The sequence below is a fragment of the Streptomyces sp. NPDC051740 genome, from assembly GCF_044453165.1.
GTDB lineage: Bacteria > Actinomycetota > Actinomycetes > Streptomycetales > Streptomycetaceae > Streptomyces > Streptomyces atrovirens.
Map to the genome: position 1 here is coordinate 62,108 of NZ_JBITCL010000003.1, position 56,891 is coordinate 118,998.

Sequence of the window (56,891 nt, forward strand, 5' to 3'; positions counted from 1 at the left end):
CCGCTGCGGCCCTGCAGATGCCACCGCCTCGGGCGGCCGCCGCGGAGGAGTGGCTGACAGAGGCCGCCTCCGTCCTCGATCTGACTGGCACGCCTGCGCAGCTCCAGGAACTGCACGCCCTCCAGGCTCATCTCGCCTTCGCACAAGGCCGGTTGGAGGACGCCGCCCTGCTCAGTCGGACCGTGCTGTCCGAGGAGGACCTGTGTCTCCCCTACCGTGACCGGGTACGGCTGTCGGTCTTCGACGGCCGGCTGGCGATCCACGCGGGCCGGGTCGAGGAGGGCGTCGCCGCGCTCCAACAGCTCGCACGACAGGCCACGCAGTCCAGCCAGGTACGTCGGCCTCGCCGCCCACGTCTGGCAAGCGCTGGCCACCGCCCTGGCTGCCTGCATCCACCCCTCCGGGGCGGCCCCCTGCCAAACTCGCCCCGGCCGGTCGGGCGGACCGCGGTCCGTCAGCCGGCTGGGCACTCGCACCGGCGGGAAGGCCATCATGAGCCTGCTGGAGCGCCGTGCCGACACCGCGTCGATCTGTCCGTCCGACGCGGCGCGCGCGGTCTACGAGGGTGACGACGACGGCTGGCGGGCCCTGATGGAACCGGCCCGCCGCGCGGCATGGCGTCTGGTGAACGACGGCGAGGTCGAGGTGACGCAGGGCGGCCGGCCCGTCGTGGAGACGGAGACGCGCGGGCCCGTACGTATTCGGCGCGCGCGTCGGTAGCGGCAGCTGGGTACCTCCAGGGGCGGACACGGCTGAGGCACGATTCCTGGACCGTCCCCGGATGCGGCCGTGGACGGTCGAGGAACGCGTCACCTGCCCCGAAGACCGACCGCCAGCGTCAGTTCAAGGACCCGGTGCGGTGATGCGAGATCCGGGAACAGCTCCCGCACCTGCGACATCCGGTACCGGACGGTCTGGGGATGGACGAACAACGCCGCCGCCACCTCGTCCCGCCTGCCCTGGTGCAGCAGCCACGCCCGCAACGTCTCCTCCAGCCGCCGCGCGGTCGCGTCGGGCAAGGTCCGCAACGGTGCGAGGGCTCGGGCACGCAGGTCCACGAAAGCGTCCATGTCGGCGCTCAGCACCAGCTCGGACAGGTGCTCCTCGGTGTCGCGAATGTCGGAGGAGAGGGAGCGCGCGCGTACGGCTCGTGCGTACGAGGCCGACACACGCGTCCACGGCCGGGCCGGGCCCACCACGGCGGTGCGGTCGGTCAGCTGTCGCATGAGATGTGATCGGTCGGCATCGGGGACGAGCAGCACACCGGTGGCGTCCGGCAGATCGTCGAGGACGAGGGTGCTCGGGTCGAGCACGCGGTAGGCAGGCCGGGCCTGGGCGGCGGGCAGCAGGACCGCGGTCAGCGAAACCGGAGGCTGCCACCCGGCCCGTTGAGCTGACACAAGCAGTACGTCCGGGCTCGCGCCGGCGAGGAGGTCGCGGGCCAGTTGTTCCAGGTGGCGCTCCTGGGCCCGGCCCTGGGCGGCCAGTTCGTCGGCATGGCCCGCGGCGCTCGCGGCGGAGAGCTCGTCGATGTAGGCGAAGGTCAGCTCGGCGAACTTGGCGACCTCGGCGGCGGGCAGACCTGCGGGTACGGCACCTGCTGCCAGGCATCGCCAGGCCACGCGGGCGCCGACGCGGTAGGCGCTGAGCAGGGCGTCCATCGAACGGCCGTCGCGCACCTCGCCCCGGCCCAGCTCGTAGGCGGCGTCACCGGCGTCGCCGCCGGTGGCGTTCCCGCTCGCGAGGTCCAGGTAGTGCCCCAGGGCGGTGCGGACGGCTCGGCGGATGGTGCCGCCCATGCTGCCCGAAAGGGCATTGGCGTAGGGAGGGACCTCGTCGATGATCGCCTGAACGACCTCGTCGGCGGTGGTCCTCAGCGCGGCCCGCAGTGCGGTGACCGTCCTCTCGTCCAGGGCCAGTTCGCTGGCCCTCTGGATTGCATGGCTCATATTTGTTCCCTGCGAACAATCTAGGCGACCAGATTCACATCGTACGGTCAGGACTTTACGCGCAGAGGCGCAGCAAGCTGGAGTCATGACGAGTGCAGTCTTTCGCAGCAGGGCATGGAAACTGCTGGAGGTGGTCACGACGCCGCTGCTGCCGTCGGACTACCTCGACCTGGTCAGCCCGCTGCGTGCGGGCGCTGACCTGCGTGGGCGCATCGAGGCCGTGCACCCCGAGACGGGTGACGCGGCGACTGTCGTGATCAGGCCGGGACGGGGCTGGCGCGGCCACACAGCCGGCCAGTACGTGCGGATCGGGGTCGACGTCGACGGGGTGCGCCTGTGGCGTGCCTACTCCCTCACGTCACCGACACACCGCCAGGACGGCCGCGTCACGATCACCGTGAAGGCGATCCCGGACGGCAAGGTCAGCAACCACCTGGTCCGCAGGGCGAAACCGGGCACGCTGATCCAGCTCGACCAGCCGGCAGGTGACTTCGTGCTGCCCGAGGCCAAGCCCGCCAAGGTGCTCTACCTGACGGCCGGCAGCGGCATCACGCCCGTGATGGGCATGCTGCGCGACATCGAGTTCGACGACGTCGTCATGGTCCACTGCGCGCCACAGCCGCAGGACGTGATCTTCCGCTCCGAACTGCACGACCTGGTCGCGAAGAAGAAGCTGCGGCTCACCGAGGTGCACACCGACACGGACGGCGTGCTCGACATCGCCCGTCTCGACGAACTCGTGCCCGACTGGGCAGAGCGCGAGACCTGGGCCTGCGGGCCCGCGGGCCTGCTCGACGCCGCCGAAAAGCACTGGAGCGAGCACGGCGTCCTGGAGCGCCTGCACACCGAACGCTTCCGCCCGGGCATCGTCGTCGCCGGTGACGGCGGCGAGGTCACGTTCAGCGCCACCGGCAGGACCGTCGACGCGGACGGCGCCACGCCGTTGCTGGACGTCGGCGAGGAGGCCGGCGTGCTCATGCCCTCCGGGTGCCGTATGGGCATCTGCTTCGGCTGCGTCTCGCCGCTCAAGGCGGGCGCCGTCCGCGACCTGCGCACCGGCGAGATCACCGAGGCCGAGCCGGGCGTCCTCATCCAGACCTGCGTGTCCGCCGCGGCGGGCCCCTGCGACATCGAACGGTAGGAACACCTTGACCGCCATCGACCCCACCGCCCACCTGACCGCGGAGCAGATCGAGGAGCTCGGCCGCGAGCTGGACGCGATCCGCGACGAGGTGATCGCCAGCCGTGGCGAGAAGGACGCCGCCTACATTCGTAAGGTCATCGCGGCGCAGCGCAAGCTCGAACTGTTCAGCAGGGGCGTGCTGCTGTTCTCGTTCTTCCCGCCCGCGTGGCTGCTCGGCACCGCCGGTCTCTCCGTGGCGAAGATCATGGACAACATGGAGATCGGCCACAACATCCTGCACGGCCAGTGGGACTGGATGCGGGACCCGAAGATCCACTCCACCACCTGGGAGTGGGACCACGTCTCGCCGTCCGACCAGTGGAAGCACTCGCACAACGAGCTGCACCACACGTACACCAACGTGATCGGCAAGGACAACGACCTCGGCTACGGCATCATGCGCGTCGACGAGGACCAGAAGTGGCATCCCTTCCACCTCGGCCAGCCGCTGTGGAACTTCATCAACGCCTGCTTCTTCGAGTACGGCATCGCAGCGTACGACCTGGAGCTCGGCAAGAACCTGAGCAAGCGCCGCCGCAAGAACCCGGAGTTCCGCGCGCGGGCCAAGGCCGTGGGCCGGAAGATCCGCAAGCAGGTGCTCAAGGACTACGTGGTCCACCCTCTGCTGTCGGGCCCGTCGTTCCTCACGACGCTCGGCGCCACGTTCACCGCGAACCTGGTCCGCAACCTCTGGTCCCACTCGGTGATCATGTGCGGGCACTTCCCCGAGGGCGTGCAGGTCTTCGAGCGCCGGTCGATCAAGGGCGAGACGCGCGGCCAGTGGTACCTGCGCCAGATGATGGGCTCGGCGAACATCAGCGGCAGCAAGGCCATGCACTTCATGACCGGCAACCTGTCGCACCAGATCGAGCACCACCTGTTCCCGGACCTGCCGAGCAACCGCTACGCCGAGGTCGCGGTGAAGGTGCGCGCGCTGTTCGAGAAGTACGAGCTGGAGTACGTCACCGGGCCGCTGCCCCAGCAGGTGTTCTCCGCGTGGCGCAAGGTCTTCCGGCTCTCGCTGCCGAACAAGAAGAAGCCCACGGTCCAGACGCCGGCCCGCGAGCAGGAGCTCGTCGCGGCCTGATACCCGGTATGGCGGGGCCGCCTCGCCAGGAAACGTTGCGCCGACAGTCGACGGACAAGCCGTTGTTGGACATTCTTTCAACAACGATGTTCCCGGCAACGCCGGGGACAGCTGCATCCGAGGTGGTGACCGTTGTGAACGACGGGACTCGCGGCGCCTTCGCGGCCCGTACCGTCGGCCTTGCCGGGCTCGGCGCACCGGAGGCCCGAGCTCTTCCGCCCGCGGCCACCGGGGGCACAGTGTCGTGCGCGTCCGACTTCGCGTCCCGCCGCGCCCTGGCACACGGTCGGCAACGGTTACGTGACGGCCCCGTCGCGGACGCCTGCTCGGCGCTGCTCCGTGCCGCCGCCGGACTGCGCGGAACAGACCCGCTCGCGGCCCGCCGCACCCTGCTGCCAGCGACGTCAGCGGCCTGGTCGGCCGGTGACCACGACACCTACCGGCGTGTCTTCGCGGTGGGTCCCTGAGCACTGCCCGACTCCCCCTGGCCGCAGTTCACAGCGCCTTTCTCTCAGCGACCGGTGCGTCATCGGTCGTCACGGTGCCCCTGGGCACCGGACGGCGGGTCACCGGCGCACTGACCCTTTTGCGGCGGGGTCCGAAATGGCCACGCACTCCACGTGCGAGGTCCTCGAAGGCGAGTTCACCTGGGCGGGCATCGGCAACGGCTACTTCACACCACCGTGAGACCGCACGTAGCCGGCTGGCCCCATGGTGACCGCACCGCAGTTCATCAGGGCCGGCAGGCCGGCCGGACGCTGAGCAGTTCGGTCCTCGGCACGGGCGTGCCCGTGATGCTCACCCGCACCGTACTGCACCTGGTCGACACGGTCTTCCCCGCGCTGCGGGACGAGTGACAGCACCGATCTCCCCGTGTCGAGGAGGGCTCCGTGCCCCGGGTCCTGCCCGATGAACGCCGCTACCTGGTCAAGGCGGTAGCCGACCTCTGCCGCCGTGAGTGCGGCACGAGAGGACAGCGCGGCAAGCTCACCGCCAACGGCCGGGAACAGCACGACCGGACGGGCGAATTCCTCGCGCATGGAGGTATAGCCGTGCCAGAGGTTGCGCGGCGAGTGTCCGGCGGCCTCGGCGAGTGCCGCCTCGGTGGCCGTATCGAGGTCCGTGCCCTGGGCCGCGTACAGGTCCTGGATGAGCCGGGCCACGTCTTCGGAACGCTCGCGCAGTGCGAGTGAGGCGCGCAGTTCACGGAGGAGCTGTTCGGACGCGGGCGACGGCATGGGCCTCACCATGTCATCACCCCGGACAGGTCTCCACTGCTTGTCCGCACGCCGCAGTCATGGAACGAGCCACGGAGCGTCGGTACCGGCGTACCGCTCGACGAACGGCCCGGAATCCGGATCGCCTCGCCGCCCTGCGCCGCTCGCGCCGGGAACACGACGGTTCCGGAGCAAGTGCGCCACACCGGTGCCGCCGCGCATCCGGGGCTGCCGCGACGAACGCGACACCGGTGTCCCCGCCGACCCGAGCGGCTTCATCGCTTCCGGGACACCGGACACGCACCGGCCGGTCGACCCCGACGGCACGACCGCCCGTGACCGGACGGGGCGGGGCCGTCCCCATGCCGCCCGCGCCCGGCTCCTGCTCGACGGTGTGGACACCGGTCCGCCCCGGCGGGTCCGTGCCGTTCCCCATCGCCTGCACGCCTCCCCCGCGCACGGTCACCCGTACGTGACGCCGTCCGGTGCACCCCGGCGGATCTCCGGTCCTGCGTGTCCGTCCAGCAGCGTGGACGGGGACACCGCCCGGCAGTCCGGGAAGCCGGGTTCAGCCGCCGCGCCGTACCCGGGCCGCCTTGCGGGCCTCCGCGAGCTTGCGGGCCTCGCTGCTCTTGCGGGACGGCCTGCCACCGGAGCCGCTCTTCGCGTCCTTGGCGCTGCCCAGGCCGCGGAACGGGACGTTGTGGTTCTTGGAGCGCGCCACGGCCGGCCCGCCGTCGAGAGACTCTCCGGAGGGGGCCCTGGCGCCGGTGATCCGACTCAGTTCCGCCTCGCCGGACCGCACCTTGGTGACCTCGGGGGCGACGCCGGCGTCCGCCATGACCTGGCTCGTCTCGCGGCGCTGTCCCGACAGGACGAGCGTCACGACGGTGCCGGAGCGGCCGGCCCGCGCCGTGCGGCCCGCGCGGTGCAGATAGTCCTTCGGGTCGGTGGCCGGGTCGACGTTGACCACGAGGTCGAGGTCGTCGACGTGCAGGCCCCGTGCGGCGACGTTCGTCGCCACCAGCGCGGTGACCTGCCCGTTCCTGAACCGGTCCAGGGTCCGGGTGCGCTGCGGCTGGGCCTTCCCGCTGTGCAGGGCGGCGGCGGCCACGCCACTGGCCCGCAGATGCCGCGTGAGCTGGTCGACACCGTGCCTGGTGTCCAGGAACAGCAGGACGCGGCCGTCCCGGGCGGCGATCTCCGTGGTCACGGCGTACCGGTCCGGGCCGTGCACGACGAGGACGTGGTGCTCGATCGCGGAGACCACGCCGGACGAGGGGTCCACGGAGTGGACGGCGGGGTCGCGCAGGTAGCGCCGCACCAGCTGGTCGACGTCGCGGTCGAGGGTGGCGGAGAACAGCATCCGCTGCCCGTCGGAACGCACCTGGTCCAGGATCCCGGTGACCTGCGGCAGGAACCCCATGTCACACATCTGGTCGGCCTCGTCCAGGACCACGATGCGCACACGCCCCAGCCGGCAGCCCCCGCGCTCGACGAGGTCGTGCAGCCGGCCGGGCGTGGCGACGACGATCTCGGCGCCGTCCCGCAGCGCGGCGGTCTGCCGTCCGACGGACACTCCGCCCACCACGGTCACGAGCCGCAGCCGCAGCGCCTCGGCGTACGGGGTGAGCGCCTCACCGACCTGCTGCGCCAGCTCCCTGGTGGGCACCAGAACGAGCGCCAGCGGCTCTTTCGGCTGCGCGCGCCGCCCGGCCGTCCGGGCGAGCATCCCCAGGCCGAAGGCGAGCGTCTTGCCGGATCCCGTACGGCCCCGGCCCAGGACGTCCCGTCCCGCGAGCGCGTTCGGCAGCGCAGCGGCCTGGATGGGGAAGGGCACAGTCACACCGTGCTCGTCGAGCACCCGCAGAACCTCGGCCGGCAGCCCCAGCCGCGCGAAGGACGCCACAGTGGGCAGCGTCGAAGCGGCCTCTGCCGCCTCGGACACACCGCCCTGCCGCCGGGCATCGGTACGTGCTGATTCGCTCACAGAAAGCCTTCCTCCGAGGGACCGTACCGAGGAAGGCCCGGCAGGGACGTGGTCCCCAGCCAGGGACACCGACACAGCGACGCTGCAAACAGCCAACGCTAGCACGGAGCACTCCGCGGGCCTCCCCTGGCCGCGCCGCTCAGCCGGGGAACAGCGACCGGACCCGTCTGCGCGGATCGTCCCGGTGCCCGGACCACAACGCCTCCACCCGCGGAGACAGCTCTGCCCCGGACCTCGCGGACGCCAGAAGACGCTTCGCACGACCTGCGCCATCCGGTGGCACAGGACCGCCCCCGCATCGACAGCCGGCGCGGCCCCGCCCACCAGGATCCGGAGCAGGAGCTGACCGGCTTCCCCGCCCCTCCGGTGATTTCACTCATTTCTGCGCGCGTGAAAGAAGGCGCCCGGCTTGGGCTCTCACCCGTCGGTCGCCTTTCGCCCAGCCCGCTCTCGACCGAGCCCGGCTTGCGCGCCGACTCCCGGTCCCCCCATCGCCGTACCCCTTCTGGCCGGTGCTTCCGGACCGGTCCCGTACCGGATCCCCGGTTCGGCCCTCGGGTCCGTCCAAGGAACTCGGCGTAGTGGCGGAGGAGAACCTCGACGCTCCGGCCGGCACGACAACAGACGTCGAGCGGGCTTGCCCCAGCCGTGGCCGACAGGCACTTCGTCGGCGTCGGCGGTCGGCCGCTGATGTGGCCAGTTCGGCGGGCCGGGTGGAGCCCGGCAGGCCGGTGAGGCCACCTGCCCGGACCGCTCTCCGGCCGGGCAGGTGGCGGACACTCGAAGGGACTCCTTACGCCCTGCGCGGTCACGGATGCCGCGCGGGGGACGCCCTGTCGGTGCGAGGTCATGGCGGAGTCCTCGGAGCCGAGCCGGAGTTCGGGGGTGTGGCGGCGGAAGCCCTTGCACCAGGAAGGCCACCACGGGCCGGAACAGGTGCATGGCCCAGCCGGCCAGGAAGCCGAGAGACACGGCTCCCGGCCCACGCCCGCACGGTGACCGGCAATCCCGCCTTCACCTGACCCCAGGCCACCCGCCGCACCCGCTGACGGCGTGCTCCTCCCGCACCCACACGGCGGCGACGCTCCCGCGGGCGTTCACTCCCATCCGTCAGGACATCCGCGAGAAGGAGAACGAACACCGGACGTCTTCAACAACCGTACGTCGGTGCGGAAAGCGGGAGCCGGCGTACTCGGCGGCACGCACCTGCCGAGGTACGGGCCCCGGGGCGGCACGAGGAAGAACGCGCTGTGGCGGGGGCCGGCCGCCGGTACGGCCGGGGTGCCGGTGACGGCTCCGGGCGAGAAGGCGGAGCAACGGCTCACCGGTCGCCCCGACTTCCAGGTGCCCGCACGAGGACATCGGCGGGTCAGGAGGTGAGACCCGCCTGGCCGTCGTCCCGGCCGACCGGGCTTCCGCGGCTCAGCCCTGCGCGGTGATGGTCATGACGCTGTCGCCCTCGGCCAGATCGAGGACGCCCTTGCCGTCCGACGTGATCGTCTCGCCCTCCGCGGCGAGCTTCGTCCTGATCGTCGTCCGGGCCGACTCGGCTTCGGCCGTCTTCTCGTAGGCCGTTCGCACCGCTGTCGTGCTCTGTTCCTGGCCCCCGTCGCTTCTGCCGGCGCTCGACGACGCGCCGTCCTTCGCGCCCGTCGGCCCGCTGTCGTCCCCGCACCCCGTCAGAACACTCCCCATGACCGCGGCGACCGTGATCACGGCGGCCTTCGTCCCCCTGCGACGCATGTGAATCCCCATCTCCTCGACGACTACCGCTCGTCCGCCGGACGACGACGGACCGGCGACCCGTGTGCCCCTCAGAAAAGCGCGAAAACGCCCTTTTTCGGCGGGGGTTGGAGACGCGGGGCTTGGTTCGAACGAGTCGCGCCAATCGCACACGAGTCCGTTAGGAGAAGCGATCCGGGGACACACGTACGACGAACCGACTGCAAGGAGAGTCTGTGATGGGCATCATCGCGTGGATAGTCATCGGCCTGCTCGCCGGCGCCATCGCCAAGGCGCTCATGCCTGGCAAGGACCCGGGCGGAATCATCATCACCATGCTCATCGGCATCGCCGGAGGGCTCCTCGGAGGGTTCCTCGGCAAGGTGATCTTCGGGGTCGACTCGATCGACGGTTTCTTCGAGCTGTCCACCTGGATCGCGGCCATCGTCGGATCCGTCATCCTGCTGGCGCTGTACCGGCTGTTCACCGGCCGCGGCCATCGCCGCGGGCACGCCCACGCATAACAGCCCGACGGCCGACGCGGCCCGCGCAGGGCGAACCGATACGGCGTACGTGGGTGCCCCCCGTCCGAGGACGGGGGGCACCCACGTACGCCGTGGCATGATCCGGCGGGCTCAGGCGCGCCGAACCCAGTTCCTGTCCAGGCGGTCGGCCAGGCCGGCGGCGGTGAAAGCGGCCTCCAGTTCGTCGCGGCCCTCGGTGAAGTGGGCCCAGCCGTCGTGGTGGACGGGGACAACGCGGCGGGCGTCGAGGATCCGGGCGGCTTCGGCCGCCTGGGCGCTGTCGAGGACGAGCAGTCCGCCGTCGAAGAGCATGGGGAAGCGGGGAGCTCCGGCGAAGAGGACGGCGATGTCCAACGGGGCGAAACACCCGGCGATTTCCTTGACCGCGTCGAGTGAGGCGTTGTCGCCGCTGACGTAGACCGTGGGCAGGCCGTCGCCGGTGAGCACGAAGCCGACGACCTGGCCGGTGATCGGCTCGATCTCTTCACGAGGGCCCGGACCGTGGATGGCGGGAACGCCGGTGACGGTGACCGTGCCTCCGTCGGGCCGGTCCAGGTCGACCGACTCCCAGTCGGCCAGACCTCTGGCCGTGCCTCCCAGCCGCTGTCCACCGCCGGGGGTGGTGAGGGTGAGCGGGACGTCGGCGAGCATGGCGCGTCCGGACGTGTCGAGGTTGTCGGCGTGCTCGTCGTGCGAGAGCAGGACCACGTCGACGGGGCCGAGTTCGGCGGGGGTGGCGCCGGCGGGAGTGGTCTTGGTCAGGGTCGGGCCCTGCGAGGGGTGGTCGCCGGGGCCGTCGAAGGTCGGGTCGGTCAGAAAGCGCAGGCCCCCGTACTCGAAGAGGGCGGTGGGACCGCCCAGTGTGCGGACCTGGATCTGCTCGGCGTCGTACCGGGGCATGCGGATCACTCCTGGAGAGTCACGGATACAAGTCAATTTTTCCGTGACTCACGATAGGGAGGCGTCACGGAAAAACGCAAGCGTTACCATGAACGTGTGGAAGAGAACGTGGCCGCCGACATCGCACCCACCGCGCTGCCCCCGGCTCCGGGCGCCGACCGGTACCGCTCGCTCGACTTCGCCGACACCACCGCGGCCCTCCCCGCCGACCAGCGTTACGACCTGCTCGCCGCCCCCGAATCCGCCATGCGCTGGCTCGCCGCCCACGACCTGACCGCCCCGGACGTCAAGCTGTACGAGGTGTGCGCACAGCGGATGCGCACGCTGCGCGGTCACGTACGGGCCCTGTTCGCCGCCCGCGTCGACGGCACTGCCCCGCCCGAGCAGTCCCTGCGGGCCGTCAACGAGGCACTCACCGCCGTGCCCACCGCTCCCCTGCTCGCCTGGGACGGAGCACAGGGACCGCGCCGCGTCCAGGCGCACCCCACCGACCAGGCCGTCAGCCACGCGCTGGCGACCCTCGCCGCCGACGCCGCCGACCTGCTCACCAGCCGGGACGCCGACCTGCTCGCAGCCTGCGGCTCCACCCCCTGCGACCGCTTCCTCGTCCGCACTCACGGGCGGCGCCACTGGTGCTCCACCCGCTGCGGCGACCGCGCCCGCGCCGCCCGCGCCCGCCGAACCCCGGAGTGACCGGCGACGCCCCCGCCCGCCGTCACCGCGAACGCGGGGCCGAGCACTTCCCGGCCGTCGCCTCCTCATCCGATTGCCGCGGGCCGACCGAGCGTGCCCCGTGGTCCCCGCAGGCGGGGCGCCGGCACGGTCGCGTCCTTCTCCGGCCGTCTCCGGACGAGCCCATGCGCCGATCCGCGACCAGGCTGCTGTCGCCTCGATGACAGTGGGCCAAGGGACCCTGTGACGACGTCCACCACGGGCAGAGCCTCTTCAGCTACAACGGCCTGTGCGAGGTGATGGTGCTCGCCGCCCGGGGGAAGGTACGACTGCACACCAGCACGTATCCCCTCGACCGGTCCCAGGACGTCCCGGACGACCTGGACGCCGGACGGGCGGTCCTCGTCCCCCGACCGGTCACCACGACACCTCCCAGGAGAGTCATGATCTTCATCACCGCCAGGTTCCGCGTCCTGCCCGAGCACGCCGACGCGTGGCCCGAGATCACCCGTGAGTTCACCGAGGCGACCCGCGACGAGCCGGGATGTCTGTGGTTCGACTGGTCCCGCAGCGTCGACGACCCGACCGAGTACGTACTGATCGAGGCCTTCCGGGACGACCAGGCCGGAGCCGCGCACGTACGGTCCGAGCACTTCACCACCGCGCGCACGACGCTGCCGCCCCACCTCGTGGAGACACCGCGCATCGTCAACGTCACGGTTCCGCAGGACGACTGGTCCCTCCTCGGGGAGATGGCCGTCCCGGACGAGAACTGACCGCCCTCCCGGACCGGCGGGGCCGCACATGGCCGTCGAGTACTGACACGCCTACGCGGCAGAGCGCGGGCAAGGGCCGGCAGTGGAGATCGTCTTCCGGGCGGTCGGCATGACGGGCGGCTTCACCCACCGCCTGGAGGAGGACGTGCTGTGTGCGCACGGCACTCACGGAGGGACTCCGACGCCGGACTGCACTACCGGGTGACCCCCAACGGCTGGTCCAGAACCTGACACATCCGTACGCCGAGCCTCTGACAACGTGCTCCGCTGCCGTTTTTCGAGGTGGTGCCTCACAGCCGCCGGACGCGCAGCACGCCGGTCGGCATCAGGAGGGTGAACCCGCCGCGGGCGGTCTCCGGTCTGTTCGCGAGGACGGCGCGGATCCGGCCCGGCGTGGCCTCTCGTCCGTGTTCCGGCATGACCGGCATCCCCGCGCGCGTCGCGAGGGCCGCGACGGGAGAGCCGGCGGTACGGCGCCGCCCGGGCGGGAACCCGGCCTGCTCCGCCGAGCCGAACCGGGCGGCGACGCCGTTCTTCGGAAGGTGTGCGTCGGCTGTCCCGGCACGCCAACCGGTGGGCGTGTCACGCGGGCCGACGGCCGCGCTCCCGCTGACCCGTGCGAGTCCGGCGACCCACTCGGTCCGGTCGTCCATGACGTTCCACAGGCCGGCCAGGACGCCGCCGGATGCGAGGACCCCGGCGATCCCGGGTCCCGCGACAACCATGCCGAACCAGTGCATGGCGTTGCCGGCCACCACGGCGTCGACGGACGCGGTATCGCCTCGGCACTGCCCCGCTGGGCACGGACAGCCGGCAGTGGGCGGCGCAGCTCGGCGAGCATCGCCGGGTCGGGCTCGACCGCGGTGACTCGGGCACCCGGCGCGACCGGTGTGCCGGTCGGCCTGCCGGTTCCGGCACCGGGATCGAGCACGCGCGGGCCGGGAGCGGGGTGAAGCGCCCGGCGCACCGCGGCCTGCGCGCAATCCGGACGGTGCTCGGCGTACTCGACCGCCGCCGGCCCGAACGACGAAGCGTGCGACAGCCGTTCATCCTGGTCCACGCCGTCACGCCGGCGGCGGTCGGTCACCCCGGCAGTGCCCCTCGGCCTTGCCGGTCCGGGGCAGGTGTCAGTCGGCGGCCGGGGCGGCGGCGTACTCCACGTCGGTGTGCAGCATGTGGTGGTCCGAGTACGGAGTGGGTTCCACGCGGTGTCCGAGCGGGGTGACGCCCCGCAGGAAGACGTAGTCGAACTTGCTGTGCCAGTCGGTGGTCGTCTCGCAGGTGCCGGCGTACGAGGGAAGACACCGGGGATCCGTGTCCTCGGCCAGTGCCCAGATCCGGGAGAGTTCGGGAGCGTCCGGCACGGCGTTGAAGTCTCCGAGAACGATCGCGCGGTCGTGCCGGGCGACGGCCGCGGCGAGCACGCCGGCCTGGTCCGCCCGCACCTCTTCCTGACGTCGTTCGGCGAGGTGCGTGTTGAAGACCCGTACGGACCGGCCGCCCACCGTGGTGGTGACCGCCATGTACCCGCGGTCCTCGGACCCCCCGTCGGGGTACTCCACATTGACGCGGTCCGTCATCGGTGCCGCCGAGAGGATCGCCTGGCCGAAGGCTCCCGGACTCCACGGCGCTCCCCCGCAGCGGCCCCAGTTCCGCAGGACCGTCCCGTACTCGACGTGGTACACCAGCCCGTAAAGGCGCCTCAGGTAGTCCCGGATCCTCTCGACGTCACGTACGCACGCTTCCTGCACTCCGATGACCTGGGGCGCGTACGTGGCGATCTCCGCCGCCCGGTCGACGTTGCTCGTCTCGCAGGGGTTGCAGAGGTTCCACGTCATGACCCGGTTCGGTACGACGTCGCTGACGGCACCGTCGGGCAGTGGCCTGGCGAAGGGGGCTCCGCTCGGTGCGCTGGGCCCGAGGAGCACCATGCAGGCCACGATCACGGCGCCCGCGAGCAACCGCACGCTCCTTCCGAACACTATCGCCTCCTCAAGGCGCACACACCTGGCATCCGACGCTTCCCCGCACGAGCTTATGGGACCGCCTCGCCCGCTGAACTCTCAGCCGGTGTGCAGGATCCGAAGGCGGTCGGGTTCCGCCGGGTCCCGGTCGACGACCTGGACCGGCGGCCAGACCCATTGCCAGACGCTGATGCCCGGCGGGCGGGAGAACCGGATGTGCCCGCGGGTGCCTTCGACCGCGACGCGCGACCAGGGCTCGGCCGTGCGCGCCCGGTCCCCGCCGTGGGGACGCAGCACATCGGTGAGGGCGACGACCGTGTCGTAGCCCTCGAAGGCGACGAAGGAGGGTGCTTCGCCCAGCCGTTCGCGGAGGGCCGTATCGACTCGTGCGCCGAGCGGGCCGAGACGCCGGGGCAGATAGCGCAGGAACGGGATGGCGGTGCCGTCGCCATCCGGCATGGCCGCCCATGGGGCGAACTCCGGTTGCCCGGCCGGAGCACCGATCATGATCCCGGCGAGGCGCCGGTCGCGGCGGACGTACGTGACGATCGGCACGGCCGGCTCCGGGTGGCCGACCAGGAGGAGGAGCGCTGTCGCGCGGTGGTCGGCTAGTGCGTCGCACACGGCCGTGGGGGCGAGCGCGCTGATGTCGAGCTCGACGAGGGTCCCGCCGCGTGGCGCGAGGTGGTCCCGCAGGATGCGGGCCCCGGATGCCCAGTAGACGCTCGGCTCGGCCGCTACGGCGATGCGGCTGTGCCCCGCGCCGAGGAGGAAGTCCGCGTAGATCCGCCAGCCGTGGGACTGCGCCGGGGCGAGGCGCGCGACCCATCGCGTCGGCTGTTCGGTGAGCGCGTCGAGAACCGCCGACGAGCACAGGAACGGCAGTCCGAGGGCGTCGGCCCGGGCGGCGGCGGCGCGAGCGGTGACGCTGTGGTACTCCCCCGCCAAGGCGGCCACGCCCAGGCGAGCCAGTTCGTCCACGGCCGCCGCGGCTCTCCGTGGGTCGGCCGCGGTGTCCCGGGCCACCAGCTCGAGTGGTCTTCCGGCGATCCCGCCGGCGTCGTTGGCCTCGCGCACGGCCAGTTCGAGTCCGGCGAGCAAGTGCCGGCCCGCCTCGGCCCAGCCGGGCCGGGTCAGCGGAACGAGAGCACCGATCCGGACGGACGGCCCGTCGGTCCGTCCGGCTCCGGGCGGCGGAGCTGAGGGCGCACTCATGCGTCGGCGTCTCCCCTGTGACGATGCGGACCGCACAGTGGCGGGGCCAGGTGGTACACGTTCGTCTCTTCCCGCCGTGGCGGGCGCGTCTGGGTCGCCATGCCGGACATTGCATCCACCGCCGTCGCCGGCGGGCAACCGATTATGTGTGGGCCGTACCCTCCCCGCGTCCAGGAATAGCCGCGGGTTCGCGTCGCGTTGCCGCGAGCATGACGACGAATGCGCCGCGGCCCGAAGTACTGCGATACACCGCCTTCTCCAGCAGTCCCGACGGCGGGAACCCCGCCGGTGTCGTTCTGGACGCCACCGCTCTGGACGACGGGGACATGCTGGCCATCGCCGCCGGCCTCGGATACTCCGAGTCCGCGTTCCTCACCGCGCCCCCGGAGGACCTCGACGGTCCGCGGGGACGGACGTACGGCATCCGTTACTTCAGCCCCAAGGCCGAGGTGCCGTTCTGCGGGCACGCCACCGTCGCGACCGCCGTCGCGCTCGCCGAACGGACAGGCCCGGGGAAGCTGGTGTTCGCGACGCGGGCCGGCACCGTGCCGGTGGAGGTGACCGAGGAGGACGGGACGGTCAGGGCCACGCTCACCAGCGTGGAACCGCACGTCGAGGAGATCGCCGACGCCGACCTCGCGGAGGCGCTCGCCGCGCTGGGCTGGCCGGCCGCCGATCTCGATCCGGCCTTCCCGCCCCGTATCGCGTTCGCCGGCGCCCGTCATCTCGTCCTCGCGGCGGCCACGCGCGCCCGCCTCGCGGATCTCTCGTACGACTTCGCGCGCCTCGAAGCCCTCATGCACCGCCTGGACCTGACCACCGTCCAGTTGGTGTGGCGGGAGTCGGCCACCGTCTTCCACGTCCGTGACCCGTTCCCCGTCGGCGGCGTCGTCGAGGACCCGGCGACCGGCGCCGCTGCCGCCGCGTTCGGGGCGTACGCCCGTGAGTTCGGTCTTGTCCCCGAGGACGCCGTCCTCACCCTGCACCAGGGTGAGGACCTGGGCCGCCCGGGCCGGCTCACGGTGACGCTGCGCGCGGGCGACCCGCGCGTCCGGGTCGGCGGCGCGGGGACTCGCATCGGCTGAGGGGCCGTTCTCACGCGCCGTCGTCGTGTGCGGTGGTGCGGCAGCCGTAGGAAGCGGGTGGGACATCCGCTTCCGCCCGTCCTGTGCGCGCCCGCGCCCTGCGGTGCCTCGCCGACCGCGTCCACAGCCCCCGAACGAGGTGCCCGCCTCCGATCTGACGATCCCGCACCGGCTGGTCGTCCGCGGGAGCACCGTCCCGGCAGCGGAGACACCGGTCGCCCGGTGACCCGCCGGGAGGCGCCGCTCAGTCCATCCGGACGTCGATCGCCATCGTCTCGTCGCCCGGGCTCCCCTCGACCTCGACGGTGACCCCGGACCACCGTCCGTCCGGCAGGTTGAGCGGCGGGGTCGTCGTTTCGCCGAGGGCCCTGTTTCCCAGGGACGGATACAGGTCGTCGGAGTCTCCCCGGTCGCCCCGGCCAAAGATCGCTCCGAGGTCCCGTTTGCCGTCGGCCTGCAGCAGTTCGATGGCGAGGGCGTCCTCCTCGTTGACGTCCTTGATGGCTTCGTCGACGACGAGGACCGCGATGCCCGAGTCGGGCAGGAACGCGTCCTGTCCACGGCGGCGCCGGTACTCGACGAGGATGTACTGCCTCTCCGCCATCGTGTCCGCGTTCTGGATGAACACGAGGTCACCGCTTTCCGCGGAGGGCCGCAGCACCAGGTCCTTGGTACTCGCCGTGACGCGCTGCGGAGCCGCCCAGCCGTGGAACATGCGCAGCATGCCGTTGGGGAACGTCGGTGTGAGCCCGCTGTTGCCCCAGGAACCCGAGGCCATCAGGCAGTAGTTGCCGAGCCCGTTGGACGTGGTCGCCTCCAACTGGCCGGTGTCGTAGTAGTCCGCCCAGCGTGCCGCGAGGTGGCCCCACTCGTGGGCGCACACACCCATCGCACAGTCCTCGGGCACGGTGAGGAAGGTCTCCACCGTCAGGCCGGGCGCGACCTTCACACCGTTCGGCACGCCCCACTTGAGGCTCCACAGATCGCCCCGGTCGAGTGTCCGCTCGGCGCCGAGGCCCGCGTGCACGATGAACAGGGCGGTGACCGCGTGTTCGTCCAGCGCGTCGAAGGGCGTGAAGTCGACGCCCTCCTGCAGGGCGGTCCGTACCGCGTCCCGGGCCAGGCCCTGGGCGTTGCGCGGGAAACCGTCCTCGGTGAGGCCGGAGTTGCCGTCGGCGTAGAACGACAGCGGCTGCGGCATCCGGAACCAGCCCTGGACCTCGCCCTGGACGTCGATGCCGGTGTCGCCGAACGGATCGAATCCGCTCACCGTGCGGTAGTAGTCGCGCATGCTGCCCGTCGGCAGGGACGCCGTGCTGAACAGCAACTCCCGGAAGTGGCCGGGGCGACGGTTCGGGTCGTGCGGCCGGTCGGGGAAGTCGACCAGGAGTACGAGTGTGTTGATCACGCCCTTCAGACGCCTGGTGGGCCGGGTGATGAGCTGGCGGGCGACGCTCGGGCCCACCCGGGCGGCGCCGTCGTCGAGTCCCACGCGCCTGGCGCCGCGCCGGGCCGAGCGCCAGGTGCGGTAGTAGTCCTCGAAGGCGGTGGTGTCCGGCAGCCGGCCCGAAGTGGTGAGGTCGAGGTACCGGGCGTAGAGCTGGGCCAGGGCGTCGGGCGCCAGCGGCACCGGGCAGGGCCCCGGGCAGGCTGCGGCCGGGCTCCTGGGAGGAGTGCGGGAGTTCTTCATCGTGCCCACTCCCTGGGCTAGGACGATCGCGAAGGTCATCGCAAGGCCGTGCGGGACGCAGGGCTTCCTTGCGCGGGGCGTGTCCGAGCGCCCTTCTTCGTACTACACACATCCAGCGTCCCTCCGACTCCGTATCCCGTCAAATGCAGGCCGGGAGACCGGACTTGGCTGTTGACGCTTCAACCCGTGCACGACGGGGCCCCTCCGCTTCCCGCTCGCGCCGTCAAGGCGCCGGCCGGTGCGGTCGAGGGCCGCGGCGGACGGGACAGCGCGGGCCCGGTGACACCTGTGCCGGGCCCGCGCGGGACCGGGTCAGCGTCGGCGGGACCAGCCGGTCCCGATTCCCGCCACGTGCAGGGCCAGGGCGGTCAGCCCCAGCAGCATGACGTTCACCGAAGAGAACACGTCGTTGGTGCCGATCTCCGCCGCGTTGATCAGAAACGCGATGAAGAAAAGCACCGCCGCGACCATACCGAGCATGAACGAGCTCCTCTCATAGGGATGAAGCCCGTATGCCCGGCCGTCGCGCTCACAGACACGCCGGGAGAGGCGGACTTGGCGGCCGGCGGGCAGGCAGCCCTGTCCGGTGCCGGTCCCGACCCGGTGGTCGTCGAGGTCTGCCCGTGGGGCACGGGCCGGACCGGGGACGAGCCGGTCGGCGGGGTGCGCGACCCGGCCACGTTCCTGCCACCGCCGCATCACCCGCACCAGCGCGGGACGTCCCCCGCCCGTGCCGCTCGACCGGGCCACGGTCTCCCGCGCACCGGGCCTGCCGTTGATCCCGTCAGGACTGCTCGATCCGCGTGTTCGCCGTGTCTCCCGGCCGGTCCGGCGAACGGCGCGTCCCGGCTTCCCAGAGGCACCAGGTCGACCACAGCAGCAGGACGAGGAAGACGGCGAGCAGGCCCAGCAACACCACGACCTGCCGTGCCGACCCGTGTTCCTGAAACAGGGTCAGCAGCAGGCAGAGAGTCCAGGCGACCACACCGCCCGCATACACGGCTCTGAGCTGTCGCAACTGACCCATCGCTTCCATCGTCGCCCTCCCGAGCCACACCGTCACGCGTCACCCAGCCGGTACCCCCGTCACGCGGCTTCACCGCACGCGATCGTGGTCGGCTGCCGACGCGACCCGTCGTCGCCGGAGGGCGGACGGCGCGCCGCCGTACCGGTGCCAGAATGAGGCCATGGGCTTGAACATGGTCGTCGGTGTGCTCGTCGACGCCGAGGACGACCGCGCCGAAATGGTCCGCGCCGACCTCACCGCGATCGGCGGGCTGCTGGAACGTGCGGGACTGCGGCAGTGGGCCGAGCCCGATCCGGCCGGAACGGAGAGCGCGGAGTTCGAGGCGCGGGGCTGTTCGGGCCTGCACACCGTTCGTCGTCTCGCCGTCCACCTCCCGGCGGGCGGGCGCCTGCCCGAGCCGTTGGGTGAGGGCTCGCGTGCGGTCGACGACCCGCTCCTGCGCGAGGTCCATGGGACTCTTCCCGGTGATCCTCCGGGACCGTTCGACCATCTCGTCCATCATTCGGACCGCGAGGGCTACTACGTCCCCGTCGACTTCGCCCACGTCATCGTCGACGACAAGGCGCCGGGCGGCCACCTCGGCTCATCGGTACGGCTGCTCGCGGAAACCCAGCGGCTCGCCGAAGCCCTCGGTCTTCCCGAGGACCTGGATCCGCACTCCGCGGAGGTCTTCGAAGCCGCCGATGCCGAGGAGCCCGCCACGGAAGGATGGCGGCGTTACGGTGTCGAATCGTACGTCTGCCTGCAACTCCTGCGGGCCGCGAAGCTCTCGGTCGCGACCGGAGCGGCCATCGCCTTCGTGTGAACCACGCCGCCGTTGGTCAGGTGTGTACGGCCCGCCGGCCGTGTGCGGTCAGTGGTCGGCGGCGAGTTCACCGCTGAGCTTGCCGTGGAGGTGGGCGCTCGGGTCGTTGAGGCCGGTGATCTCGACGGTCTTGCCGCGCTGGGCGTACTTGGTCTCGATCGCGTCCAGGGCCGCGACGGAGGAGGCGTCCCAGATGTGCGCCGAGCTCAGGTCGATGACGACCTTCGCCGGGTCGCCCGCGTAGTCGAACCGGCCGGCCAGATCGCCCACGGAGGCGAAGAACAGCTCACCGGTGACCCGGTAGACCACGGTGGTGCCGTCGGGGTCGGTGACGGCGGTGACCTCGGCGAGGTGGGCGACGCGCTTGGCGAAGACGACCATGGCGGTGATCGAGCCGGCGACGACACCGATGGCGAGGTTGTGGGTGGCCACGACGCAGGCCACGGTGACCACCATGACGGTGGTCTCCCCCGCGGGCATCCGCCGGAGCGTCTTCGGGGCGACGGAGTGCCAGTCGAACGTCGCGAACGACACCATGACCATGACGGCGACCAGGGCGGCCATGGGGATGTCGGAGACGACGGGGCCGAAGACGATGCACAGCACCATCAGGAAGGCCCCCGCCAGGAACGTCGACAGACGGGTGCGGGCTCCGGAGACCTTCACGTTGATCATGGTCTGGCCGATCATGGCGCATCCGCCCATGCCGCCGAAGAGGCCGGTGACGATGTTGGCGACGCCCTGGCCGATGGACTCCCGGGTCTTGTCGGAGTGGGTGTCGGTGATGTCGTCGACCAGCTTCGCGGTCATCAGCGACTCCATCAGACCGACCAGCGCCATCGCGAACGCGTACGGGGCGATCGTCGTCAGGGTGTCCAGGGTGAACGGCACGTCCGGCAGGCCGGGAACGGGCAGCGAGGACGGCAGGACTCCCTTGTCACCGACGGTCGGCACGGCGATCCCGGCCGCGACCGTGATGACGGTCAGGATGACGATGGAGACCAGCGGGGCCGGGATCACGGTGGTGACCTTCGGGAAGAACACCATGAGCGCCAGCCCGCCGGCGATCAGCGGATGGACGGCCCACGGAACATCGCGCATCTCGGGCACCTGGGCCATGAAGATGAGGACGGCGAGCGCGTTGACGAAACCGACCATCACCGACCGGGGGATGAACCGCATCAGCTTCGCCACCCCCAACGCGCCCAGGACGACCTGGAAGACGCCGGCGAGAATGACGGCGGCGACCAGGTGGCCCAGACCGTGCTCACGGTTCAGGGGCGCGATGACGAGGGCGACGGCCCCGGTGGCGGCGGAGATCATCGCCCGCCGGCCGCCGACGACCGCGATCGTCACGGCCATCGTGAAGGAGGCGAACAGGCCGATCGCCGGGTCGACGCCGGCGATGACCGAGAACGAGATCGCCTCGGGAATCAACGCGAGCGCGACCACCAGGCCGGCCAGCACCTCGGTGCGCCAGACCTTCGGATCACGCAGCCAGTCGGGCTTCAGGCCGCGCAGGCGCGCGGCAGGGGACAGGGCGGAAGCAGAAGCAGAAAAGGACAAGGGGACAGGCACCTGTACATCGCGTCTTCGCCGGAGGCGCCATCGCCCCGACACGGCAAGGGCGAGGCAGCGGCACGGCCGCCCTCGCCGGCACCGACTCTACCCTAACGTTAGGGTAGAGATCGGTGGGCGAAGACGTGGCCCGCCACGGCGGAGGGAGGACCGGCATGTCCGGCGTGGAGGGCAAGCACATGCAGATCGGCGAGGTCGCCGCGCGTACGGAGCTGTCCCTGCGCACGATCCGGCACTACGAGGAGGCCGGACTGGTCATCCCCTCCGCCCGCTCCCAGGGCGGCTTCCGCCTCTACACCGACAACGACGTGCAGCGGCTCATGGTGATCCGCCGTATGAAGCCGCTCGGTTTCTCCCTCGATCAGATGCGCGACCTGCTGGACGCCACCGACCGCCTCGACGCCGGTACGGAACTCGGCGCCGAGGAGCGGGAGAACCTGCTGGAGCGCATCCGCGGTTACGAACAGGCCGCCGGCGAGCGGGTCGCCAAGCTCCGCGTCCAGCTCGCCCGTGCCGAGGACTTCGCCGCCACACTGCGCACCCGCCTGGAGCGGAACTCTCCCGCGGCCCGCTCCTGAGCCGGACAGCCCCACGAGGGGGCTTCAGTGACCGTTCGGCCCCGGGGCCGGGCGCGGCGCGTCGACCAGCAGGTCGAGGAGCGGGCCGACCCTCTCCGGTGAGTCGATCGCCGTGGTCGAGAGGAAGACGCCCAGGAGCATCATCGTGACGTCGTCGGGATCGACGTCCGAGCGCAGTGAACCGGCCTCCGCGCCCCCGCGCAGCGTCTCGGCGATGGTGGCCGTGATGCGTTCACGCGTCGCGGGCGTGGCGATGCCGCCCGAGGCCCAGCCCGCGCGCAGCGTGTCGGACATGCCGCGCTTGATCCTGAAGAACTCCGCGTACCCGGTCATCCATGCGCGCAGGGCGGCCGAGGGCTCGAGTTCGGCGAGGAGCGCCGGCGCGCTGGAGACGGCCTCGTCGAGTTCAGCGGCGTAGAGGGCCTCCACCAGCGCCTCGCGGCTCGGGAAGTGCCTGCGCCGCCGCCGCGAGGCGCTGCAGCCGGAGGACCTCGGCCTTCCCACAGGCGCACGCCGGCGGACCCGGGGTCTGCGGCGTGAGGAGGTCGCGTCACTGGCCGTGATGTCGACCGACTACTACACCCGGCTGGAGCAACGGCGCGGGCCGCAGCCCAGCGAGCACATGCTGGCCTCGCTCGCCCGGGCGCTGCGGCTGACGGGCGACGAGCGCACCTACCTGTACCGGATAGCCGGGCACAACGCACCGGTGTCGCTGTCGGCCGCGCCGCATGTCACTCCCGCGCTGCTGCGGGTGCTGGACCGGCTCGACGACACCCCGGCGCTCGTTCTGACCGACCTCGGCGAGACGCTGGTGCAGAACAGGATGGCCGCCGCCCTGTTCGGGGACGCGTCGAAGCACACGGGTCTCGCCCGCAGCGCGATCTACCGCTGGTTCACCGATCCCGCGGAACGGTCGGTCCATCCCGAGGCCGACCACGCCCGGCAGAGCCGCGCCCAGGTCGCGAACCTGCGCGCCGCCCATGGACTGCGCGGCCCGCGCTCACGGGCCGGTGAACTCGTGCGCGCCCTCCAGAAGGCGAACGAGGAGTTCGCCGAACTGTGGGCCCGCCATGAGGTGGCGCAGCGGTTCGAGGACCACAAGACGCTCGTCCACCCCGAACTCGGCGCGATCGAGCTGGACTGCCAGGCGCTGTTCACCGAGGACCAGTCCCAGACGCTGCTCGTGCTCACGGCTCCGCCGCGCACCGAGGGCCACGAGAAGCTGCAACTGCTCGCCGTGCTCGGCCTGGACCGCTTCTCCGGGGCCGGACGACAGGGCCGGCGCCGAGGGGGTCGACGGCCGGTCCCGGCGCGGCCCACCGGGCACACGGGCAGGAAGGCGGCGGCCACGCCGAGCAGCGGCCCCACCAGGTCGTACGGTCCGGCACCGGTCGCGCCCGTCCGGAAGATCACGGCAGTGGTCACGTACGCGGGAAGCGCGCCCACGGACGCCGGCACGCGGCTGTTCGAAGGCGTTCCGCCGCTGGAACCGGAGCTGGTGACGTCGCGGTCGGCGAGTCCGGGCACGCACCTGACGTACCGCGTGCCGGCGTGAGCGGCGCCTTCGCGTGCGCACGCGTGGTGGGGCCGCGACGCCCCGGCCGGGGCGGGTGCTCAGGCGCCGTCGACGTGCGGTACGCCCATCAGCTGGTGGAGCAGGCGGCGGTCGATGACGATGACCGGCGTGGTCAGCCGGCCGCCGAACTCGACCAGGGCCGTTTCGATGCCGAGCAGCGCGGCCGTCAGCCTGGCCCGGCCGATGATCCCGGCCCGCACGGCGGTCTGGCCGATCAGCACCCGCATGGTGCCGAGCGCCCCGGCGAGCTTCGCCGCGGCCTCCCGGCCGTTGAGGGGAAGCTGCCGGATGGAGGTGAGCACGGGCTGGAGGGCGGACTGGGCGGAGGGAATCAGGCGTGGTTCGATTCCCCGGGCGGTCAGCTGCGCGGACATGGCGTTCATCTGGTTGGTGACGAGGGCCTGCGAGGTGCGGCCGATCCCGGGACCGAGGCCGCCCTGTCCGAGTACGACGCCCTGGAGTCGGGCCGGGGCGGTCTGCCGCAGCACGGTTGCCGCGTTGTCCGTCTCCCGGGCGATCCTCAAGTAGTCGTCCGCCAGCTTGAGGACGGGGTCGCACAGACCGCGTACGCGCACGCCGAGCGCGGGTCCGACGCCCTGCAGCCGGTTCAGGGCCAGTTCGACCGTGTCGCGGTTGCCCTGGATGTTCCGGGCCGTGTTCAGCACGTCCCCGAGGTGGTTGAATCCGCCGGGGCCGATGACCCCGCCCTGGGCCTCGAACAGCGCGGCCTCGTGCGAACCCTGGTAGATGCCGTGCATGGCGCCACGTGAGGAGTTGAAGAGGGCGAGAAGGGCCTGGGAGAGCTCCAGGACGAGTTCTTCGGTCGGGTCCACGGCCTACGGCTCCTGCTCCGCGAAGATCGATCGTACGAGGGTCCGCAGCTCCGCGTCGTCGAGCACCGGGTCCTCCACGACGGGCGGCTCCTCCTCGGCCGGCCGGTGGGAGAGCAGCAGCGCGAACATGGTGACGGCGCGCAGTTCGTCGAGCACCCCCGCCGTCTGCTGTTCCAGCGCCGTGATCGCCTGTGCTCCGGGATCGACCCGGCCGTCGACGATCCCCGTCACAGCGGCCTGGAACTCCTCGATCGCCCCGAAGGTGAGGGGGCCGACGAGGCCGTCGAGGGCCAGCTCCGGCCGGCCGCCCTCGACGCGGAAGACATTGAGCAGCGCCTGGACGTACTGCACTTCGCGTCGGAGATTCGTACCGTTCCGGCCGACCGACTGGCTGATGGGCATGGGGTGGTCTCCGAGCAGGCTCGACGGGTCGTACGGCGGGCATGATGGCACCCGCTCTCCGCGCACCGGGCCCACGCCCGGGAGGGTGTCGCCCGATTCCCCCGGGCGGAGCACCGCACGTGAAGGCGTCCGGTGGACCGGTCGGCGCCGGCGCGCTGTTCGCCGGGTCAGTGCCAACGGTCGTGATCGCCCCGGCGGCGGTCACGGCCGTCGTGGTGGTCATGGTGCTGGTGGTCCCCGTCCAGGGGAACGGTGTCGCAGTACACCACCGGCCCCGGCGTGGTGGGCGGGGTCCCCGCGTCGGGCGGTATTCCGTCGGTCTCCATGACCAGCAGACGCAGTCGGTCCCGCCGCGCGCCCTCGGGCAGAGGGACCTGGCCGATGTAGGACGGGGTCCTGGTGGAAGCCGCGTCGATCGAGGTCAGCGTCACGGTCGTGTCGTGGAGCGTCACCCAGGCGAGGTCCTCGTCGGTGACGGCGTCGTTCCGCCGTTGCACGGTCGCCGTGACCCGGGGCGGAGGGGAGTCGGACGGGTCGTACGACGGGCCGGTGACACTGACGGTCGGTATGTCGTCGAGTTTCACCCGTAGTTCACGGTCGGGCAGGGTCCGTACCAGATCGGTGACCACGACCGGTGAGATCTCGGCTCCCGGAATCGAGTTCGGCTGGTAGCGGACCAGGGCCAGGCGGATGAACGGCAGACAGGTGTCCCCGGTGTCCAGGTCCAGGTCGCAGAACCAGCGGTCCCCCTCGGCGTCGAACTGCGGCGTGAAGCCCACGACGGTGACGGTGGGTGGCTCCGTGGGCTTCACGGGGGTGAGTCCCTCGGCGTGCCGCACCGCGTTGGTGAACGTCGACACGGTCGGGGTGACGACCTCCGCGGAGCGGTGAAGCGGGTCGCGGCCCATCAGGGTCACGCCCGGGACGTCCGCGGCGGGTGTGCCGGCGCCCACTGCCGGCCCGAGCACCACGCCGAGGAGTTCGCCGTCCCCGGAGGAGAACCAGGGACGCTGCAGGAACACCCGGATGCCGCCGCCGCGGCGGCGCCGGACGACGGTGCCGGGTGGGCCTTCGACGGTCTCGAGGGACAGCGTGGGTACGCAGTACAGCACCCTGGGCGCGGTGGGCTTGGCGCTGCTGGGTACCGAGTGTTCCACGGCCGCGCCCCGGACGGTCCGGGCACTCGCGTCGTGTTCGGCGGGCCGGGACGGGAAGTACTCGCCGAACCTGGTGCCGGCCACCGGGTGGTAGAGCACCTTGCGGTGCTTGGTGTCGCCGAACTCGTGCTTCTTCGGTTCCGTGCTCGCCGACCGTTCCGCGGCCGGGGTGCTGAAGGCCAGGGTGCCGTCCTGGAGGGTGGCCGGTGCGGTGTCGGCACCGTCGTCGGCCGGGGCCGGCTTCGCGGTGAGGAGACCGAAGACCGGTGTGGTCATCGGACGCTCGGCGCGGCCCTCGTCGCCCTCGTCGACCACGTCCGTCCACTGTGCGACGAGTTCGATCCGGTCGGTGCTGCCCTGGTCCAGCCTGATCGTTCCGGCGAGGTGCTCGGCCGTGGCGTCCTCGGGGCGCTGTCCCGTGGGCCGCAGGTCCAGGACGGGTTGCCTCAGTGGCCGCTGTACCGCGTGCACCAGGGTGAGTTCCTGGCGGGGCGTGAACATCCAGTGGCGTCCGGCGGCCGCCATGTCCAGCGCGGTGGAAGCCCTTTGCCGCACCTCCGCGTCCTGCCGTGCCGCCCTCTCCCTGACCTCGGGCGCGGCCTGCGGGGCCGGCTGTGGGCCGGGCTGCTCGCGGCACCAGGAGGCCAGGCCCATCAGCGACTCGTCGAACCGGACCGCGGAACACACCCGTACGGTGGCGACCTGGGCCTTGGGGAGCGAGACGGTCAGCACGCGTGACGACTCGTCGAAGTGGGGCGGGGCATCGCCTTCCGCCAGCCGCAGCCGGAACGAGAGGGGCCGGTGCCAGACGCTGCCTCCCCACGCGACCTCGAACGGCTTCCCCTTCGGCATGCCCGGCAGGTCGAACAGCAGGACGCCGGCGGCCAGCGGCTCGCGCAGGTAGGGCAGTTCGACCTGTTCCCCGGTGTGCCGGGCGGTCGCCGCGGGGTGCTCCGGGTCGGCGGCGGGCGAGTCGACCGGTACCACTTCGACGTCCGGCTGGTTCGGATCGTCGAGCGACCCGTTCTCGCGGGACGCCAGCGCGTAGCCCGCTTCCCTGGCCGCGCGGTCCTGCGAACCGATGGCCCCGTCGAGCAGTCCGTGCCGTTCGACGCACTGCAGCGATGCCTTCGGGGCCACGAGGTGCCGTTCGTCGACCCCGTGGAAGGGGGTGTGTTCCCCTGTGGTGACCAGCGGCGAGCCGTTGAGGTCGGCGGCGTACTGTTCGGCGGTCCGGGCCGGTTCCCCGCCCCGGGGGGTCTCGCCCGCCGCCGTGCCGGGGGTGCCGGCGGCGCCGCAGTCGACGGCGAAGCCGCTGCTGCGGCCGAGCTCCGTGAGGGACCGGCAGCCGGGGACACCGTCGGCGTCCCCGCCGCGGAGGCCCTGTTCGCGCTGTTCGGCGGCGTAGGCCTCTGCGGTCTGGGAGCCGAAGTGGCCGGTCGCGCCGGCGGGGATGGGGTGGCCGCGGGCGATCAGGGCCTGCTGGACGAGGCGTACGTCGTCGTTGGTCATGCCCGGCTGTACGTCGGCCAGTACGACGGTCCGTGTCCCGGTGCCGGGGGCCGCACCGCCGGCCGGGCCGGGTGCGCTGCCGGGGGTGCTGCGGATGACCAGCCGGGACACCGAGGCGCCCTCGTCCAGCGGCAGCCTGGGTACCACGACGGGGGCCGGCACGGACTCGAACCTCCGGAACGTCAGGGGCCCGTCCCCGGGCAGGGCCCAGTCGCCGTCGTGGTCCCGGTCCATCAGGGCATCGGCTTCCCGCAGGGTGAGGCCGTTGCCCGCCAGGTCGACGGTGCGCAGCCGGATCCGGTATCCACGGCCGTACCTGAGGCAGGGCAGCGAGCCCTTCAGCACCTTGACGTCGATCTCCAGTGGCAGCCGGGTCTGCCGCTCGTTGGCGGGCTCGACGACCTCGTCGGGCGCCCCTTGTCCGATGCCCAGGACCCGGCCGGGCCGGGGCGCGGAGAGGGACCAGTTCTCCCAGGTCGTGATCCGTTCGGGCACGTACATCCGGTCGCTGTCGGCATCGTCCGGCGGGGACACCAGATTGATCTGGAAGAAGCCTTCGTCGGACGCCGTGAGCAGCGGTTCGCCGGCACCGGGGGAACGGTATGCGACTGTGCGCGCGTGCAACGAGTACCAGCGCCCCCGGGTGTCGTCCCACACGTCCATCCGGTGACCGCGGACCAGGTCCTCGGCGCCGAGATCCGGCATGTCCGCCGAGTCCGGCCGCTCCGGATGCGGTACGTCCCCCGCCTGCCTCTTCGCCAGTGCGGTGGAGGCCGCGTCGTTGTCCCGGGCCGCCTTCTTGAAGTCGTCCTCGAGGAGTTCCAGGCGTCTGTCCCTGACCAAGGAGAGCCCCTGGGTGCGGACCGGAGCCAGCCCCTTGGTCTCCGGGGCCGGCGCGGTCGGGTCCGGTGCGGGGGCGCCGGTCCCGGCCGGGTCGCGGGCGAGTTCCGCCAGCTTCAGCGCGGCGCCGTCGATGTCGGCCTGTTCGAGGGAGAAGTCGTCCTCGGGCAGCGCCAGCAGACCGAGCGCCGGAGAGCCGAGCGGACCGGTGCCGGTCTTCCCGGACGCGGGGACGAACAGTTTCCGGTCGGGAAGGTAGACGTAACGCGTGCGCGGGGCCAGGTCCCTCGACCGCGGACCGGGTCCGGACGTCCAGTGCGGGACGACGCTCAGTGCGTGCTCGCCGCCCGAGGAGACGGGAACGGCTCCGTCCGGGAGGAGGAAGTCCAGGATCAGCCCGAGCCGTCGGAGCAGGGCCGGGTGGTCACCGAGCGAGGTGATCATCTGGTGGAAGTCCGGGTCGAGCTTCTTCGGTGGCGGGGGCGGCGGTGTCTCTCCGTCCGCGAGCGTCGGAGTGCTCCGGCCCAACGGCTCGTGGAATTCACGCACTTGGTTCAGACCCTCGCGCATGCCGGTGGCTCGGGAGGAGACCCCCGGGTGCTCGGTGTTCATCATCTCCCGCATCATGGGGCGCATTTCGGGGGGCTGCTCGGGAGACTCCCGAGCAGCCCACCCGTAGGCCGTCCGGGTCGCTTTGCTGACGCTCCGGGCCGAGTAGGTGCGGGCCTCGTGGGTCCGTGGGGCCATGTCCTGGAACACGTAGGGCTCCAGCGGGATGTCCTCGCCGCCGAAGAGTTTCGTCCAGAGCGCGGCGTCGGGAGCCGGGCCGGACGGTCGGACGTGGCCGCTGAAGGAGGGGGAAGCGCCGTCTCCGGGCCCGAACTCGAAGGTCGCTTCCCGTAGTTTGTCGGGCCAGGCGCGGAAGTCGGGGAAGGCCCGCAGCGTGCCGCGTTCCGGCGGTTCGGCCGGATCCTGGTCGGGGACCCCCAGTCGTGGGGTGACGAAGACCGATACCTTGAGCTCGGTGCCGTCCGCCGGGATCCCCGCCGGGAGCACGGTCCACAGGACTTGCTGTTCGAACTTCATGATCACTTCCCGCCGGGTCTACTGGTCGCCGTCGAAGCCCAGGCAGTAGTCCTCCCAGTGCGTCTCCTTGTCGAAGCAGTCGACGAAGGAGGGGTCGCCCGGCGCACCCGAGAAACTCCGCTCGAGCTCGAGGGATACGGACTTGCTGAAGAAGGCGATCCTCACACTCACCGTGAGGGTTCCCCTCCCCCGGATCACGGACTCGTTGTCGTGCTTCTCGTACGTGAGCTCCAGATAGAACTCGACGGAGACGGTGACGATGCCCAGCACGCTCAGGAAGCCGTTGCACCGCAGGTAGCCGCCCACCTTCACGAGCCTGTCCCGGACTTCGAAGCGGACACCGGCCATGACCGTCACTCCGCCGCTCGCCACGCCCAGGTTCAGTGCCGCTCCCCCACCGAACTCGATGGCGCCCTCGACCTCGATGCCCCCGGCCGCGTCGACCAGCACGGAGACGTGGCCACCACCGCCGAACACGGAGACGGTGACGTTGAAGGGACGCTGCCGCTCGGCGACCGAGAAGCGGAAGGAGATGGCCTTGTCGGGGTCGAAGGGGATGGTCAGTTCCGTCTTCAGGGAGACGTTGGCGAGTGAGAAGACACCGATTCCGATGGTGGGAAGGGCCAGCGCGTAACCCGTGCGGATGCCCCAGGGCTGGACGTCCACATAGGCGCCGGAACCGAAGGCGTCGGCGGGCAGGGCGCTGCGCAGCGTGTCGATGAACCGGAGCTCCCCCAGGAACCGCATCTCCAGGCCGGACGCCGACACGTCCGGTTTGTTGCCGGGAACGGTCCTGAATTCCAGGTCGGCGATATCCACACGGACGACGTCGGCGATGACCAGCGCGACATCGCGCAGCCGGCCCTCCACCGACGTGTTCTGCCCGCCGTCCTTCGAGACGGTCGTCCGCGCGTCCAGGGTCAGCACCGCGTCGGTCACGTCCAGGAGGAACGCGTCGTCCGGTGGTTCCGGCTGCGGTTTCCGCAGCTTGGTCTTCCACACGTAGCGCAGTTCCTTGCCCTCCCCGTCCACGAGGTCGCGGACGCGCAGCACCGGGGCGGGGATCATGCCCTCCGCGTCGTCCAGCAGGTTCTGGATCTCGGCGTCCCCGAGCTGCTTCAGGCGGCCGAGGTGCTCGGTGGTGACGGGCGCCAGGAGTGCGGACAGGTCGATGAAGCCGAGCAACTTGGCTTCCCCGAAAGCCTTCTGGATTTCCGTCATGGGTGCCGCTTCGACGGCGCCGGTGGAGCCGGCCCTGAACATGTCCGGTACGACACCGGCCTGAGCGGTGATCACCTTGACCGCGGCGTTGGGCCGGGCGAGGCCACCGGCCTTCTCCGCGGCGAAGTCGAGGCCGACCGCGTTCTCCAGGTCGAGGTAGGCACGCGCCGGATGCGCCGCCATACCGCGGTCGCGATAGACGGGGTTGAACGTCACGCGCACGTCCCCCGCCTTCGGGGCGAACGGTTCGAGGGCGGGGACCCGCACCTCGGCGGAGGACACGACGAGCATGCCGGCCAGCGGGTGCTGACCCCCGGCCTCCTTCCGGGCCAACGCGAAGGTCAGTCTGCCCACCGCGTGAGCGGTGCTGCCGGGAGCGTCGGCGGGCGGCTGGGCCATGGCCATCACCTGCCCGCCGAGCAGCCGTTCGAGGCGTTTGCTGTTCGTCGTCTCGTCCGACGTGTAGAGGTGGAGCAACGCCCCCCAGTCCTCGGTCCGTGAATCGGGCACGAACACCAGCGGCGTGGTGAAGCTGACCGTGCGCCCCTCGTGGTCGGTAGCCAGAACGGTGAACTGATGGTCTCCACCGCCCTGGAGCTCGACCCAGAACGGCTCCGCGGCCTGCGGCTGGGCGTCCGGTCGGTCCGCGGGCGGCGGCTGCCACACGGGTTTGAGCGGCGGGGTGACCCGGTCGGTGACGCGCAGCACTCGGAAGGGCATCTCGCGTCCCTGGTTCGGGAAGCCGGTGCTCTCCCCGTACCGCACCTCCGGTTCACGGGGCAGGATCCGGTCCTCCCGTTGCAGGTAGGCCACGATCCCGTCGTCCTTGTGGGCGACGAACAGTCGCTTGAACTCACTCACCAGGAGAGCCGGGTGGCCGCTTGTGAGGACGCCGCGGGTGACGACTCTGACGAACTGGTCACGTCCGAGACCGGTGATGTGGTCGTACGCCACGAGTTCGGGGCTGCGCCTCTTGAGCGTGTCGAACTGCTTCTCGGCGTCCGGTGACACGTCGTCCCAGGCACCGTGCAGATGGGCGGAGGCGCCCAGTGGTGTCGCGATGAACTGCTCGGCGCGCAGGGGGGCGCTGGGCAGCGGTATGGGCGCGTTGTTGACGTCGACCAGCTCCGTGCGGCTGGTGAGGGTGACCAGGTCCTCCAGATTCGCCTCGGTCAGCGGAACGTGCGCGGGAACGGGGGGCCGCTCCTCGGCCCTCCTCAGGGCCCGCAGCAGTGCGTCGCCACTCCGTTCGCCGTTCAGCAGGGCGTGCCACAGCCCGGTGCGGCCGTCGGCGTCGTGGGGCTCCGGCCGGCAGGTCCAGGTGACGGGCTCGTCGTAGGTGAGGAACAGCCGGGTGGGGAACTCGAGGACGCTTCCGGGGAGTCCGGTCGCGGGGACGCCGGGCCGAACCGGCGGCGGCACGGTCATCGGCACCAGCCGCTCCCAGTCGAGCAGGGACGTCAGGGACAGGTCGAGGCTCTCCACTTCGGGCGGCACGGAGAAGACCAGTTGGGACACACCGGAGGTGAGGGCTGCCAGGGAACCGGGTGGGTCGGTCGTGGAGTCCAGATTCCCGGGGACCTCCTCCCGGACGTGTTGCGGTGGCAGCCCGACCAGGATCAGCGTCGGCGCGGCCGGCTCCCGCCGCACCAGACGGCGGCCGTCGAACCGGAGGTTCACCAGGCTTATGTCGACCACGAGCATGTCCGCGGGACGTACGACCCTGAACGGTCCCACCGCGCCGTCGTCACCGGGGCGGTCGGGGCGGCCGTCGCCCCCAGGGTGGTCCGGACGGCCACCACCGGGATGGTCGGGGCGGCCATCACCACCGGGGCGCCAGGGACGGTCACCGCCGCCGGGGTGCCATGGACGGTCACCGCCGCCGGGGTGCCAGGGACGACCACCGCCGCCGGGACGGCCCCCTTGGTGACGTTCTCGCATGTCCCGCCCCGGTGTCGGCGTGACAGGAGGACGGCTGTGGGAAGCCATGAGGGAACCCCCTCGTACGAGGGAAGGGAAGGCTGGAGGGCGGGTCCCGTCCGAGGCCGCTCGCCCCTCCTCGTTCCATGGTGCTCCCGCGGGCGGAACATCACCAGTGAGCGTGTCGAGCGGCTGTCGCATGGCGCGGGGCGACGGACGGTGGGACCCTGGAAGTGGTGTTGTGCGCCGCTCCACGCTCTCGCGAGGAGGGATGGTCATGGCCAAGCGTCTGGTCGTCTGCTGCGACGGCACATGGAATTTCGCGGACCAGCCGAGCAAGACCAATGTCGCCAAGGTCGCCCTGTCCGTGCGTCCCGGGTCCGCCGCCGGGAAGGAACAGCGCGTCTACTACCACAGCGGTGTCGGCACCCACCGGTGGGAGCGTCTGCGCGGCGGCGCGTTCGGTGTGGGGCTGTCCCAGAACGTCGTGGACGCCTACCGGTTCCTCGTCGAGACGTACGAGCCCGACGACGAGTTGTTCCTCTTCGGCTTCAGCCGCGGCGCGTTCACCGCCCGCAGCCTGGCGGGGCTGGTGCACAACAGCGGCATCCTGCGCCGGGACCACGCCGACCGGATCCCGGAGGCGTGGGCTCTGTACCGTGACCGCGTCGAGCAGCCGAACGGCGCGGCCGCCACGTTGTTCCGCCGCTCGTACGCGCGCGAGACGGACATCAGGTTCGTCGGGGTGTGGGACACCGTCGGCGCCCTGGGCATCCCGGTACCGGACACCACGTGGCTGCAGCCGTCGGCGAACCGGTTCAACCACCGCTGGGCGTTCCACGACACCGAGCTGAGCGACCGGGTCGAGGCGGCCTTCCACGCGCTGGCCGTCGACGAACAGCGCTCGGCGTTCCGGCCGGCCCTGTGGCACCAGCGTCCCGACTCCGCCGCGCGGGGCCAGGAGTTGAAGCAGGTGTGGTTCGCCGGGGTGCACTGCGATGTCGGTGGCGGCTACGCGGAGACGGGGCTGTCGGACATCGCCCTGCTGTGGATGGTCGACCATGCCCGCAGACACGGACTGGAGTTCGACGCCGACGCGCTCAGCACGGAGGGACCCCGGGTGATGAAGCCCGAGGAATGCGTCGACTTCCGTGTACGGCCGGACGGTTCGGGCACTCTCCACGCCTCACGGACGGGCATGTACCAGCTGGCCAGGCCGCTGCACCGGCCGCTCGGGAAGGCGGTGGACGACCACGGCGAGCCCGACGGCAACGAGTTCCTGGCGGTGCCCGCCAAGGAGCGCTACGACCGTGACACGGGCTACCGGCCGTCGGAGCTGGAGGGTTACCTGAGCAGGCAGGAGCGGGTCCGGCTGGAGCCCGTCCTGCTGCCGGACCTCGCCTCGAGCCTGCCGCCCATGCCTCCCGCCGCGTCCGGTCCGGGAGCGGCGGCCGACACGCGGGACGGACTCCACCGTGCCACGTGACACCGGTCGGCCGCGGCGATATCCCTTTGCGCGGCGCTTCCCGGCCTGGTTGGCTCACGCCCATGACCTGGCTTCCGCATGATTTCGTCCATCCTCTCCACGTCGGCATACCCGACGGCGGAGGCCACCGGCTGCGCCCGATCAGCGGTGCGGACGCACCGCTGGACTACCCGACGGTGATGGGTTCGCGGGAGCGGCTGTGGTCGGTCTTCGGCCCCGCGTGGGGCTGGCCGGCGACCACGATGTCGTACGAGGCGAACCTCGCCGATCTGGAGCGGCACGCCCGGGAGATCGAGGCGCACGAGTCGTTCAACTACACGATCGAGAACGCGGACCGCACCGCCCTGCGCGGCTGCGTCTACATCGACCCGCCCGAGAAGCAGGGGGCGGACGCCGAGATTTCCTGGTGGGTGGTGGACGACGAGGTGGGCGGTGCGCTGGAGCGGGCACTGGACGCGTTCGTGCCGCGCTGGATCGCCGAGGACTGGCCCTTCGAGCGGCCGCGCTTCATCGGCCGGGACCTGACCTGGGAGGAGTGGCTCCGGCTGCCGGACCGTCCGTGAGCGGAGCCGCTCCAGCAGGTTCGGGCGTGCTCCGTCGGTCCCGATGGGCAGACATGTCCCGACCGGTGATCGAGAAAAGGGGACAAGGTGACGCGGAACTCCGCTGACGCGGTGGAATCGATGGAGCAGCTCGCCACGGTCTGGCGGGACATGGTGCTCGACCGGGATCCGGGCGCGGACGTACGGGACCTGCCGGGCGTCGCGGTGCGCTGGGCGGAGTGCCGGTTCGGTTTCTGGAACTGCGTCACGCTCACCGACGCCGGGGCGGACGCGGGCCTCATGGAGAAGCGGCTGGGGCAGGCGGCGGGCATCATGCGCTCGAAGAGGCACGCGGGCTTTCTGTGGGTCTTCGAGGACCTCCTCGACCCCGAGGCGCGCCCGCGCCTGACGGAAGCGGCCGAGCGGGCCGGTCTGGTGCACGCCTTCTCGGGCACCGGTATGGCCGGCGACCTGCTGCCGGTCCCTGAACCGGCGCACCCGGACCTGTCGTTCACACGGGTCGGCACGGACGAGCACCTGCGGGCCTACGCCGACCTCAACTCGCGCGCCTACGGCATGCCGCTGGAGGCCGGCCGTGACGGCCTCGTGGGTTCGCGGCTGTGGAGGACGGGGGTGCACGCCTACCTGGGCATGCGGGACGGCGTTCCGGTGACGTGCGCAGGGGCCGTGGAAGCGGACGGCCGCCTCTTCGTCGTACTGGTGGCCACGGACCCGCGATGGGAGCGCAGGGGGTACGGGGAGGCGGTGACCCGCAAGGCCCTGTACGAGGGCGCCCGGAACACCGGACTGACCCGCGCCACGCTGCACGCGACCGCCGCCGGGGCCCCCGTGTACCCGCGGATCGGCTTCGAACCGAACAGCCCGCTGCACTTCTTCACCCTGGGAAGCTGACGGGGGCCGCGCCCGGGGCCCCGCGTCATCGGGTGGGCAGCGGGCCGCCGGTGCTCCCGCGGAGGGCCTCGCGCATCTCGCGCAGGCGCCGCACCTGCCGGCCGCCCTGCCATGTCAGCAGCGGCAGGCAGATCGCGCCGAGCAGTGCGCAGACCAGCGCCGGGCGGACCTGGCCCAGGAGGAGCGGCGCGGCGACAAGCAGTACGTACACCAGGCAGAGGACCGCCAGGGCGGGGCGCCGGTGCCGGGTGCGGTGCAGCCGCTGCTCCACCAGGTCCAGCATGGCCTCCCGGTCGGCGGGCGAGGAGGGGATCTCCCCGTGGCGCAGCCGGCGGTCCAGGGTGACCAGGCGGTCACCCGAGCCGCCGGCCGCGCGTTTCTCCCTGGCCCGCAGCACCAGCAGGACGGCCACCGCGCCCACCGAGGTGACGGCGGACCGCGCCAGCACCACGAGGGGCGGCTCCCCCGGTGACATCAGCATGATCACCGCCCAGCCCAGAAGGACGACGAGCAGCACCTGGGCCCAGATGTGACGGCCGAGGAAGGTGTTGAGCCGTTCCACCGCCGCTCCCCCCTACCGTCCGGACCGGACGTCGCCGCGCCGGACGCCTACCGTCCGGACGGTCAGCACGGCCGCCAGCAGCACGCAGGCGACCACGCTGTACGCCCATTCCGCCGTTCCCCGCACCACGCCGACGACGCTCCACACCGCCCACAGGGCGAGCACCACGCACAGCGCCGTCGAGGCGATGTCGGCGACGCGTGCGCGTAACTGAGCACGCTGGCGCGTGCCCGGTTCGAGGTCGCCGAGTCCCTGTCCGTCGTGGTCGTGGCGCGCTCCCATGGCCGGCCTCCTTGCGTGCTTTGCCTTGTTCGTCCTTGACGCCCTGTCGGCTACCCCCGGTCGGAAGCGTCAAGCGGCGGACGGGCCGGGCAAGTTGCCGGGATCAGAGCAGGGTCCACTTCTGGTTGGGTCCGGTGTGGCAGGTCCACAGGTGGACCGGCGTACCGTCGTTCCACGTACCGCCCGAGGCGTCCAGGCACCTGCCCGACTGCGGATTGCGGACCGTACCGTCCGGCTGGGCCGCCCACTTCTGCGCCCCCGTCCCGTTGCACGTCCACAACTGGATTCGCGTACCGTCCGCACTCCCGCCACCGGACACGTCCGGACACTTGCCCGACGCCCTCAACGAGCCGTCGTCGGCCACCGTCCACCGCTGCGCCGCCGACGCGTTGCACGTCCAGACCTGCACCTCCGTACCGTCCGCCGTACCCGCGTTGTCCACGTCCAGACACTTGCCGTTCACCCCCCTCACCTCGCCCGTGCGGGTGCCGCCGGTGGAGGTGGTGAAGGAGAACTCGTCCACGTCGAACAGGGCGCCGCTGCCGCCCTTGAAGACGAGGTACAGGGTGGTGGTGCCGGCCGGCCGGTGAGGGACGCCGTGACGTCCTGGAAGGTCTCCCAGCCGCCGGTGACCGGCACGGTGGCCGTGCCGAGCAGGATGCCGGCCGGGGAGCCCGCGCGGACTTCGAGGGTGCCGCCGCTGTCCGCCGAGGAGACACGGGCGGTGAAGCCGGTGGCGTTGTCGAGGCTGTAGGGCGTGAAGGAGATCCAGTCGCCGTCGTGGATCTCACCGACCGTCCTGCCGCCGTGCGCGGGTGTGTGGTTGACGACCTGGACACCGGCGGAGCCGCCGTAGTACTCGGCCTGCCGGTGGCCGGGCTGGGTGATGTGCTGGTCGTGCGCGGTGAGCGCGGGCTGTCCGTTCGCGCCGTTGTCGGTGTACTCGGCGTCGATGACGCCGAAGATGTCGGCGTTGGGGTCGTGTTCGCCGTCGGCCAGGGTGTGCAGGGTGCCGGTGCAGCCGGTGGCCGAGGTCTGCGGGTGGCCGTGGCTGTCGTGACCGATGATGAAGGTGACCCTCACCTTGGCGCAGTCGATCGTGCCGTCCTCCGGGTCGGTGACCGTGACCTCGAAGGGAATGGCGGCGCCGAAGTCGTGGATCCGTCCGTCGACGGGTGTGTCGAGCCGTACGGTCGGGGCGGTGTTCCCGAACTCGGTGAGGGAGGCGCCGTCGTAGGGGATCCAGGCCGGCTGGGCGGGCGGCAGGTCGGTCAGGCCGGTGTTGTGCGGTGAGGTGTTCCTCGGTGCCGCGCAGTCGAAGGCCGTGCCCGAGGCGCCGGCGGCGAAGTCGTAGTCGACGTGGGCGTCGTTCCTGCCGGTGCAGTAGGGCCAGCCGAAGTTGCCCGCCCTGGTGATCCGGTTGAACTCGACCTGACCGGCGGGGCCCCGGGAGGCGTTGGCGGTGCCCGCGTCCGGACCGTAGTCACCGACGTGGACGGCGCCCGTGGCCCTGTCGACGCTCATCCGGAAGGGGTTGCGGAAGCCCATCGCGTAGATCTCGGGCCGGGTCCTGGCGGTGCCGGGCGCGAAGAGGTTGCCCGCCGGGATGCCGTAGGTGCCGTCGGGGTTCACCTTGATCCGCAGGATCTTGCCGCGCAGGTCGTTGGTGTTGCCCGAGGAACGCTGGGCGTCGTAGGCGGGGTTGCGGGAGGCGCGCTCGTCCAGGGGGGTGTAGCCGTCCGAGGCGAAGGGGTTGGTGTCGTCGCCCGTCGACAGGTACAGGTCGCCCGCCGCGTCGAAGTCGATGTCGCCGCCGACGTGACAGCACAGGCCGCGGGAGGCGGGCACGTCGAGGATCTTCTTCTCGCTCCCCACGTCGAGGGTGCCGTCGGTCCGCAGGACGAACCGGGACAGCCGGTTGACGCCGTCGAACGGGGTGAAGTCGGATGCCGTTCCGTCGGCGGGGGCGTCGCCGGCCGGGCCCATGGGCAGCGCCAGGCCCATGGCACACGCCACGGCCGTCAGCAGCATGCGGACACGTCTGTGTCCGAGCGGTTTCGTGCGCGCGGAAGTCTCCAGGAATATGGGGGGGTGGCGGCAGGCCACGGGGGCCCGCCGTGAAGGAGTACGGGCGCGCGCCGTCGCGCCGTCGAACACCGGACCGTCACCCCGGACAGGGTTATGACCGGTCCATTTCAAGGAAGTCAGCGGGCCTCGCGTGAACGCGTAACCCCTTTCGCGCACAGTCCCGCGCCTTCTTCCTCGCATGGGACAAAGTGCCGGTGCCGTTCCAAGTGCCGTCGGCGCCGTGCCGGTTGCCGGACCGCGGTGTGAACCGGTCACCGTCCCGGTCGTCGTCACGACGCATTGGCTGCCGGGCAGGCGTCACCATGCGGGACGGGGACACCACGGTCCGGGCGAAGGCATAGGCTCGGTGTGCGCGGCCGGCCGAGGACGCGCCGGGCCCAGGCCCGAGGGCTGGACGAACGGAGCCGTTCCGCTGTGACGCACGCGCACGAGGAACACGAGGAAGAGATCCTGGCCCGGATCGCCAAGGGGCTCGTCTACACCGAGTCGGAAGCGGCCTTCCAGGCTCCCCGGCGCCGCACCGAGCAGATCTTCGAGTACAACCACACCCCACCGGGTGAGACGGAGAAGCGCCGGTCGCTGCTCGTCGCGATCCTCGGGTCGGTCGGTGAACGCACGGTGCTGCTGCCGCCGTTCCACGCCGGGTTCGGCAGCAACGTCCACATCGGCGACGACTTCTTCGGGAACGTGAACCTCACCTTCGTCGACGATGTCGACATCCGCATAGGTGACGGTGTGATGATCGCTCCCAGCGTGACCCTGACCACGACGGGACACCCGGTGCACCCCTCACGACGCGCCGACTTCGGGCGGTTCTCGGAGCCGATCGTGATCGAGGACAAGGTGTGGATCGGCAGCAACGCCGTGGTCCTGCCCGGCGTCCGCATCGGATACGGATCGGTCATCGGCGCCGGCAGCGTCGTCAGCCGCAGCATCCCCCCGATGACCGTCGCGCTCGGCACCCCTTGCCGCGTGGTCCGCGCCATCACCGACGAGGACCTCGCCACACGTACCGCCGAAGGGTAGGCGGCGTCGTCCTGCCGTGAGCTTCACAGCCGCCCAGGACGGAGACGGTCGGCTTCGGGCCTCCTCGGGTTTCCGGCCCCAGACGGTCAGCAGGCCGGCGGACAGCGCGGCGCACTCGTCGGAGTCCAGGTACCGGACCGCGTCGTCGACGGCGGCATCGTCGACCAGGCCGGTGGCGAGCATCGCCGCTCCCAGGTGTCCGCCCAGAAGAGGCTGATGGGGCTGCCGGGCAGCAGCGGCGGCACACGCATCTCGGCGGCGACACGCACGAGCCCGGCTCCGCGCAGCAGTCGGGGGTACGACGGCACCCAGGAGACACCGGTGCCGATGGTCTCCCGCAGCCCCTGCCACATCGCCCGCATCACCCTCGTGTACGGCGTGCCGGGCGCCCGGTCGCTCGTCAGGTCGACCGCGTCACCGATCCTCCACCGGGGCCCACCGGGACGGCCGAGGCGCGCCGTGCCTGGGCCGATCGGCCCTCCGGGATCCCTCACGGGCTCAGCACTCGGGAACGCGCAGGGCCAGGAGGGCCACGTCGTCGTCGTTGTCGGTGGGGCGGACACGGCGGAGCAGCTGGTCGGTGAACGAGGTGAGGGGGCGGTGGGCGAGGGCGGCGGCGTGCTGGCGCAGCCGGTTCAGCCCTGTGTCGAGGCTCTGGCCGGGTGCTTCGATGAGGCCGTCCGTGTACAGCACCAGGGTGGATCCCGGCGGGAGCAGCGCCGTGGCGTCGGGGCGCCGCAGGCCCGCCTGGGTGCCCAGGAGGATGCCGTGGCCGTCGGTGAGGTAGCTCGCCAGGCCGTCCCGGCTGATCAGCAGCGGCGGAGGGTGGCCCGCGTTGGTCCAGGACAGCTGCCAGTGACCGTCGTGGGCCGCTTCGATCCGGCCGAAGATCATGGTGGCCATGGTGACGTCGGTGATGTGCTGGATCGCCTCGTCGAGCCGTTCGACGACGCGGCTGGGGGGCTCGTGCTGGGACCAGGCGTAGGCGCGGAGCATGTTGCGGACCTGCGCCATGCCGGCCGCCGCCTCCAGGTCGTGGCCGACGACGTCGCCGATGGCCAGGGCGGTGGACGCGTCGGCCAGGGGGAAGGCGTCGTACCAGTCGCCGCCGACATGTGAGGCGTCGGGTGCGGGCAGGTAGCGGACGGTCATCTCCAGGCCCTGGACGCCCGGCATCTGGGGCAGCAGGTGGTTCTGCATGGTCTCGGCCACCTTGCGCTGGCGCTGGTAGAGGCGGGCGTTGTCCAGGGCGAGGCCGGCCCGGCGCGCGACGTCCTCGATCAGCGGAAGGTCCACGGGAGCGAAGGCCGCCGGAGTCTCGGTACGGCCCAGGGTGAGCGCGCCCAGGACCGCGCGCGGGCTGCGGATGGGCGCGATGGCCGCGGAGTGCATCCCCGTGGCGTGGAACAGGCGGCCCTGCTCGACCGCGATGCCGGAATCCGGGGTGCCCTGGTAGGTCTGCGGACCGGCCAGGGTGGAGGCGACGCCGCGCAGGGCTCTGGACAGGGGCATCGGGGATTCCTCGGGAATCGGTGGCATCGGTCCCTGCATGTCCTCGTGCCGCACCAGTGTGTCGCCCTCGGCGTGGACCACGACGGTGCGCCACACCTCGTCATGTTCGGTGATCAGGTCGATGACCACCCAGTCCGCCAGCCGGGGCACGACCAGGGCCGTCAGCCGCCGCAGCGCCTCGTCGACGTCGAGAGTGGAGGTCAGCTGCGCGGTGGTCTCGGCCAGCAGTGCCAGCCGTTGCAGTTCCGACAGCGACCGGGCCGTCGGCTCCGGTCGCGGGCCGGGGTCCCGTGGGTGCTCGGGGGTGTGGAAGACGACGAGTGTGGCGGCGCGATGGTCGCCGATGTCGTATGGGGTGATCAGCCAGGAGATCGGCAGCACCGAACCGTCGGCGCGTGCGAAGTAGTCCTCGTCGCCCTGGGCCGGGCGTCCGGCGTGGAACGCCTGTCGCATCGCGCATTGGGTCCTCGGCAGCTGCTGCCCCTGCGAGTCCCGGTGCAGCAGGTCGTGCGCGTCATGGCCGAGGAGCTCTGCGGCGGACCGGCCCAGCAGTTCCTCGGCGCGGGCGTTGACGGCGATGATGTAGCCCTGCTCGTCGACGACGTAGGCGCCCGCGCCGACGGCTTCCAGCGCGGCGGAAGCGGTCGGTACGGACAGCCCGTGGACCTCTCTGCGCTCCGACCCTGTCATCGTGACCTCCTTGCCTGCCGGCCGACGCCCCGCCCGCCGCCCGTGTGCCCGGCCGCATGTGCCTTCTCCCACTTTCACGCTTTCCCCATATGCCCATGTGCGGGGAGATCCCACGTCGTCCGACGGCTTCGATGAAGTTCGCTCCGGTGAAGCCGGGCAGGGGCACCGCGCCTGACGCACCTGGCGCGCCCGGAGCCCGCGCGGAAAATGACGGGCGTCCACTGTGTCCCGGGGGGTAGCGTCCCGATGACATGGTCCGGGGGTACCGCTCCCGGAAGGACGGAGACGGAGCATGACGGGCGAGGACGTGGTCGGGCTGTTCGCCGACGAGACCCGGGTGCGGGTCTTCGCCGCTGTGGCGCTGGGCGCTACGAGCTCCGCCGAGGTCGCCGAGCGGACCGGGCTGCCGGCCAGGAAGGCCCTCGTCGCGCTGCGGCGGCTCGGGGAACGGGAGGTCGTCGCGGCGGGCGCCGACGGACTCGCGGTGTCCTACGACTCGCTCCGCCGCCTGGCGCGCGAGGCGGCCGGGCCGCGGCCCGCGCACGACCACGGCACCGGGGACGAACGGCTCGAGACGGTGCTCCGCACGTTCGTACGGGACGGACGGCTGGTGAAGCTGCCGGCACAGTGGAACCGGAAGAAGGTCGTACTGCGCCACATCGCGGAAAGCACCTTCGAGCCGGGCCGGGAGTACGCGGAGAAGGAGGTCGACGAAAGGCTCCGCGCCTGGTGCGGAGGGGACCGAATCGACCATGTGACCCTGCGCCGGTACCTCGTCGACCTGCACCATCTGCACCGGAGCGACGGCGTCTACCGCCGTCCGGCCGAGGACGACGTCCGGCTCGTCGCCCGGTCCCGCTGACCCCCGGAGCGTCGGCGGGGCGCTTTCTGTCGTGCGGGGCGCCCCGGAAGGCATGTCCGTCACCGCTGCGGAGGCAGCGGCCCGGCAGACCGGACACGGCGAGGTGCCGGACGCACGGGGATCAGGCATCCTCGTCGGCACGACCCTCCCCCGCCATGTGCCGCCGGACCAGGGCGTGAGCGAGAATGATCAGGACGACCGGCATGAGAGCCCCGGCCCGGGCGGGACGCAGCCCGACATGGCGGGCGAGACCGGGGAACGCGCCGACGACGCGGCGCAGGGCGGGGTCGCGCATCCGGTCGGTACGGCTCTGCACCACGTCCCACCACAGGCCGACCGGAGTGAGGCAGGTGGTGGAGAAGAGCGTGTGGAAGGTACTGACGTCCATGAAGGACGGGGGTGGCGGCGTTTCCGGCACCCTCGAGCCGTACACGCCCCGCACCCGTCCGGTGCCGCCGGTACGGGCCGCACGCCGGCTCGCGAGAACCGTTGACGGGCCGACGGGTTCTCCCGGTTACCAGTTGGGTGGCATGTCGGAGCCGAAGCGGCCGCCGGCCGGGCGCTTCTCGAAGTGGAGATGAGGGCCGGTGGCGTTCCCGGTGGAGCCGACTTCTCCGACTTTCTGGCCGGCCTTGACCGAGCCCCCTTTCACGGTCTGCTCGGAGAGGTGGCAGTAGTAGAAGTCGAACCCGCCGACGCGCAGCACGAGGAAGTCGCCGAAACTGCGGTCGTGTCCGCCGCGGACGATGGAACCGTCGCGCACCGCGACACAGGGCTTTCCCTTCGGGGCGGCGTAGTCCGCGCCGGTGTGACGGCCCAGGCTCCAGTGGGGCCCCTTCTTCCCGTAGGGGGTCGTGACGCCGTGCTCCGGTACGGGAGATGCGACGCGGGCACCATCAGGGGTCGGCGTCGCCGTCGGGACGTGGAGCCGGTCCCAGCTCGCCTTGCCCGGAATGCCGTTGGCATCGGCTCCCTCGAACCCGATCTTGTGCTGCCAGGCGGCGTACGACTGCTGGTCGGCATCGGTCCACTCGGGGCCCGGACCTGTCCGGTACTTCCCGCACCCTTCCGCCACCAGGCGTTTGCCCATCGAGGCGATGACGGGGCTGCGTTGTCCCTTGTGGAAGAATTTCACTCCTGGGAATGGCGCCGTCGCGGGCATGGCCCTCTCCTTTCCGTGGGACTCGGCAAGGCGCCGGAATGACGGTGCGGGATCGTCTGTCGAACGCGTGGGATGTCACCGTACCGGCGCCGGAAGCGGTCGATCGGCGTGGAGGCCGGTAAGGAGTGACCTGCCGGTCGGCACAGCGGCGCTCCCGCTCGGGAGCCACGGGTCCTTCCCGGATCGTGTGCCGCTGACTGTCGCAGCCGCTCTTCTTCCACCATGCGCCCGGTGGGAGTGGTGTGCAAACCCGGGAACCACGCCGGCCCACGGGTTTTCTGACGGGCCGTCGGCCGGTTCCGTTCCCGGGATCCTCCGGCACGACGCCCGCGGCACCTCAGACGTTGGGGACGGCCAGCCTGTCCCAGCTGAACCGGCCGGGAACGCCGTCGGCGGAGCCGCCTTCGAGACCCAGCTTCCGCTGCCAGGCGGTGTAGGACCTCACGTCACCCGGTCCCCACACGTCGATGCCGGTGCCGGACGTGTAGCGGTTGCAGTCTTCGGCGACGAGTCGGCCGTGCATTTCCGCGATGACGGGCGACTTGTGTCCCGCGCGGAAGAACGACGCCCCGGGAAACGGCTCGAACCGGGGCTCGTCCGGGGGCGGTCCGGGCGGCCGTGACACGAACGCCGGCCAGGAACCGGGGTCGACATGGTCGTTCTCCGGGACATGGGCGTGGGCGTACCACCCGCCCCGCGACCTCCACTTGTCGGCCGGACACGTATGGCGGGACAGAGAAGTCGGAGGACCCATGGGCCAGACGTCCGGTACGTTCCAGGAGCTGATCCATGCGTGGAGGTCGTCCCAGCCCTCGCAGGGGGTGTCGACCAGCCTTGCGAACACCTTGCCGTCGACTCGGCAGTGGGGGAAGAACAAGGCCTCGATCTGGATGACCACCTTGCCGGCCCGGTTGGTACGAGTACCACCGGCCGTGTCGGACAGGGCTTTGCTGCGGGAGGTGGCGGGGAAGAACTGGGCGAACGTTCCGGTGAAGGGGTCCCAGAGGATGTGCGGAGCCCGGCCTTTGCCGCCGCCGGTGAAGAAGCCCCTGAGGTTGCCGAAGGGGACCAGATCCAGGGGAGCCTCGGCGTCGGCCTCCCTGTCCGCCGTGATGTGCGCGATCGCCCTTGCCGGGAACTCGGGGTCACACGGCGCATGGTCCCCGACGTCCGCCTTGAGAGCCCGGGGCATCCATGGGTGGGGCATGACGGGATCCTTCCCTCTTCGCGCCGCACATGGCTGTGGGGTGCGGCGGGGGTGAAAGGGGGAAGCGGGCGCCGGGGCGGACAAGAAGCCCCGCGGCAGGCCCTCCCCCACTTCCCACGATGCGTCTGCCGGGGGCCCGCGGCAAACGGGCGGGACGATCGGCGGCAGCGTCCGCGGCTTGATGTTCCCGTTGCGGGATGCGCCGGGCAGGTGAAGAGTGGATTCGTATCGGCTGCGCATTCTTCCGGCTTCGCATTTATCGAAGCCGCCGCCGAGGGGAAGAATAGCCGACGGGCCGAAGCATCACAGCGCACAGCCTATCGGGGACCATCATGGCCAGAATCTCCCGGCGGTATGTCTTTCACGCGGCCAACGCCTCCCTCCTGACTGCGGCGCTCGCGTTGCCGGCCGGTATGACGATTGCCGTGCCGGATTCCCGGAGTCCGACCGGGGGCGCCGTCGCAGCCCCCGCCCAGACCACAGAACCCCCGCCGCCCCCTCCTTCTCCGCCGAGCGATCCCACCGACGAGGACACAGCGCCTCCCTCCACTCCGCCGACGACCGAGCCGAGCGATTCCGGCAATTCCACGGACCCCCCGACGTCTCCCACCCCCACGCCGGACAAGACGCCTGAGGACTCACCGCCATCGGATCCCGGTGAAACGGACGGGCAGACACCCGAAGACCCGTCGGATCTGGAGACGGAATCCAACGAGGTGACGACGTCCCTGAGCGAGGAGAAGGAAAAGGTCCCCGAGGAACTCGCGCCGGTTGTGGACACCCTGATGGACATCGTCAGCGCCCTCGACGCCCCGGAGACGTTGCCGCAGGACAGGGAGGGAATCATCGAGAGCGCCGAGAACCTGACCACCGCGCTGGAAGTCATCAGTGATCCGAGGACCCCTCCCGAACTGCGGAAACAGTTGACCGCGCTGGTGAAGCAGGTGACCTCCACGCTCAAGGCGGTCAACAGCCCCCGGGTGCCGCCCGAAGAGCGGTCCATGCTCATCCTGGTGGCCAAGCGGACGACATCCACCCTGGACATCATCTGCGACCCCAAGACGCCACAGGAGCTGCGGGGACTGCTGATCGCCGTAGTGGACGATACGCACTACGCCTTGGAGAGAAGTCCGGACGGCACGCAGTCCGGTTCGACGGACGGGAGCCAGAGCCCGGACAACGACCAGGGTCCGGATGAAAGCAAGGGCCCGGACCAGGACCAACCGACCGCGATGCTGCTGGGCGCCTCTTCGGAGATCATGCACGACCGGAGGACGCCTCCGAGGGAACGGGAAAAGCTGGCGAAAATCACACAGCAGGTCAGCTCGTTGCTGAAGAAAGTCACCGACCCGAAGACATCACAGGAGAAGCGGTCCGAAGCCAAGAAGAAACTGGATGAGCGAACCACTCATATGAAGGAACAGCAGGAGGAATCCGCGTCCGCCCAGGACCGCCCGGAGGAGTCCCTCGGCAAGGCGGCCGCGCTCTGCACCAGTGCCATATTCGAGGCCGCCCCGGAGTCCAGCATCATGCGCGGGCTGGAGAAGCTGGTGCCCGCACAGTGGGAGGACGAAGGGGTCAAGGACTTCTACAAGGCGAAGGAGAAGAGCAAAGAGCAACTCGACGTCCTCGCTCAACTGCGGAACAACGAGGACTCCCAGGCCCCGTTCGATGTCGTACCGCTCGTCACCGCACTCGCCGAGATCGTGCCGCGCGACAGGCTGTTCGGGGATCTGAGCGGTTCGGCTTTCTATTGCCAGCAGACCGCCTCGTACCTCGACGAGGAGTTCGGCATCACCGTGGGCACCTGGCTCACGCGGACCGGCGGGTGACCGGGTCACGCCCCCGCGGATCCCAGCAGTTCCGCCACGGAGACCTCCGAATCCACCCGGGCCTTGGCGGCACCGTACCTTTCCAGTTCCCTCCTTTCCTCCTGGTAGTCACCCAGCCCGGAGTAGTCGAAATGGAGTGATGAAATGGAGGAGATGAACCGCCCCTCCGGAGACCAGACAGCCGTCACATAGCGCGGCTTGCGTGTCACATTGATGAGGTTGTTGTTGTGCCGCACCCTTCCGCGATATATGAGTTGCTCCCCGCATATCGCCGGCGGACAGTAGTAGCCACCGTTCTCATCCCATGAGGGATGGGCGAGCCTGAAATCCTCCACATCGACCTTGCCTCGGTCCTTCCTCATGTACGAGATCTGAAATTCAACACTCACGGTGTCGTATCCGGCGTCCTTGGGGAGCTGGAAAACACGTTTCATGGAGTATTCCTGTCCCACGTCGAGCGAGCTGCCGGATTCGGAGAACCGGCCACTGCTTATCGTGGTGTATCTGAGTTGGTCGACGTAGAGCTCAGCTTCTCCCTCGCTCCTCCCCTGCTGCCCCACACTCTCCCTCCACTCCGCCGTCAGATCCTCCTCACCACGAGAATAAGCCGCCCCCCTGCCGCGCACCGTGTAGATATCGTTGACGATGTATACCGGGATTCCCCCCGTGTTCTTCATGTACAACGTCAGCGGGACGTGCACATACGGGACGTTGCGGTCCTCCCACGCCTTCCCGAATTTCACCTTCAGACTGAAGTGCATGGGGGCCGCCGCAGGCTGATACATGGTGGAATAAGCGAGGCTGACGGCCGTCAGGAGCGCCGTGGCGACCACCCCGGCCGCGAATTTCTTGGGGTGCGGGACACACTCCCACGATTTTTCACGAACAAGAAGGAACAGTGCCCACAGGGACCAGCACAACAGGGGCATGTAGACCAATATGTGCTGCGTGTACTCCCTCTCCTCGAGCCAGAGGAAAAGGAGGAGGCTGTCGGTGGCCAGCACAATGAACACCCCGAGCAGGACAATTGCTCCGGAGGCCCTGTAGTACCGCCTTCCCCAGTAGTCCCGAGCCGCTATCGCCGCCACTCCCTGCACCACGCCCGACAGGACGAACAGAAGACCGGTGATGCGTTGTGCGAAAGTGAGGGCCCCCGAGGCGTCCGGCCATCCGATGACCGCGCTGAAAGCCATGGAGACAAGCAGTCCGGCCATCATGAGCGACATGACCGTGCGTCTCCTCCAGGCCCGGTCGGGCCAGGTCCTGCTGTCACCCCCGCGCCAGGATACGGACGACGGATCATCCAGGTCCGCGTTCTCCGGATAACCGAAGCGGCCGAGTATTTTTCGCAGTTCGTCCGGCGACCAGGCGCTGCCGACCGTCTCACCGCCGATGGTGACCCGGCGAAGGCCACGGCTGTCGGGCGGCTCCACGACGGCCCATGGACGGATGCGCATGACCCCAGACTCGGACCCGGGTCGGCGTGGTGCACCCGGAGCTACCCCGTTCGGAAGGAAGCCGGAGAGGTCTCCGTGTCACCCGCACGGGCGGAGCGACCGGGCGGGAAGCACGATGTCCGGACGATGTGACAGGCGCCCCGCCAGGTCGCATAGGACAGTAAGACCATGAACCGTCACCGACGCCCGCCCCGGCGTGCCCCGTGGATCGCAGGCGGCGCCGCTGTGCTCGTCCTCGGTGGCATCGGGGTATGGGCGCTGGTGGCGCAGGACGGCGGCACGCCCGGTCCCACGCCCTCGGCCTCGAACGACCTGTCCCTTCCGACGCTGAACCCGTTGCCGTCCTGGACGTTCACGACGGAGCCGTCGGGCACGGCCCGGGGGACGCCGACGTCCACGCCGTCACCCGGGCCGACGGCGTCCCGGCCCGGTCAGCCGACCCGGCCGGCCCCGCCGAGCCGGCGGCCGACGACCCGGCCGGCGCCGCCGGCACAGCGGCCGACCGGCCAGCCGTTACCGCCGGCGCTGCGGACGACCGAGCCGGCGCCGCCGGGTCAGAGGCCCACGACCCGGCCGGCGCCGCCCAGCCGCCGGCCGGTGCCCGACCGGACCGCAACCGGCGCGTCGGCTCTGCGCACTCCGGAGGCGGGACCGACAACACCACCACCACCGACGCGGTCCGCGGCGTCCCGGCCCTCACCCGGCTCCCCGACGCCCGCGTCCTCGCCACGGTCCGCGACACCTGAACCCCCGCAGCGGCCTACAACACCCGAACCTTCGGCAGAGTCCGTCACGCCCAAGCCTCCGAGGAAGTCCGCGACACCCGGATCCCCGTCGAAGCACGCCATGCCCGAACCCCCGGCGAAGCCCACCGTGCCCAAGCCTCCGACGAAGTCCGCGACGCCCAAACCCCCGTCAGAGCACGCCACACCCGAACCCCCGCCGAAGTCCGCAACGCCGAAGCACCCGGCATCGCCCGCCCGCCCGGCGCCGACCCGGACACCGACGACGCGGCCGGCGCCCTCGAAGCACGTATCGACGCCGACCGTCATGTCACCCGGGCCGACGCCCACGGCCGGTGGCGGCAAACGGGTGACCACCACGTGGTACACCTCCCCGGCCGCGACGGCCGCCGCCCACCGCATGGCGGACGCCGGCGCGGTCGGTGACCCCGCCTGCTCGATGGCGGCCGTGGGCCAGCCGGACCCCGGCCTGGTTCCGCGGAACAGCCGTATCGGTATCGGGCACCACGGCACGTACTGGTGCCTGGTCTGGTGAGGCGGCTGCCGTCATCCCGTCGGTGCTCCGAGCACGTACGGGGACAGGATGTCGGCCACCGTCCGGTTGCGCGGTACGGGGACGCCGAGCCGGGCCGCGAGGTCGGCCACTCCCCCGCTGAGCCAGGGCAGCTCGAGACGGTTGCCGTTCTCCAGGTCGTTGTGCATGGAGGACGTCATGTCCGCGGGCAGCGTGTCGCAGAAGGCCAGTTGGCGCTCGGCGAACATGTCGTCCAGCGCGACACCCGAGGCCTGCGCGAGCGCCACGGTCTCCTCCATGATCTCGCGCAGCAGTGCCCGGGAACGCTCGTGGGAACGGACGACACCGATGGGCCGGCGGATGGTGGTCGTGGTGGCCGACAGTCCGACGAGGAAGACGAACTTCTCCCAGATCACCCTGTCGATCTCCGCACTGGTCTCCGCGTCGATGCCCGCCTCACGGCAGGCGGTCAGAAACCGCCGTACGACGGACGTCTGACTCGGGTGGCGGGCGCCGAGGACCATTCTCTGCAGGGCGCTGTTGTGCCTGACGACGCCGGGTTCCTCGATGAAGGACGAGATGAAACACGTTCCGCCCAGGACGGAGTCCGCGGGCAGGTGACGGCGGAGGATGTCGTCCTTGTGCACCCCGTTCTGCAGCGAGAGCACGGGGGCGTCCCCCGCCTTCGAGGAGGCCAGTTGCACGGCGATGTCCTCGGTGTCCCAGAGTTTCACGGCGACGACCACCAGGTCCGTGGGACCGAGTCGGGCGACGCTGTCGACGGCCGGGCCGGGCGAGGTGCGCACGTCCCCAGCGGGCTGCGGACCAGCAGCCCCGAGCGGCGTACGGCCTCCAGATGACGGCCCCGGGCCACGAACGTGACCTCGTGGCCCGCCGCGGCCAGCCGCGCTCCGAAGCAGCCACCGACTCCACCGGCTCCGACAACCGCGACACGCATGGGTGACCGCCTCCTCGTCAACTGTTCCGAGGATGATGGCGATCGGCCCCGGGCCGGTCACCGCGTAGGCTGCCCTCGGCACGGAAACGGCTGGGTGGGGGATCACATGACGGCTGGAACGGTCCCGAGGTGGGCATCGGCTCTCGATTCGGTGGTGGTGTACGCGCAGGGCGCGCTCTGCCGCCGCCTGGCCCGGGGCACGGTGCCGGAGGGCGGACGCGTGCGGGTGGCGGGACTGCCCCGCTCGCTGGACCCGGGCTCGTTGCGGGCCCGCGTCGCCGGAGCGTCCGGGGTGCGCGTCACCGGGGCCCGGGTGGAGGTGGAGGCCGAACTCCTCGGCACGGAAGCGTCCGACGAGTTGCGGCGCGAAGAGGAGCGGCTGCGCGACGACTGGGCGGCGGCGCGGGACCGCCGGGACCGGCAGCTGGGTCTGATCGAGGAGGTCGGGGCGCTCCGTCCGGTGCCGCCGGCCCGCAGGCGGGACGACCCGCATCGCCGTACCCCGGTCGACGCGTGGCTGGAGCTCTCCGAGTTCGTCGACGAGCGCCTGACCGGACTGCACGGCAGGCTCCGTGAGCTGGAGGAGGAGCTGCGCCGGGTCGAGCACGAGCTCACGGTCGCCGTGGACAGGCTCTCCCGTGCCTCCACCGACGCGCCCTCGGCACCGGTGGCCGGCTCGATGTGCGCGGTCCTGACGCTGGACGGCGCGGACGGCGCGGAGGTGGAGCTGGAGGTGGAGTACGGGGTACCCGGCGCCGCCTGGGTGCCCGCCTACCGGCTCACCCGCCGGGAGGGCGAGGACGACGGGTCCCTGGTGCTGCGGGCCTCGGTCGCCCAGCGCACGGGTGAGGACTGGACCGGTGTGCGCATCGCCCTGGCCACCGCCGATCTGCGCCGTCGCACCGACCTGCCCCGGCTCCGCTCGGTCCGCGTCGGACGCGGTCAGTCCGCCCCCGCGCCTTCGGGCTGGCGTGAGCACCCGGCGGGGCTGACCGATCTCTTCGCCGGTTACGACACGGCGGGTCCCCGCCCCGGCACGAGGGCCGCGCCCGGGGCTGTGGCCGGTGCCGCGGCTGCTCCCGTTCCCCCACCGCCGCCCGTCCCGCTCCCGGAAGGCGCCTCCCCGGCGGCCTTCGGCGGCGCCGTGGCGCCGGCCCGGGCCCGGCCGGGCGGCGGGCCGCGTACCGCCGCGCGGCCCGCCGCGCCCGGCGCCGCCCCGGCCGCTCCCGCGGCCTTCGGGGCGGCTCCGCCGCCGCCCGCCGCGTCCTCGGCCCTCGCGGCGTCCGCGCCGCCGGTGCCCGTGGCCGGTCCGCCGCAGCCGGACGGCGCCGAACTCGACTACTCCGCGCTCGTCCTGTGCGGCCCGGACGAGCCGGGCGGCCGCCGGGGCAGGCTGTTCCCCGGCTCCGGCTCCGGCTTCGACCCGGTGACCGCCGAGTACCGCCGCCGCGCCGAGACGGTGGGCGCGCTGCCCCTTCCCGGACACGCCGTGCGGCCCCGCGAGTCGGCGGGTTCCTTCGACCACCGGTTCGATGCCGCCGCCCCCGCCGACATTCCCTCGGACGGCACCTGGCACACCGTCACCGTCGGCGAGATCCCGGTCGGCCTGCGCACCGAGTACATCTGCGTTCCGTCCGTGGAGCAGACCGTGTACACGACGCTGGTGCTCTCCAACGCCACCGATCAGGCCCTGCTGGCGGGCCCGGTGGAGGTCACCGTGAACGAGGAGTTCCTGCTGACCGCCGCGCTGCCCACGCTCGCCCCGGGCGGTGTGTCCCGGGTGGGGCTCGGACCGGCCGAGGCCATCGGGGTCACCCGCCGGGTGAATCTGCACGAGTCGACCGCGGGGCTGCGCAACAACGTCACGGTGCTCGACCACCGCGTCCACGTGGAGCTGGCCAACCGGCTTCCGGTACCCGTCTCCGTGGAGGTGCGCGAGCGCGTTCCCGTCACCTCCGACGCGGACATCCGGATCGAGGAACGAGCCGACTGGACGGCGCCCGAGGGCGGCACCGGCCCGGAGCGCCACGCGCCGGGCACACGCCTGTGGCGGATCGAACTGCCCGCCGGCGGCACCACCGCTCTCGACGGCGGCTACGAGATCCGGATCCCGGCCGGCAAGGCCCTTACCGGCGGCAACCGCAGGAGCTGACCCAGCATGTCTACGTCATCGGAGCTCATCCCCCTCCCCGTCACCGCCGTCACCTGTACGGAGGACCGCGCTCACGTCGAGCGTGCGACCGTGCTCGATCTGAGGGCCGGCACGCAGCGACTGCGTCTCGGACCGGTCAGCGCGCTGGCCGTCGACCGTACCCTCCATGCCGAACTGACCGCCGGCCACCCGGCGACCGTGCTCGACGCGCGGATCGTCCGTAGCTGGACGCCGCGCGGGCCGGGGCCCGCCGACGACGACTCCGCGCCGCGCCGGCACGTGACGGCCCTGGAGGAGAAGCGGACGGCCCTGGAGCAGCGGCGTGACCGGCTGCGTACCCGCCTCGATCTGCTCGGCCGTCTCGCCACCGATCTGCTGCGGGAGATCGGTGAGGGCGCCGGCTACGGAGAGGCGGAAAGGGACCGCTGGGCCCGGGAGCTGGACCGGGTGGACGGTGAACGCGACTCCCACGGCGAGCGGCTGCGCTCGGTGGAGGCCGAGTTGTCCGCTGTCACCGCCGAACTGTCCGAGACCCGGCGGGTCTTGGACCTCTCCGAGACGGAGCCCGCCGAGTTGGTCGGTCACATCGAGCTGACCGTGCGTGCCCCGGCCGCCGGGCAGGCCGGGCTGCGGCTGAGCCATCTCACGCCGTGCGCGGTGTGGCGGCCCGCCTACCGGGCCGTGCTCGACGGGGATTCCCTCACCCTGGACACGGACGCGATCGTCTGGCAGCGCACCGGCGAGGACTGGTCGGACATACGGCTGACCCTGTCGACGGCCCGTTCCGCGGGGGCCGCGGAACCGCCCCGGCTCGGCGAGGACCGGCTGACGCTCCAGGAGCGTTCCGCCGCGGAGCGCCGCACCGTCCACGTCGACCTGCGCGAGGAGGCGGTCGCGGACCTCGGTCCCGTCCCCGTGCTCGGACTGCCGGGTGTGGACGACGGCGGGGAGGTGCGCGTGCTCCACTCCCCCGCGCCGGTCTCCGTGCCGGCGGACGGCCGCGCCCACCGGGTGCCGCTCTCCTCCTTCACCTCGCCCGCGAGAAGTGAGTACACCAGTTCGCCCGAGCTGTCGCCCCTGGTCAGCCAGGTGGTGCGGTGCGACAACCGGTCCGGCCACGCCCTGCTCGCCGGGCCGGTCGACCTGATCCGCGGCAGTGGGTTCAGCGGACGCGGCACCCTGGACTTCACCGCCCCCGGCGCTCCTGTCGAGCTCGCCTTCGGCAGCCGGGACGACCACCGGGTGCTGCGGTACACCGAGGAGACCCGCGAGACCGCCGGGATCACCCAGCGGACCGTCCTCACCCGGACCGTCCGCCTGCACCTCTCCAGGTTCTCCGCCCCCGGCGAGCACGACGACAGGACGGTCGTCGTGCGGGAGCGCGTCCCGGTCTCCGAGGTCTCGGCGGTGGAGGTACGCCTGCGTCGGGACGACTGCTCCCCCGCGCCCGACGCGGTCGACGCGGACGGCATCGTCCGCTGGAACATCCCGCTGGCCCCGGGCGGCCGGCGCACCGTCACCCTTGTCTACGAGGTCTCGGCGAGCAGCAAGGTCACCGGCCTGTGACCCCATGAGGAGGCACCGTTGTCACGTCCTCGGCCCGTCGCCGGCCGTGCACGAAGTGGATTCCGGGGCCGCCGGGCCGGACACGGGAGCGGGGCGGCCGGGCGAGCGCGGACAGGCGACATCCTCGGGCGTGCGTTCGGCTGCGTCTGCCCGGTGAGCCCGGCGGAACCGCCGGGCTCACCGGGCCGTCAGAACTTCGGTGCCGGTGCCTGTGACCGCACCAGCTCCACCGCCTCCTGTTCCGTCTGCACCGAGGGCGGCGAGCCCTCGAGCGGCTGCTGGGCCGTCTCCTTCATGCAGGCCACCGCGATGACACCGACCAGGGCGGCGGCCATCGAGTAGTACGCCGGCATCATGTCCGAGCCGGTCGCACCGATGAGGGCCGTGATGACCAGCGGTGTCGTGCCGCCGAACAGGGACGCCGACAGGTTGTAGCCGACCGACAGGGAGCCGTAGCGCACCGGCGTCGGGAACATGGCCGGCAGCGCCGCCGACATGGTGCCCAGCAGGCAGACCAGTGACAGGCCGAGCATCAGCATGCCGGCCGAGACGGCGAGCAGACTGCCCTGCCGCACCAGCAGGAACGCCGGGGTGGACAGGACGAAGAAGCCGAGCATGCCGGTCATCAGCAACGGCTTGCGGCCGAACCGGTCGTTCAGCCGGCCCACCTGGTTGATGATCAGCATCAGCAGCACCATGGTGGCCACCAGGATCAGCAGACCGTGGGTCTCGCTGTAGTGCAGCTCGTCCGACAGGTACGTCGGCATGTACGACAGCAGCATGTAGTCGGTGACGTTGTACGCGCCGACCAGCGCGATGCACAGCACCAGCGTCGGCCAGTGCTGCCGGAAGATCCTGGCGAGGCCGCCGTGGGCGGTGGTCTCCGCCGCGTTCGCGCCCTCGGTGATGTGGACGTTGCCCTGCTCCAGCTTCAGGTACGCGGGTGTGTCGTCCAGCTTCAGCCGCAGGTAGATGCCGACGATGCCCAGCGGCCCGGCGACCAGGAACGGGATGCGCCAGCCCCAGGCGTCCATCGTGTCGGAGCCGAGCCAGGCGGTGAGGACCGTGACCAGGCCCGCCGCGCCGGTGTACCCGGCCAGCGTGCCCAGTTCGAGGAAGCTGCCGAAGTAGCCGCGCCGCTTGTCCGGGGCGTACTCCGCGATGAAGGTGGAGGCACCGCCGTACTCACCGCCGGTGGAGAATCCCTGCAGCAGCCGGAAGAGGATCAGCAGCAGCGGTGACCAGAAGCCGACGGCCGCGTACGTCGGCAGCGTGCCGATGGCGGCGGTGCCGATCGCCATCAGGATCATCGTCAGCGCGAGGACCTTCTTACGGCCGACCTTGTCGCCCATCGGCCCGAAGACCATGCCGCCGAGCGGGCGCACCAGGAAGGCGACGGCGAAGGTGGCGAAGGACGACAGCAGCTGCGCGGTGTCGCTCCCGGAGGGGAAGAAGACGCGGCCGATGGTGCCGGCCAGATACGCGTAGACGCCGAAGTCGAACCACTCCATGGCGTTGCCGAGCGAGGCGGCCTTCACCGCTCGCCTGACCGCCCGTTCGTCCGTCACCGTGATGTCCGACCGGCGCAGTGGCGGGTTCCGCCGGCGGCGGACGGCGCGGAACAGGGTGGGGTGGCGCCTGACCGCCGCGGAAGGGGGCGTGGGCTCGCTGTCGGTGGGGGACGTGGCCGGGTTCCTTTCCAGGTCATGCCGTAGCAAACGGAACGTACCAGCGTCGTCGGGACGACGCCGGGAAGCGCGCTCGGAGTCGCTTCTTCCCGGTGATCCCCGGGATACGCGGGTGTGAAGGCGGACCGGTTCTCACCCGTGTGCCTCCGCTGCGCTGGTCGCGCGGGCGGACCGGTGATGCGGTGGGAGGACAAGGGCGGAAAGCGCCCGGGGCAGGCCGGCACCGGGGCGCTCGTCCCATCCTCAGGAGGCACTCGTGACCACCCCTCGCCCGATCGTCTGCTCGTCCCGTGTCCTGGCCGCCGTACTGGCCACCGGGACCCTGCTCACCACGGCGGCCTGTTCCGGCACGGACAACAACGCGTCGGCCGGGTCGGAGACCGCCGGCGCGGCCGCGGAGCGGGCCCTCGCGGCGCAGACCGAGTCACCCACGTCCACGCCGACGTCCACGCAGTCGTCACCGACCTCGTCGCCGGCGTCGTCGCCCGCCTCGGAGCTCACCGAGACCGGAGCGCGGAACGCGCTGATCACCGAGGCGGACCTCGAGGACAACTGGACACAGGTCGAGAAGCCGCAGGAGTGGCGGGACTCCCTGCTCGTCGGACAGGTCGACGTGGCCGCGTTCCTCCAGGGGAAGAGCGACGCCTCGGACTGCCAGCAGCTGGTCGACTCGCTGTACGACGAGACCCTGCTGGGCCGCCCGTCCGGGGCGTCGGCGCTCAACGGGTTCCAGGAGGGTGACTCCCGGCTGCTCTACCAGGTCGCCGCGTACCAGAAGTCCGGCCTCGACGAGTCGATGAAGTGGCTGCGGTCGCTTCCCGACACCTGCGACCAGTTCACTGTGAGCGGCGGTGACAGCGGTGACCGCACCGTCCAGGTCGTCGAGATGTCCCTGCCCGAGGAGGGCGACGCACGGCAGGGACTGACCGTGACGGTGAAGGGCGACAGTGGGGGTGAGCCCGTGACCCTCACCATGGACGTGGCCGTCGTCCAGATCGGCGCGAACGCGATCACGGTCACCAACGGCGGACTCGACGGTGCCGACCACAACGCCACCTCGGCCGCCGTCGAGCAGGGCACGCCGCGGCTTCAGGAAGTCCTCGCCGGCCGCACACCGACGCCCACTCCCAGCGGAATCGAG

At 71.4% G+C, this 56,891-nt stretch carries 46 protein-coding genes and 5 pseudogenes (1 of these 51 cut by a window edge); 22 read left to right on the forward strand and 29 right to left on the reverse strand.

Annotation, left to right across the window (positions count from 1 at the left end):
* The first annotated feature begins 492 nt into the window (after positions 1 to 492).
* Positions 493 to 720: a DUF3253 domain-containing protein gene (locus ACIA6T_RS06040; RefSeq protein ID WP_399445357.1), complete on the forward strand. Its 228-nt coding sequence runs from the start codon at positions 493 to 495 to the stop codon at positions 718 to 720.
* Between the two features lie 89 nt (positions 721 to 809).
* Here the strand turns inward: ACIA6T_RS06040 and ACIA6T_RS06045 are convergent, their stop codons facing one another.
* Positions 810 to 1,949 (reverse strand): PucR family transcriptional regulator, encoded by a 1,140-nt coding sequence (locus ACIA6T_RS06045; RefSeq protein ID WP_399445358.1) that lies wholly within the window; start codon positions 1,947 to 1,949, stop codon positions 810 to 812.
* A gap of 85 nt (positions 1,950 to 2,034) precedes the next feature.
* Between ACIA6T_RS06045 and ACIA6T_RS06050 the strand changes: the two genes are divergently transcribed.
* From ACIA6T_RS06050 to ACIA6T_RS06060, 3 genes are all read left to right on the forward strand, one after another.
* A complete protein-coding gene (locus ACIA6T_RS06050) occupies positions 2,035 to 3,090 on the forward strand; it encodes a ferredoxin reductase (RefSeq protein WP_399445359.1) in 1,056 nt (351 codons plus the stop codon).
* Positions 3,091 to 3,097: 7 nt separating this feature from the next.
* Positions 3,098 to 4,219, forward strand: coding sequence for an acyl-CoA desaturase (locus ACIA6T_RS06055; protein ID WP_053636718.1), 1,122 nt, complete (start codon positions 3,098 to 3,100; stop codon positions 4,217 to 4,219).
* 134 nt (positions 4,220 to 4,353) lie between these two features.
* Positions 4,354 to 4,686, forward strand: coding sequence for a hypothetical protein (locus tag ACIA6T_RS06060; RefSeq protein ID WP_399445360.1), 333 nt, complete (start codon positions 4,354 to 4,356; stop codon positions 4,684 to 4,686).
* Between the two features lie 201 nt (positions 4,687 to 4,887).
* On the opposite strand, the gene ACIA6T_RS06065 is transcribed toward ACIA6T_RS06060, so the two are convergent.
* The 3 genes from ACIA6T_RS06065 to ACIA6T_RS06075 form a co-directional block, all read right to left on the reverse strand.
* The gene (locus ACIA6T_RS06065) at positions 4,888 to 5,457 is read right to left on the reverse strand and encodes a hypothetical protein (RefSeq protein ID WP_399445361.1); all 570 of its coding nucleotides are present in this window, start codon (positions 5,455 to 5,457) and stop codon (positions 4,888 to 4,890) included.
* Positions 5,458 to 6,004: 547 nt separating this feature from the next.
* On the reverse strand, positions 6,005 to 7,384 hold the full coding sequence (locus tag ACIA6T_RS06070) for a DEAD/DEAH box helicase (RefSeq protein ID WP_399445699.1): 1,380 nt from the start codon (positions 7,382 to 7,384) through the stop codon (positions 6,005 to 6,007).
* A 1,464-nt stretch (positions 7,385 to 8,848) separates the two neighbouring features.
* Positions 8,849 to 9,169: a hypothetical protein gene (locus ACIA6T_RS06075; protein ID WP_399445362.1), complete on the reverse strand. Its 321-nt coding sequence runs from the start codon at positions 9,167 to 9,169 to the stop codon at positions 8,849 to 8,851.
* A gap of 218 nt (positions 9,170 to 9,387) precedes the next feature.
* Between ACIA6T_RS06075 and ACIA6T_RS06080 the strand changes: the two genes are divergently transcribed.
* Positions 9,388 to 9,672 carry a GlsB/YeaQ/YmgE family stress response membrane protein gene (locus tag ACIA6T_RS06080; protein WP_385196074.1) on the forward strand — a complete coding sequence of 95 codons (285 nt, stop codon included), beginning with the start codon at positions 9,388 to 9,390 and terminating at the stop codon, positions 9,670 to 9,672.
* Between the two features lie 111 nt (positions 9,673 to 9,783).
* On the opposite strand, the gene ACIA6T_RS06085 is transcribed toward ACIA6T_RS06080, so the two are convergent.
* Positions 9,784 to 10,572 carry an MBL fold metallo-hydrolase gene (locus ACIA6T_RS06085; RefSeq protein WP_399445363.1) on the reverse strand — a complete coding sequence of 263 codons (789 nt, stop codon included), beginning with the start codon at positions 10,570 to 10,572 and terminating at the stop codon, positions 9,784 to 9,786.
* Between the two features lie 96 nt (positions 10,573 to 10,668).
* On the opposite strand from ACIA6T_RS06085, the gene ACIA6T_RS06090 reads away from it, so the two are divergent.
* Positions 10,669 to 11,265 carry an ABATE domain-containing protein gene (locus ACIA6T_RS06090; RefSeq protein WP_399445364.1) on the forward strand — a complete coding sequence of 199 codons (597 nt, stop codon included), beginning with the start codon at positions 10,669 to 10,671 and terminating at the stop codon, positions 11,263 to 11,265.
* Between the two features lie 422 nt (positions 11,266 to 11,687).
* Complete coding sequence (locus ACIA6T_RS06095) at positions 11,688 to 12,020, forward strand: putative quinol monooxygenase (RefSeq protein WP_399445700.1); 333 nt, start codon at positions 11,688 to 11,690, stop codon at positions 12,018 to 12,020.
* Positions 12,021 to 12,310: 290 nt separating this feature from the next.
* Here ACIA6T_RS06095 and ACIA6T_RS06100 read toward each other — a convergent pair whose 3' ends face one another.
* The 3 genes from ACIA6T_RS06100 to ACIA6T_RS06110 all read right to left on the reverse strand — a co-directional run bounded on the left by ACIA6T_RS06100 (position 12,311) and on the right by ACIA6T_RS06110 (position 15,199).
* Complete coding sequence (locus ACIA6T_RS06100; protein WP_399445365.1) at positions 12,311 to 12,778, reverse strand: hypothetical protein; 468 nt, start codon at positions 12,776 to 12,778, stop codon at positions 12,311 to 12,313.
* A 369-nt stretch (positions 12,779 to 13,147) separates the two neighbouring features.
* Complete coding sequence (locus ACIA6T_RS06105; RefSeq protein ID WP_399445366.1) at positions 13,148 to 14,002, reverse strand: endonuclease/exonuclease/phosphatase family protein; 855 nt, start codon at positions 14,000 to 14,002, stop codon at positions 13,148 to 13,150.
* Between the two features lie 81 nt (positions 14,003 to 14,083).
* Entirely contained in the window at positions 14,084 to 15,199 is a 1,116-nt protein-coding gene (locus ACIA6T_RS06110; RefSeq protein WP_399445367.1) for an ABC transporter substrate-binding protein, read from the reverse strand.
* Positions 15,200 to 15,408: 209 nt separating this feature from the next.
* Here ACIA6T_RS06110 and ACIA6T_RS06115 point away from each other — a divergent pair, with 209 nt between their 5' ends.
* Positions 15,409 to 16,284 carry a PhzF family phenazine biosynthesis isomerase gene (locus ACIA6T_RS06115; protein ID WP_399445368.1) on the forward strand — a complete coding sequence of 292 codons (876 nt, stop codon included), beginning with the start codon at positions 15,409 to 15,411 and terminating at the stop codon, positions 16,282 to 16,284.
* Between the two features lie 244 nt (positions 16,285 to 16,528).
* On the opposite strand, the gene ACIA6T_RS06120 is transcribed toward ACIA6T_RS06115, so the two are convergent.
* From ACIA6T_RS06120 to ACIA6T_RS06130, 3 genes are all read right to left on the reverse strand, one after another.
* Positions 16,529 to 18,013, reverse strand: a complete 1,485-nt coding sequence (locus tag ACIA6T_RS06120; RefSeq protein ID WP_399445369.1) for a M6 family metalloprotease domain-containing protein — start codon at positions 18,011 to 18,013, stop codon at positions 16,529 to 16,531.
* Between the two features lie 273 nt (positions 18,014 to 18,286).
* Positions 18,287 to 18,454: a hypothetical protein gene (locus tag ACIA6T_RS06125; RefSeq protein ID WP_167353471.1), complete on the reverse strand. Its 168-nt coding sequence runs from the start codon at positions 18,452 to 18,454 to the stop codon at positions 18,287 to 18,289.
* 304 nt (positions 18,455 to 18,758) lie between these two features.
* Positions 18,759 to 19,001, reverse strand: a complete 243-nt coding sequence (locus ACIA6T_RS06130) for a hypothetical protein (protein ID WP_399445370.1) — start codon at positions 18,999 to 19,001, stop codon at positions 18,759 to 18,761.
* A gap of 160 nt (positions 19,002 to 19,161) precedes the next feature.
* Between ACIA6T_RS06130 and ACIA6T_RS06135 the strand changes: the two genes are divergently transcribed.
* Complete coding sequence (locus ACIA6T_RS06135; protein WP_399445371.1) at positions 19,162 to 19,806, forward strand: hypothetical protein; 645 nt, start codon at positions 19,162 to 19,164, stop codon at positions 19,804 to 19,806.
* 48 nt (positions 19,807 to 19,854) lie between these two features.
* Here ACIA6T_RS06135 and ACIA6T_RS06140 read toward each other — a convergent pair whose 3' ends face one another.
* Positions 19,855 to 21,345 (reverse strand): SulP family inorganic anion transporter, encoded by a 1,491-nt coding sequence (locus tag ACIA6T_RS06140; protein ID WP_399445701.1) that lies wholly within the window; start codon positions 21,343 to 21,345, stop codon positions 19,855 to 19,857.
* Positions 21,346 to 21,548: 203 nt separating this feature from the next.
* Here ACIA6T_RS06140 and ACIA6T_RS06145 point away from each other — a divergent pair, with 203 nt between their 5' ends.
* Entirely contained in the window at positions 21,549 to 21,962 is a 414-nt protein-coding gene (locus ACIA6T_RS06145) for a MerR family transcriptional regulator (protein ID WP_399445702.1), read from the forward strand.
* 24 nt (positions 21,963 to 21,986) lie between these two features.
* On the opposite strand, the gene ACIA6T_RS06150 is transcribed toward ACIA6T_RS06145, so the two are convergent.
* Positions 21,987 to 22,466, reverse strand: a complete 480-nt coding sequence (locus ACIA6T_RS06150) for a TetR/AcrR family transcriptional regulator (RefSeq protein ID WP_399445372.1) — start codon at positions 22,464 to 22,466, stop codon at positions 21,987 to 21,989.
* Here ACIA6T_RS06150 and ACIA6T_RS06155 point away from each other — a divergent pair.
* Positions 22,417 to 23,226 (forward strand): annotated as a pseudogene (locus ACIA6T_RS06155) (helix-turn-helix transcriptional regulator); the annotation flags it as partial. The gene ACIA6T_RS06150 and the pseudogene ACIA6T_RS06155 sit on opposite strands and share 50 nt — an antisense overlap.
* 350 nt (positions 23,227 to 23,576) lie before the next feature.
* Here ACIA6T_RS06155 and ACIA6T_RS06160 read toward each other — a convergent pair.
* From ACIA6T_RS06160 to ACIA6T_RS06175, 4 genes are all read right to left on the reverse strand, one after another.
* Positions 23,577 to 24,371, reverse strand: coding sequence for a hypothetical protein (locus ACIA6T_RS06160; protein ID WP_399445373.1), 795 nt, complete (start codon positions 24,369 to 24,371; stop codon positions 23,577 to 23,579).
* A 3-nt stretch (positions 24,372 to 24,374) separates the two neighbouring features.
* On the reverse strand, positions 24,375 to 24,773 hold the full coding sequence (locus ACIA6T_RS06165) for a hypothetical protein (RefSeq protein ID WP_399445374.1): 399 nt from the start codon (positions 24,771 to 24,773) through the stop codon (positions 24,375 to 24,377).
* A gap of 167 nt (positions 24,774 to 24,940) precedes the next feature.
* A complete protein-coding gene (locus tag ACIA6T_RS06170; RefSeq protein ID WP_399445375.1) occupies positions 24,941 to 29,368 on the reverse strand; it encodes a peptidoglycan-binding protein in 4,428 nt (1,475 codons plus the stop codon).
* An 18-nt stretch (positions 29,369 to 29,386) separates the two neighbouring features.
* Positions 29,387 to 32,326 (reverse strand): hypothetical protein, encoded by a 2,940-nt coding sequence (locus ACIA6T_RS06175; RefSeq protein ID WP_399445376.1) that lies wholly within the window; start codon positions 32,324 to 32,326, stop codon positions 29,387 to 29,389.
* Positions 32,327 to 32,786: 460 nt separating this feature from the next.
* On the opposite strand from ACIA6T_RS06175, the gene ACIA6T_RS06180 reads away from it, so the two are divergent.
* The 3 genes from ACIA6T_RS06180 (at position 32,787) to ACIA6T_RS06190 (ending at position 35,449) form a co-directional block, all read left to right on the forward strand.
* Positions 32,787 to 33,995, forward strand: coding sequence for a DUF2235 domain-containing protein (locus ACIA6T_RS06180; RefSeq protein ID WP_399445377.1), 1,209 nt, complete (start codon positions 32,787 to 32,789; stop codon positions 33,993 to 33,995).
* Positions 33,996 to 34,057: 62 nt separating this feature from the next.
* Positions 34,058 to 34,558, forward strand: coding sequence for an N-acetyltransferase (locus ACIA6T_RS06185; protein ID WP_399445378.1), 501 nt, complete (start codon positions 34,058 to 34,060; stop codon positions 34,556 to 34,558).
* Positions 34,559 to 34,678: 120 nt separating this feature from the next.
* Positions 34,679 to 35,449, forward strand: a complete 771-nt coding sequence (locus ACIA6T_RS06190; protein WP_399445703.1) for a GNAT family N-acetyltransferase — start codon at positions 34,679 to 34,681, stop codon at positions 35,447 to 35,449.
* A gap of 25 nt (positions 35,450 to 35,474) precedes the next feature.
* On the opposite strand, the gene ACIA6T_RS06195 is transcribed toward ACIA6T_RS06190, so the two are convergent.
* From ACIA6T_RS06195 to ACIA6T_RS06205, 3 genes and pseudogenes are all read right to left on the reverse strand, one after another.
* Positions 35,475 to 36,011, reverse strand: coding sequence for a hypothetical protein (locus tag ACIA6T_RS06195; RefSeq protein ID WP_399445379.1), 537 nt, complete (start codon positions 36,009 to 36,011; stop codon positions 35,475 to 35,477).
* A 12-nt stretch (positions 36,012 to 36,023) separates the two neighbouring features.
* Positions 36,024 to 36,293 carry a hypothetical protein gene (locus tag ACIA6T_RS06200; RefSeq protein ID WP_399445380.1) on the reverse strand — a complete coding sequence of 90 codons (270 nt, stop codon included), beginning with the start codon at positions 36,291 to 36,293 and terminating at the stop codon, positions 36,024 to 36,026.
* 103 nt (positions 36,294 to 36,396) lie between these two features.
* Positions 36,397 to 38,273, reverse strand: a pseudogene (locus ACIA6T_RS06205) (lectin); the annotation flags it as partial.
* Between the two features lie 522 nt (positions 38,274 to 38,795).
* On the opposite strand from ACIA6T_RS06205, the gene ACIA6T_RS06210 reads away from it, so the two are divergent.
* Entirely contained in the window at positions 38,796 to 39,407 is a 612-nt protein-coding gene (locus tag ACIA6T_RS06210) for a sugar O-acetyltransferase (RefSeq protein ID WP_399445382.1), read from the forward strand.
* A gap of 60 nt (positions 39,408 to 39,467) precedes the next feature.
* Here the strand turns inward: ACIA6T_RS06210 and ACIA6T_RS06215 are convergent.
* Positions 39,468 to 39,865, reverse strand: a pseudogene (locus ACIA6T_RS06215) (SAM-dependent methyltransferase); the annotation flags it as partial.
* 40 nt (positions 39,866 to 39,905) lie between these two features.
* Positions 39,906 to 41,609, reverse strand: a complete 1,704-nt coding sequence (locus tag ACIA6T_RS06220; protein ID WP_399445383.1) for a SpoIIE family protein phosphatase — start codon at positions 41,607 to 41,609, stop codon at positions 39,906 to 39,908.
* Positions 41,610 to 41,901: 292 nt separating this feature from the next.
* On the opposite strand from ACIA6T_RS06220, the gene ACIA6T_RS06225 reads away from it, so the two are divergent.
* Entirely contained in the window at positions 41,902 to 42,471 is a 570-nt protein-coding gene (locus tag ACIA6T_RS06225; protein WP_399445384.1) for a DUF2087 domain-containing protein, read from the forward strand.
* Between the two features lie 121 nt (positions 42,472 to 42,592).
* Here ACIA6T_RS06225 and ACIA6T_RS06230 read toward each other — a convergent pair whose 3' ends face one another.
* The 4 genes and pseudogenes from ACIA6T_RS06230 to ACIA6T_RS06245 all read right to left on the reverse strand — a co-directional run bounded on the left by ACIA6T_RS06230 (position 42,593) and on the right by ACIA6T_RS06245 (position 44,840).
* Complete coding sequence (locus tag ACIA6T_RS06230; protein ID WP_399445385.1) at positions 42,593 to 42,859, reverse strand: hypothetical protein; 267 nt, start codon at positions 42,857 to 42,859, stop codon at positions 42,593 to 42,595.
* 126 nt (positions 42,860 to 42,985) lie between these two features.
* Entirely contained in the window at positions 42,986 to 43,291 is a 306-nt protein-coding gene (locus ACIA6T_RS06235; protein WP_399445704.1) for a M23 family metallopeptidase, read from the reverse strand.
* Positions 43,292 to 43,387: 96 nt separating this feature from the next.
* A pseudogene (locus tag ACIA6T_RS06240) lies at positions 43,388 to 43,630 on the reverse strand (peptidoglycan-binding protein); the annotation flags it as partial.
* A gap of 340 nt (positions 43,631 to 43,970) precedes the next feature.
* Positions 43,971 to 44,840: a peptidoglycan-binding protein gene (locus ACIA6T_RS06245; RefSeq protein ID WP_399445386.1), complete on the reverse strand. Its 870-nt coding sequence runs from the start codon at positions 44,838 to 44,840 to the stop codon at positions 43,971 to 43,973.
* Between the two features lie 332 nt (positions 44,841 to 45,172).
* Here ACIA6T_RS06245 and ACIA6T_RS06250 point away from each other — a divergent pair, with 332 nt between their 5' ends.
* Complete coding sequence (locus ACIA6T_RS06250) at positions 45,173 to 46,672, forward strand: hypothetical protein (protein WP_399445387.1); 1,500 nt, start codon at positions 45,173 to 45,175, stop codon at positions 46,670 to 46,672.
* A 5-nt stretch (positions 46,673 to 46,677) separates the two neighbouring features.
* On the opposite strand, the gene ACIA6T_RS06255 is transcribed toward ACIA6T_RS06250, so the two are convergent.
* Positions 46,678 to 48,129, reverse strand: coding sequence for a hypothetical protein (locus ACIA6T_RS06255; RefSeq protein WP_399445388.1), 1,452 nt, complete (start codon positions 48,127 to 48,129; stop codon positions 46,678 to 46,680).
* Between the two features lie 251 nt (positions 48,130 to 48,380).
* On the opposite strand from ACIA6T_RS06255, the gene ACIA6T_RS06260 reads away from it, so the two are divergent.
* Together ACIA6T_RS06260 and ACIA6T_RS06265 are read left to right on the forward strand one after the other, a co-directional pair.
* Positions 48,381 to 48,875 (forward strand): hypothetical protein, encoded by a 495-nt coding sequence (locus tag ACIA6T_RS06260; protein WP_399445389.1) that lies wholly within the window; start codon positions 48,381 to 48,383, stop codon positions 48,873 to 48,875.
* A gap of 346 nt (positions 48,876 to 49,221) precedes the next feature.
* Positions 49,222 to 49,407: a hypothetical protein gene (locus ACIA6T_RS06265; protein ID WP_385195996.1), complete on the forward strand. Its 186-nt coding sequence runs from the start codon at positions 49,222 to 49,224 to the stop codon at positions 49,405 to 49,407.
* Between the two features lie 11 nt (positions 49,408 to 49,418).
* Here ACIA6T_RS06265 and ACIA6T_RS06270 read toward each other — a convergent pair.
* A pseudogene (locus tag ACIA6T_RS06270) lies at positions 49,419 to 50,344 on the reverse strand (ketopantoate reductase family protein).
* A 106-nt stretch (positions 50,345 to 50,450) separates the two neighbouring features.
* Between ACIA6T_RS06270 and ACIA6T_RS06275 the strand changes: the two are divergent.
* Together ACIA6T_RS06275 and ACIA6T_RS06280 are read left to right on the forward strand one after the other, a co-directional pair.
* Complete coding sequence (locus ACIA6T_RS06275; RefSeq protein WP_399445390.1) at positions 50,451 to 52,496, forward strand: DUF4139 domain-containing protein; 2,046 nt, start codon at positions 50,451 to 50,453, stop codon at positions 52,494 to 52,496.
* Positions 52,497 to 52,502: 6 nt separating this feature from the next.
* On the forward strand, positions 52,503 to 54,062 hold the full coding sequence (locus ACIA6T_RS06280; RefSeq protein WP_399445391.1) for a DUF4139 domain-containing protein: 1,560 nt from the start codon (positions 52,503 to 52,505) through the stop codon (positions 54,060 to 54,062).
* A 188-nt stretch (positions 54,063 to 54,250) separates the two neighbouring features.
* Here ACIA6T_RS06280 and ACIA6T_RS06285 read toward each other — a convergent pair whose 3' ends face one another.
* Complete coding sequence (locus tag ACIA6T_RS06285; protein WP_399445705.1) at positions 54,251 to 55,765, reverse strand: MFS transporter; 1,515 nt, start codon at positions 55,763 to 55,765, stop codon at positions 54,251 to 54,253.
* A gap of 241 nt (positions 55,766 to 56,006) precedes the next feature.
* Here ACIA6T_RS06285 and ACIA6T_RS06290 point away from each other — a divergent pair, with 241 nt between their 5' ends.
* Positions 56,007 to 56,891, forward strand: partial view of a hypothetical protein gene (locus ACIA6T_RS06290; protein ID WP_399445392.1) — the 5' portion only. Its footprint extends 3 nt past the window's final position; only the first 885 of its 888 coding nucleotides appear in the window; its start codon is at positions 56,007 to 56,009; the stop codon falls past the right edge of the window.

Bases quoted from the DNA above. Each gene is read 5' to 3' on its own strand.
- ACIA6T_RS06040 (WP_399445357.1), top strand. From the start codon at position 493: ATGAGCCTGCTGGAGCGCCGTGCCGACACCGCGTCGATCTGTCCGTCC.
- ACIA6T_RS06045 (WP_399445358.1), bottom strand. From the start codon at position 1,949: ATGAGCCATGCAATCCAGAGGGCCAGCGAACTGGCCCTGGACGAGAGG.
- ACIA6T_RS06050 (WP_399445359.1), top strand. From the start codon at position 2,035: ATGACGAGTGCAGTCTTTCGCAGCAGGGCATGGAAACTGCTGGAGGTG.
- ACIA6T_RS06065 (WP_399445361.1), bottom strand. From the start codon at position 5,457: ATGCCGTCGCCCGCGTCCGAACAGCTCCTCCGTGAACTGCGCGCCTCA.
- ACIA6T_RS06075 (WP_399445362.1), bottom strand. From the start codon at position 9,169: ATGCGTCGCAGGGGGACGAAGGCCGCCGTGATCACGGTCGCCGCGGTC.
- ACIA6T_RS06080 (WP_385196074.1), top strand. From the start codon at position 9,388: ATGGGCATCATCGCGTGGATAGTCATCGGCCTGCTCGCCGGCGCCATC.
- ACIA6T_RS06085 (WP_399445363.1), bottom strand. From the start codon at position 10,572: ATGCCCCGGTACGACGCCGAGCAGATCCAGGTCCGCACACTGGGCGGT.
- ACIA6T_RS06095 (WP_399445700.1), top strand. From the start codon at position 11,688: ATGATCTTCATCACCGCCAGGTTCCGCGTCCTGCCCGAGCACGCCGAC.
- ACIA6T_RS06110 (WP_399445367.1), bottom strand. From the start codon at position 15,199: ATGAGTGCGCCCTCAGCTCCGCCGCCCGGAGCCGGACGGACCGACGGG.
- ACIA6T_RS06115 (WP_399445368.1), top strand. From the start codon at position 15,409: ATGACGACGAATGCGCCGCGGCCCGAAGTACTGCGATACACCGCCTTC.
- ACIA6T_RS06120 (WP_399445369.1), bottom strand. From the start codon at position 18,013: ATGACCTTCGCGATCGTCCTAGCCCAGGGAGTGGGCACGATGAAGAAC.
- ACIA6T_RS06125 (WP_167353471.1), bottom strand. From the start codon at position 18,454: ATGCTCGGTATGGTCGCGGCGGTGCTTTTCTTCATCGCGTTTCTGATC.
- ACIA6T_RS06130 (WP_399445370.1), bottom strand. From the start codon at position 19,001: ATGGGTCAGTTGCGACAGCTCAGAGCCGTGTATGCGGGCGGTGTGGTC.
- ACIA6T_RS06135 (WP_399445371.1), top strand. From the start codon at position 19,162: ATGGGCTTGAACATGGTCGTCGGTGTGCTCGTCGACGCCGAGGACGAC.
- ACIA6T_RS06165 (WP_399445374.1), bottom strand. From the start codon at position 24,773: ATGCCCATCAGCCAGTCGGTCGGCCGGAACGGTACGAATCTCCGACGC.
- ACIA6T_RS06170 (WP_399445375.1), bottom strand. From the start codon at position 29,368: ATGAAGTTCGAACAGCAAGTCCTGTGGACCGTGCTCCCGGCGGGGATC.
- ACIA6T_RS06180 (WP_399445377.1), top strand. From the start codon at position 32,787: ATGGCCAAGCGTCTGGTCGTCTGCTGCGACGGCACATGGAATTTCGCG.
- ACIA6T_RS06185 (WP_399445378.1), top strand. From the start codon at position 34,058: ATGACCTGGCTTCCGCATGATTTCGTCCATCCTCTCCACGTCGGCATA.
- ACIA6T_RS06190 (WP_399445703.1), top strand. From the start codon at position 34,679: ATGGAGCAGCTCGCCACGGTCTGGCGGGACATGGTGCTCGACCGGGAT.
- ACIA6T_RS06200 (WP_399445380.1), bottom strand. From the start codon at position 36,293: ATGGGAGCGCGCCACGACCACGACGGACAGGGACTCGGCGACCTCGAA.
- ACIA6T_RS06220 (WP_399445383.1), bottom strand. From the start codon at position 41,609: ATGACAGGGTCGGAGCGCAGAGAGGTCCACGGGCTGTCCGTACCGACC.
- ACIA6T_RS06225 (WP_399445384.1), top strand. From the start codon at position 41,902: ATGACGGGCGAGGACGTGGTCGGGCTGTTCGCCGACGAGACCCGGGTG.
- ACIA6T_RS06230 (WP_399445385.1), bottom strand. From the start codon at position 42,859: ATGGACGTCAGTACCTTCCACACGCTCTTCTCCACCACCTGCCTCACT.
- ACIA6T_RS06245 (WP_399445386.1), bottom strand. From the start codon at position 44,840: ATGCCCCACCCATGGATGCCCCGGGCTCTCAAGGCGGACGTCGGGGAC.
- ACIA6T_RS06250 (WP_399445387.1), top strand. From the start codon at position 45,173: ATGGCCAGAATCTCCCGGCGGTATGTCTTTCACGCGGCCAACGCCTCC.
- ACIA6T_RS06255 (WP_399445388.1), bottom strand. From the start codon at position 48,129: ATGCGCATCCGTCCATGGGCCGTCGTGGAGCCGCCCGACAGCCGTGGC.
- ACIA6T_RS06260 (WP_399445389.1), top strand. From the start codon at position 48,381: ATGGGCGCTGGTGGCGCAGGACGGCGGCACGCCCGGTCCCACGCCCTC.
- ACIA6T_RS06275 (WP_399445390.1), top strand. From the start codon at position 50,451: ATGACGGCTGGAACGGTCCCGAGGTGGGCATCGGCTCTCGATTCGGTG.
- ACIA6T_RS06280 (WP_399445391.1), top strand. From the start codon at position 52,503: ATGTCTACGTCATCGGAGCTCATCCCCCTCCCCGTCACCGCCGTCACC.